We start from the raw sequence: 57671 nt of genomic DNA, 5'->3' as shown, positions 1-57671 counted from the left end.
TGCCGTTGCATTTGCCACCATCCTGGCGGTGGTATCGGGGCTGGTTCTTGCGTCATCGGCGGCCATCGCCCACGACCTCTATGTCAATGTCGTCAAGGGGGGCAAGGCAGATCAAGGCACGCAGATAAAGGTGGCGAGGGTTGCGTCCTTCTTTGTCGGCGCCGTTGCCATCGTGCTCGGCATTGCCTGCGAAAACCTGAACATCGCCCAGCTTGTGGGTCTGGCCCTTGCCGTTGTCGCCTCGGCCAATTTCCCGGTCCTCATCTTCGCGCTCTTCTGGAAGCGCTTCAATTCCGCGGGCATCATCGCCGGGTTGGTTGTCGGTACGGTGGTAACCATCGCCGTACTGATGGTTTCACCCAACATGACCTACCCGAAAAAAATCGCCGCCGACGCCCAGAAGGTCGTCCTGGCAATGGAGAAAAAGCAGGCTGCAGGGGCGGTGCTGGCCGAAAAGGAGCTGAAGGCCCTGGAAAAAGCGCGGCTTGACTATGCCCAGAACAAGAATGGCACCTCGCTGGTGGGGCTCGATGCCCCGCTTTTCCCACTCAAAAATCCGGGCATTGTCTCGGTGCCGATCGGCTTCCTCGTGACTATCGTTGCCACCCTTCTCTTCCGAAACCGGCGTGAGGAGGAGATGTTCGAAGAACTCTTTGTCCGGCAGACCACCGGCTACGGCGTGGCAAAAGCAGCTAAACACTAAAATATCAACAGGTTGACAGCAAGAAGGGCAGGAATTCATTTGAATTCCTGCCCTCTCTCCCAAAGCAAACTGCTAGAAGAAGTAGATCATCGAGAAACGGAACACGTTCGCCTTCCCGAAATCAGAAGTGCCTGCGGTAACGTTGCCGTACCGGGTGCTCACATATTGATACTCCGTTGCAACCCTGACGGCGGCGTTGAGGTCGTAGGCGATATTGGCAAAGGCCTGGGAATTTGATTTCTGGAAGTCCTTGATGCCGCTCCGGGTATAACTTGCGAAATTTTCCGCACCCCTCATGCCGTACCCGGCGGTGATGCCCAGATTCTGGGTCGGATAGAATATCATCTGCCCGAACAGGCCGTACCCCTTGGCGCCGGTCTTGTCCCCCTGCGGGCCGATTAACGGGCTGACGGTCGCATAGTTGAACGACATGTTGGCGGCCCGGTACGCCTGCCCTTCAAAGGAGGCGGTCATGGCCCTGCTTTTGCCATCCGCGGACCTCAGAACCGGCACGAACGCGTACAGGCCGTATCCCCACGAATCAACCGTTCCCCCGTTGCCCGCTATCTCCTGATTACCGTAAAGGCCGAACAATCCAACCGTCAACTGGTTCATGGGGAGCCCCCAGAATCCGGGAGCAACGCCGAGCGCCTTGCTGACAAGCATTGCCTGTCCGGCAATGTTGGGCTTGGCTCCCCAGGATTCCCCCGCAGTGCCGTTTGCGGTGTTGCTGTCCTGCACCGGATTCTGCAGCGCCGCGATGAGCTTGAGAGAGTTCTGTTCGCTCAGCTTCACTTTCTGCGTCACCCGTAACTGGGGAACGCGGGGGGTAGTGGGGTTGCCGGCGGTCTGCCCCTGGCCGAAGTCGACGGTGGATGCCGCCGCCGGCCCGAAGAGATCCCAGGACTGTCCGAAGAGGATTTGAGTGTTTGCCCAGTCGAGTGTGCCGTAAGCAAGCCTGATCCGCATGGTGGCGGTTTCATTGCTGCTGCCGCCGGAGCCGAAAAAATCGGTCTCGATCAGTGCGCCCGTCCTGGCGCCTAGAAATGTCGGTCCTTCGGCCTTGAACCAGATGCGGCTCTGTCGGGCGGAGAAGAGGGATTGATCCTGCTGCGCCGCAACCGAGCTGGTTTTGGGAATGCCGTTGGGTTGCAGCGTCGCCACAAGGCCGATACCGTTTGCGGACCCCAGATTGACGGAGTTGTACACATAATCGAGCTTTACAAAGCCGCCGATCGACAGTTTGAATTTGCTCGTGACAGGTGACGCCATATTCCCATAGATGCCGGGGCTCACCTCGCAGGCCGGCTCAAAATCACAGTTATACGCAGGCGGAGACTGCTGTGGAACTTCCTGGGCCGATACCGGCGCCGCAAGCATTACCGACGCCGTTGCACAGAACATCAATTTGCATCTCATTACCTACCCCCTCCCAACCGATTGCGGGAATGCAATGCTCATGCACCGCCAGACTCTAAATTCGGTTCATCCTTCTGGCCGCCTCGGTGAGTTCGCCCCGGAAATCGGGGTGTGCGATGCTGATCAGGTTAAGGGCCCGCTGCCGGGCCGTCTGCCCCCGGAGCTTGGCGACCCCGAACTCAGTGACCACATAATCCACATCGTTCTTCCCGGTGGTGACGGATGCTCCCGGCGCCAAGGTCGGGACGATGCGTGATATGGTTCCGTTTTTGGCGGTGGCCGCCGTAGTGATGAAGCCTTTGCCGCCGTTGGAGATATTCGATCCGCGGACGAAATCGGCCTGGCCGCCGGTTCCGCTGTACTGCAGATGCCCGAACGACTCGGAACAGCACTGGCCGAGGAGGTCCACCTCAAGCGTGGCGTTGATCGACACCACGTTGTCGTTTTTGCCGATGTTGTGGGGATAGTTGACGTAATCCACCGGGTGCATCTCTATCCGCGGGTTTTCGTTCATGAACTCATAGAGCCGGCTGGTGCCGAGGGCGAACGTGGCGACGGTCTTGCCGGTATGGGTCTGCTTGCGGGAGTTGTTGACCGCCCCGCTGAGCATCAGGTCCACCATGCCGTCGGAAAGGAGCTCGGTGTGTATCCCCAGATCCTTTTTGTGCAGCAGCGCCTTGCAGACCGAATTCGGTATGCCTCCCCAACCGAGCTGCAGGCATGAACCGTCCTCCACAAGTTCCGAGATATAGCCGCCGATAGACTCTTCAATCGGCGTGATGGGGGGGATGGTCAGGGATGCAAGGGGTTCGTCGCACTCGATGATGTGGTCCACCTCGGAGATGTGAATGTGGCAGTTGCCGTGGGTCCGGGGGGCCTGGGGGTTCACCTGCACCACCACTTTCTTTGCCTTCTTGACCGCCTCCATGGTGTAGGCGACGGAGAGGCTGCAGGTGAAGTAGCCGTGCTCGTCCATGGGAGAAACCACCGTCCCGGCCACGTCGACGGGCCAGTAATCACGCAACAGCCGGGGAACTTCATGGAAATAGTTGGGAACGAAATCCGCCCACCCCTTCTGGACCGCCTCGCGGGAGACGTGGCTCGTGAACCATGCGTTGACCTTTATGTGCGGAGCCGAATCCTCCGTGAAGTAATCGGGGCAGAGGTGATGCTGCTGGTTGATGACGACCCCTTCCAGCTCGTGCTTGCGGGCCGCCAACGCCCTCACGAAGAGCGTCGGCTCCCCGACGCTGATGGGGAAGCAGAGATAATCCCCCGACTTGACGACTGCCGCGGCTTCTTCCGGCGAACAGACTTTCTGCCGGTACTCCTTTTCATAGCTGCGCTTGGCATTTTTTACGCTTTCCATAACCGATACCCCCGTTTGTTTTATAGTTCGATCAACTCCTCGGTCCAGGGCGTGCCTTTGGCCAGCCCCTGGCGCAGCTTGACGAAGTCGATCTCGCGGCCGCCCTCCTTGCTCCCTTCATTGAAAGCCCGGAAGCCGATGCGGGCCTCGTTCATCATGTTGAGCGCCAGCCACGCGCGGGAGTTTTCCTTGTTCAGGTTCCACGCCTGGAGCTTTGGCTTGCGCAGTTCTTCCAGGCTCTTGGTCATGCACTCGGGGAAGGTCTCCAGGAGCTTGGCACACAGCTCTTCCACCTTCTGGTCCAGGAGGCTCAGATCAATCTCCCCTTCCTTGATCCGGACCTGTCCCGCCTTGAAGTCGGCGCCGGTCTTGAATTCGCCGTGGACGATACGGCCGTACTCGTCGAGCATCCGGTCGGTGACGACGGTGGGGTTGGCGACGAATTCCCCCCCCACCTTGAGGGCCGGCACCACGTCGGCGATGATGCCGAGCCGGGCCGCCTTGTGGGCCGAGAAGGGCTCGCAGAGGGTGCCGGAGACCATGGCCTGCTCGCAGCCGATCATGAGCGGCAGAAAGTCGGTTGCACCGCCGATGGCGGCCGAACCGTGCTTGGGGCCGGCCTGGCCGAACTTGGCCAGGTCCTGGGCGATGGAAAAGTCGCAGGCCATGCCGATTTCCTGCCCCCCGCCGATCCGCATGCCGTTGACGCGGCAGATGACCGGCCGGTCGCAGCCGAGGATGGCGGAGACCATGTCGTTGAACAGCCGCATGTACTGCCGGTACTCCTGGGGGTTGCCGGCGTAGTACTCCGCGTACTCCTTGGTGTTGCCGCCGGTGCAGAACGCCTTGTCCCCCACGCCGGTAAAGACCACGGCGTTCACCTCGCGGTCGACGGAGGCCCGCCGGAACGCAAGGATGGCGGCCTTGACCATGTCGGTCGTATAGGAGTTGTACTGCCTGGGATTGTTGAAGATGATCCAGGCGTTGTAGAGCCCCTCCGCCACCGACCCGTCACGGCGACGGGCCGGCCGTTTCTCGTACCGGACCATGCCGTTGCAGAGGCTCTCCACCTCACCGTCGATCAGGTTGTGGTCGACCAGATATTCCGGAAAGGTCTCGGCGATCATCACATTTGTCCTAGCCATTCTCTTTCTCCACTCTTAAGGCTATTCGCCTGATGTCACGATACATTCCTGTTGTTACCCTTTTACTGGAACAGCAGGGCCCTCCCCGTCACCATGCGGGTTATCTGATTGGTCCCGGTGTAGATCTGGGTCAGCTTGGCGTCCCGCATCATCCGCTCCACGCCGTTTTCCTTCATGTAGCCGGAGCCGCCGAGCACCTGCACGGCATCGGTGGTCACCCGCATGGCGGTGTCGCTCGCCATGGTCTTGGCCATGCTGCCGTAGAGCACCGCCTTCTTGTCTCCGTCATCGAGGAGTTCCGCCGCCTTCCGGGTCAGCAGCCGCGAGGCTTCCACCGCCGTTGCCATGTCGGCGATCATGAACTGAACCGGCGCAAGATGGGCGATGGGCTTGCCGAACTGCACCCGATCCTGGGTGTGCCTGATGGCGATATCCAAAGCCCCCTGGGCGATGCCGACGGCCTGGGCCGCGCAGAAGACGCGGTTGGTGGAGAGGGTCTGCATGAGGTTGGCAAAGCCGGTCCCTTCGGCGCCGATGATGTTTTCCGCCGGGACCTCCATGTTCTCAAAGAAGAGCTCGGAGTTGATGGAACCACGCATCCCCATCTTCGATTCGTTGCGGCCGTAGACGAGCCCCGGGGTCCCCTTCTCCACGACGAAGGCGCTGATCCCCTTGGACCCTTTCTCCGGGTCGGTATAGGCGTACACGACGATGACGTCGGCCACCGAGCCGTTGGTGATGAAACACTTCTGCCCGTTGATGACATACTTGTCGCCCTTGCGCTCGGCTCGGGTCTTCATGGCGAGGAGGTCTGAACCGGCGGCCGGCTCGGTGGCGGCCAGGGCGGTCAGCAGGGTGGATTCACCCGTGAACCGGCGCAGATAGCGCTCTTTCAGCTCCGGACTCCCCCCGTGGATGATCGGGAGCATGCCGTCGGTCTGGGCGATGAGGAGGAGGGCGGTGGAGGCGCAGACGCGGCTCAGTTCCTCGAGAATCAGGGCCAGTGTCAGGACACCCATCTCCGTGCCGCCGTATGCCGCGGGGAGGAGCGGGTTGAGGAGCCCCAACTTCGCAAAGAGGTCGCGGGCGTACTCCGGAAAGAGCGATTTCTCGTCGAGCTCCAGCGCCCGGGGCGCGATCTCGCGGGTCGCCACGTCGCGCACCATGTCCAGCGTCAGTTTCTGTTCTTCGGTAAGATGTTTCATGGGATCTCTCCTTTTATCAGTGCGAAAATTCACGCGTCCGGGGTCAGGCGGCCTCTTTCAGTATCTCCCGGGCGATGACCAGCCGCTGAATCTGGTTGGCCCCCTCAAATATCTGGGTCAGCTTGGCGTCCCGGAACATCCGTTCCACCGGGTAGTCCTGCATGTAGCCATAGCCGCCGAAGACCTGAATGGCGTCGGTGGTGATCTGCATGGCTGCGTCGGAGGCGAAGAGCTTTCCCATGGAGGCGAGCTTGGTATTGCGCCGCCCCTGGTCGTAGAGGGCCGCGGCCCGGTAGATAAGGCCGCGCGCCGCCTCTATCTTGGTGGCGCTGTCGGCGATGATCTGCTGGATCATCTGGTGCTCGCAGAGCGGCTGCCCGAAGGTCTTCCTCTCCCGGGAATGCTTCACCATCTGGTCGAAGGCCCCTTCGGCGATGCCCAGGGCCTGGGCGCCGATGGCGGGACGGGACATGTCGAAGTCCTTCATGGCGAGGAGGAACCCCTTGTTCTCTTCGCCGAGGAGGTTGCCGGCCGGAACCCGCACCTCGTCGAGATACATCTCAGAGGTCTTTGACCCGCGCTGGCCCAGCTTCTTTTCGATTTTTCCCACCTTGAGTCCGGGAGTACCGGCATCCACCAGGAAAAAGCTGAGGCCGTTGCGGCCGTTCTCGGAGGTACGCGCCAGGACGGTGTAGTAGGAGGCCACCGGCCCGTTGGTAGAGAAGCATTTGGTGCCGGAGATGACGTACTCGTTGCCGTCCCTGACCGCCGTGGTGCGGATGGAGCCGACATCGGACCCGGCCCCCGGCTCGGAGACCAGATAGGCGGCCAACTCCCGCCTCTCCACAATCCGGGGGAGCACCCGCTCCAGGAGTTCCCGGCTGCCGCCGTGAAGCAGCGGGAAACTGCCGACGGCCTGTATGATCAGCATTAAGGAGGATGAGGCGCAGTGGCGCGCGATCTCTTCCACTGCCGTGCAGAGCAGCGTCCCCTGGCTCTGTTCCGCGCCGCCATACTCCGGCGGAAACACCAGGGTCATGAGCCCCAGATCCCACAACAGCGACACCACCTCGCCGTTAACCTCACCGGTCGCGTCGATGGATGCGGCCACGGGGGCAATCTGCTCCCGTGCTGCCTGGCGTATGGTTTCCGTCACAATGCGTATTTCTTCGCTGGTATTAAACATTCGTCCCTCCTCATGCCGACGCAGGCATTTTGTTTTTTATAACGTCTTTATATCCAACACTTGTGCCAACAAAGCCAACAATCACAATAACATCGCAACATATTAATATTTAACCGTATTTTTGTTGTATACACATTGAAAACGATTTGTTATATTCCAACACGTGTAGACAGACGTATACACACTCGGCCCGCCGCCCCGGACAGACGGCTGATTTTGCCGCAATGAACCCAAAAGGAGACATGTCGACCAATGGATACAGCCACCCCCGCTTCACTGCTCCTCAAAGCAGACTACTGCAGATGCGGCATCGTCCTCCTCGACGCATCAGGCCGCATTGCCGCGCTGAACCGGGAGTTTTTCGACACGACGAACCTGGAGTTCAGAGAGGGTGATTTTCCTCCCGATAAGCTGCGGGAACTGAAAGAGGGGGAATGGACCTTCTGGGGGAGAAAGTGGTTCGTGCAGGCGGAGGGGCGGCAGCGGGTGGAACTGCTGGTAATCCGGCATGTCCGGGCTGCGGACCATATACTGGGGCCGTACGGAGAGTGCTGCCTGAATGAAGAGATGGTGAAAATGGTCCTCGACAACCCCTACGAGGGACTGACAGTCGTCAACAACACCGGGAAGGTCACCCTGCTCAGCCCTTCCAACGAGCAGTGGCTGGGGCTGGAAGTCGGGGGCGGGCGGGGGCTCGACCTGTCAGCCATTGCGCCGGCCAGCCATTTGTCGGAGGTGGCCCGCACCGGCGTGGCCGAACACGCCCAGGTCGTCGACCTGCACGGCAAGACCAAGGTTACGGTGAATCTTCCCATCCGGCGGGACAACAAGGTGATGGGCGCTTTCGGGAGAATTCTCTTCAAGAGCACGGAACAGGTGGAAAAGCTGGTGACCAAGGTGCGGACCATGGAGCTCCAGGTGGAGCGTTTCGAGACCCTGCTGGATGAAATGCGGGGGAAGCGCTGTTCGTTCCACAACATCCTCACCAAAAACAAGGAAATGCTGGCACTCATCGAACAGGCACGCCGCGTGGCCGACTCCGGCGCGACGGTGCTGATCCTGGGCGAGAGCGGGACCGGCAAGGAACTGTTCGCCCAGGCGCTCCACGAAGCTTCGAGAAGGAGCAAGGGGCCTTTCATCGCGGTAAACTGCGGCGCAATCCCCCGCGACCTGATCGAATCGGAACTGTTCGGCTACGAAGAAGGGGCCTTCAGCGGCGCCAGGAAAAAGGGGAAGCCCGGCAAGTTCGAGCTCGCGTGCGGCGGGACCCTTTTTCTCGATGAGATCGGTGAACTCCCCCTCGACAGTCAGGCCAAGCTGCTGCGGGTGCTTGAGGAGCGCAAGATAGACCGCCTGGGAGGCACGGCGCCGCTCCCCGTCGACTTTCGCCTGGTGGCCGCAACGAACCGCGATCTCATGACAAACGTCAACAAAGGCAGGTTCCGCGCCGATCTCTATTACCGCATCAACGAGTTCCCCCTCGAGATCCCCCCCCTCAGGTCCAGGCCGGAAGACATTCCGCTGCTGGCGAAGCATTTTCTGGCGGAAGTATCACGCCGCGAAGAGCTGCCGATGCTCAAGATTTCCGCCGGGGCCACCGAGGCGTTGATGTCCCACGACTGGCCCGGCAATGTGCGGGAACTGCGCGGGGTCATGCGCCAGATGGCCTGGAAATCCCAGGGATTGACCATAGAGCCCCACCACCTGCCGCCGGCGCTTAACAAGGGACAGACCGTCGCGGTCTCCGGCACCCTGGAAGAACAGACAGCCCGGGCGGAGCGGGCCGCCATAGAATCGGCCCTGCAGGCGGCGGGTGGGAACCGGGCGCTGACCGCACGCATGCTGGGGATCCATCGCACCGCTTTATACAAAAAGATGAACCGGCTAGGGATGGAATAGCTAGCGGCTATGGCTGCCCCAAACTTCCCAACAGCTTGTATGGATTGGTTGCGTACGAGAAACAGGCAACCGTTCCCGAATAGTCCAGAAGCGCCCTGAGCCGGTCCCGCGTCACGGGGTGAGCAATCAGCTCCACCCCTTCGCTCTCGCTAAACCATCCCAGTTCCGGCGTTTCATCGCTGGGAGCCAGTTCACCGTCCGCATAGTCTGCCAGAAACGTGAGGATTAGCGACGCAGGAGGTGAAACCTTGGACCAGACGGCTGCAAGGGGTCCCGGTTTAATCTCGACACCCGTCTCCTCTCTCACCTCCCGGCGAAGCGCATCGACAATCCCTTCCCCTGCCTCGACACGCCCCTGCGGGATTTCCCAGCCACGTTTATGGTGCCGGATCAACAGGATCTCTCCGAGCTCGTTTCGAATCAAACACCCTACGACAACGATGTGAACAGGGGAATCATGGGTACTCATGGCCACCTCACCGGCAACAGATAGATACGCCTGTCAACTTTAGCAAAGTCTCTACTCTTTTCACGCCGTCAGATCACAATTCTGCCCCCTTTGGCCTTCGCTGCGCCGCCAGCAATGACACAGTAGTGCTCCGTTACTTGCCCCACGTCAATGCAAGCTGATTGACATGCATACATGAAAAATGATAATAAGAATTTTTTTATTTTTGGCAAACTTAGGAATATCTCATTTCCTCCCCACCCGTCTGTCCTATCTCTTGCCGACGACACCATCCATAGGAGAAGCCCATGAAGCGTCGAGCCGCTTTGCTGCTCTATGTATCCGCCATAGCATCGCTTTGTTCCTGCACATCCACCCCGAAGGCAACGCCTCCGCTGGATTGGGGCTACGAGAAGGATGCCATCTCCGTCACCCTGAAGGGTGACCCGCAGCTGAATCTCTTCCAGAAGAGCCCCCACGCCCTCGTTGCCTGTCTTTACCAGCTCAGGGACCCCAACGCCTTCAACCAGTTCCGCTCCGAGCCCGACGGCATGTCGAAGCTCCTGGAGTGCGGCCGGTTCGATCCGGGAGTGGCGACCGCAAAGCGCCTCGTGATCCAGCCGGGGCAGGAGCTGAACGAGTCCCTGGACCGGGCCGAAGGGGCCCGCTACGTGGGGTTCGTTGCCGGCTACTACCGCCTTGACAAGGATCGGTCGGCACGGCTCTCCACCATCCCCTCCGTGGAGGAGACCACGGGGTTTTTCAGCCGGACGAAGATCGTGAAGCCGGGAAGGATTGACATGAAACTCCTCCTCGGACCCCAGGAGATCCAGGACGTGAAGGAGGAGACCGAAAAGCCATGACCGCCCATCCACCCCTTCACTGGCACCAGGGGCTCTTTCTCCAGCCCCAGCATTTCCAGCTTCTCGACCTCTCGATCCAGGGGCGCCTCTCGCCCCTCTTCCGCCATCTCCACCCCCATTTCTGGGGTGCCGGGAAACTTGAAATCGAGGAGAGCGCCCTCGGCACCGGAATCTTCAGCATCCTCTCGGGGGAATTCCTCTTCCCCGACGGCACCTGGGCGGTCATGGGCGAGAACGCCCTCTGCGAGCCCCGCTCCTTCAACGGTGCCTGGCTTGAGGGGGACAGACCCCTCATGGTCTCCGTGGGCATCCGCAAGTGGCAGGAAGCGGGGGAGAACGTGACGACGGTGGAGCGCCTGGAGGGGCTTGCATCGGTCTCCACCCGCTTCGCCGCTCCCATGGACCCGGAGGAGGCCCGGGACCTCCACACGGGCGGCCCTCCGGGGCAGGTGAAGCGGCTTCGCCACGTTTTGAAGATCTTCTGGGACAGCGAGCGGGAACAGCTAGGGGACTGGCACCTTATTCCCGTGGCCCGGCTGGAGCGCTTCGGTGCCGAGGTGCGCCTCTCCCGCCGCTTCATCCCCCCCTGCCTCGCCCTGGAAACGAGCGAGCCCCTCTTCCGCGTCGTGCGGGAGATCCGGGACCAGGTGGCGGCCCGGGGGCGGCAGCTGGAGGAGCACAAGAAGCAGCGGGGGGTCCAGAACGCCGAGTTCGGCTCCCGGGACCTGGTCTACCTCCTGGCGCTCCGCTCCCTGAACCGCCACGTGCCGCTCCTCTTCCACCTTACCGAGGCCCGGCGGGTCCACCCCTGGGACGCCTACGGGGCCCTGCGCCAGCTCATCGGCGAGCTGACCTCCTTCTCGGAGCGGGTTTCCGCCATGGGGGACCTGGACGACGGGGTCCGCCTCCTTCCCCCCTATGACCACCGCGCCCTGGGAGACTGTTTCACCGCGGCCCGGGACCTGATTGCCCAGCTCCTGGACGAGATCACCGCCGGCCCCGACTACGTGATCCGCCTTCTCCACGACGGCACCTTCTTCAGCGCCGAGCTGAAACCGGCGGTCTTCGACGGCGGGAACCGCTACTACCTGGCCCTGCGGACGAAGGAGGAGCCGACCGCGTTCCTCCCCTCCCTGGGGACCGCTGCCAAGCTCAGCGCCCGGGAGCACCTGCCGGTCCTGGCGGCCCGGGCACTTTCCGGCATCGAGCTGAGCCACCTGCCGATTCCCCCCCAGGAGCTGCCGCGCCGCTCCGACACCCACTACTTCGCCGTAGATGCCGCCAGCGACCAGTGGCCCCTGGTGGAGCGGGAGCACACCCTTGCCCTCTACTGGACCAGCGCCCCCGCCGACCTGGAGGCGGAGTTGATGGTGGTGGCCCGAGGGTAGTGTCCCATGCGTGAAGAACGTCTTCTGGAACGAATCCGCTCCTTCGAACGGGACCCGTCGAGACGCGGCCGCACCGACCACGGCCGCCTCGTGGACTCGATCCTGGCCCACCTGCGCCAGATCCTCAACACCCGCCAGGGGAGCACCCCCATCGCCCCCGACTACGGGGTACCCGACTTTCTCGACTTCCTCCAGACCTACCCCGACTCGGTGCGGGAGATCGAACAGAGCATCCGCGCGGCCATCCTTGCCTATGAGCCGCGGCTCCAGGGGGTGCGGGTCGCCTTCGTTCCCCAGGAGGACGACGTGCTGGCACTCCGCTTCCAGATCATCGCCCATGCCGCCGGCGACGGGGGGGGAACAGTCCGCTTCGAAACCGTGGTGGACACCGACGGCAAGATAGCCGTGAAACGATAGAGGATTGCGATGATTACCCGCCATTACCAGGAAGAGCTTGCCCGCCTCAAGGAACTGGGGTCTGAATTCGCCCGGATGCACCCGGCCCTGGCGCCGATGCTGGGGGGGACCTCGGCCGACCCGGACGTGGAGCGGCTCCTGGAAGGGGTCGCCTTCCAGACGGCGCTTCTGCGCCAGAAGCTGGACGACGATTTCCCCGAGCTGGTCCACGACCTGATGCGACTGGTGGCCCCCCACTACCTGCGGCCGGTGCCGGCCACCACCATCGTCGCCTTCGAGCCGAAGCCCTCCCTGGTCCAGACCCAGACCATCCCGGCCGGAATGAGGCTCGCCTCGGTGCCGGTGGAGGGGACCCGCTGCCTCTTCCGCACCACGAGCCCGGTGGAGGTGCATCCCCTGGCCCTTCGGGACGCCTCCTTCGACCAGCCGGCCGGCCGCCCACCGGCCGTGACCCTGCAACTGGCCCTGGCGGGGACCACCCTCGACCAGTGGAGCCCCCGGTCCCTGCGGCTCTTCTTGGCGGCCGAGGAGGCCGAGGCGGCGGAGCTCCACCTTCTCCTCTCCCGCTCCCTCTCCCGGATCATCATCACCCCCGCCGAGGGGGGGAAGAGCGCCGTCCTGCCGCCGTCCTGCCTCAAACCGGCGGGATTCGCCGGGGACGAACCCCTCATCCCCTACCCGTCCCACGCCTTCCCCGGCTACCGGCTGCTCCAGGAGTACCTGGCAGCCCCCCGCCGGTTCTTCTTCCTCGATCTGACCGGCTGGGAGCAGTGGACCGGGCGGGGCGCCGGCACCCGGTTCAGTGTCACCTTCGAGCTGCGGAGCGCCCCGGCCCAGGCCCCCCGGGTGAGCCGAGAGAGCGTTGCCCTCTTCGCGGCCCCGGCCGTCAATCTCTTTCCCCACGATGCGAACCCGATCCTCCTGGACCACCGGAAAGAGCACCACCTTCTGCGGCCGGCGACGATACCGCCCGAACACGCGGAGGTTTTCTCCGTGGACCAGGTCGTCGCCTTCGACCGCGGCACCTCCCGGGAGTACCCCCTCTTTCCCTTCGAGCAGTTCCGGACGCCGGCTCCCGACCGCCCCATCTACCATACCGCCATCGCAGCATCCCCCTTCAGGGACGGCTGCGATGTCCGGCTCTCCCTCGCCTACCCGCCGGGGAGCGTCCCGTCCCTGGGGACGACCCTGTCGGTCTCCCTCACCTGCACCAACGGCAGGCTCCCGGAAAGCCTCCGGGTCGGCGATGTCAGCGAGCCCACCAGGGATGTGCCGGCCTTCGCCTCGTTCCGCAACATCACCCCCATCACTCCCTCGGTTCCCCCGCCCCTGGGGCCGAACCTCCTCTGGAGGCTCCTCTCGGCAATCCCCCTGAGCCGCCTCTCTCTGGCCCACGCCGACAACCTGCGGGAGTGCCTCGCCCTCTACCTCTTCCCCGGCGGCGACCGGACCCGGCTTGCGGCCAACCGGCGCCGGATCGAGGGGATTGAGCGGGTAACAGCCCGGCCCACGGACCGCATCGTGCGGGGCGCCCCCATGCGGGGGCTTGAAATCCGGATCGACGCCCGGGGCGACCACTTCGCCGGGCCGGGAGACCTCTTCCTCTTCGGTTCGGTCCTGGACGAGTTCCTGGCGGGAAGCGCCACCCTCAACACCTTCACGCGCCTTACGATCCGCGAAACCGTGCGGGGAGAGGAGTACCAGTGGCCACCGAGAGCCGGCTACCAGCCGCTCCTCTAGAACGGGAGATCCTCGCCCGGGGGCACGAGTTCTCCTTCCTCCAGGTGCTGCGGATCCTGGAGCTCCTCGCCGAGAGGGACGGGACCAGGCGGCCGGTCGAGGTGGTCCCCAAGCTATCCTTCGGCTTTCCGGCCTCGGACGTGGCCGGAGTCGAGCGGCGCGGCGACGGCTACCGGATCACCGCCACGTTTCTGGGACTCTACGGCCAGGCGACCCCCCTCCCCTCCTTCTACACCGAAGAGCTCATCGACGAGGAGGCCACGGACAGTACCGCCAGCCGGGATTTCCTCGACATCGTGAACCGGCACCTCTACGGTCTCTTCGCGGATGTCGCCCGAAAATACCGCCTCTTTCTGCAAATGGACGAGCACCGGAACGGCGCGATCGAGGAACGGCTCCACTCCCTGGGGGGCCACGGCGACGGGACGCTCCGGGCAGGGCTTCCCGAACCCCGGTCGCTCCTGCGCCACCTGGGGCTCTTCGCCCGGCACCCCCGGTCGGCCCTGGGGCTGCGGACCCTCCTGGCCGACGCCCTCGACGCCCCGGTGGAGGTGATCTCCGCTGTCCCCCGCACCGTGACAGTGCCGCCGGAGGAGCGCTCCCGCCTCGGCACGGTGGGCACCCTCGGCGAGGACGCCTTTGTGGGATCCGAGATCCCGGACCGCTCCGGCATGTTCCGCATCGAGGTGGGCCCCCTGGGCCGCGACCGCTTTGCCGCGCTCCTCCCCAGCACCCCGGAGCGGAAGCGCCTCGACCTCCTCGTTTCTCTCTACGTCACCGATCCCCTCGCCTACGAGATCGAGCTGGTCCTCGCCCCCGGCGAAACCCCGCCGGCAATGCTCGGCAGCGGCATCCGGCTCGGGTGGGACGTGTGGGTGACGTCGGGGGAGGATGTCGGGAGGATGTCGGTGAGCTTTTCCGGCGGAGAGTGACCGGAAGGAGCCACCTCGGCAACCGCCAGCTTTTCATCCAACCAATTCCAAGGAGAATATGACATACCATGCTTACCGTTGACCTCAAATCCCTCATCTCCCGCCTCAATCCCCACTGCTCCGGCGCCCTGGAGGGGGCGGCGGGGCTCTGCGTGGCCAGGGGCCACTACGAGGTGACCGTGGAGCACCTCCTGGCCCGGCTTTTGGACGAGCCCGGGGGGGATCTTCCCCTGATCCTCCGGGCTTTCGAGGTGGACGCTGCGGCCGTGAAGGGCGGGATCATCCGGGTTCTCGACGAGCTTCCCGCCGGCAACTCGGGGAAGCCGGTCTTCTCGCCACCCCTCCTGGAGTGGCTCCAGGAGGGGTGGCTCATCGCCTCCCTCGATCTGGGCCAGGAGCAGGTCCGCTCCGGCGCCCTGCTCCTGGCGCTTCTCGCTCGTCCCCTTCAGCTCACGGCGGGGCGTTACATGGACCTCCTCATGCCTGTGGGGCGGGAGACGCTTCTTGCCCGCTTCGGCACGGCCACGCAAGGCTCGGCGGAGCAAGCGGCCGACATCCGCCCCACAGCCGGCGACGAGGCTCCCCGGGGAACCACCTCCCTTGACCGCTTCTGCACCGACTTCACCCGCCAGGCCACGGATGGAAAGATCGACCCGGTCTTCGGGCGGGACCGGGAGATCGGCCAGATGATCGACATCCTGGCCCGGCGGCGAAAGAATAACCCCATCATCGTGGGGGAGGCGGGGGTCGGGAAGACCGCCGTGGCCGAGGGACTGGCGCTTCGCATCGTGGAGGGGGACGTGCCCGAGGCCCTGCGTGAGGTGCGCCTTCTGGGACTCGACCTGGGGCTTCTCCAGGCGGGGGCCGGGGTGAAGGGGGAGTTCGAGAACCGCCTGAAGGGAGTTATCGAGGAGGTGAAGGGGTCGCCGCGCCCCATCATCCTCTTCATCGACGAGGCCCACACCATAATCGGCGCCGGGGGGCAGGCAGGCGGGGGGGACGCGGCCAACCTCCTGAAGCCGGCCCTGGCCCGGGGAGAGCTGCGGACCATCGCCGCCACCACCTGGAGCGAGTACAAGAAGTATTTCGAGAAGGACGCGGCCCTGGCCCGGCGGTTTCAGCCGGTGAAGCTGGACGAGCCGGACGTGGAGACCGCTGTCCTCATCCTGCGGGGGCTGAAGGAGAAATACGAGGCGGCCCACGGGGTCACCGTCCGGGACGACGGGATCCGGGCGGCGGCTGAACTGTCATCCCGCTATCTGTCGGGGCGCCAGCTCCCGGACAAGGCAGTGGACCTCCTGGACACGGCTGCGGCCCGGGTGAAGCTCCTCCTCACCGGCAAGCCGGGGAGCGTTGAGGAGAAAGAGCGGCGCATTCAGGCCCTGGAGCGTGAAAAGGCAGCCATCGCCCGGGACCGGCTCCACGGCCGGGCCGTGGACGAGGAGCGTCTGGCAATCCTGACCGATGAACTGGCGGTGCTGCGGGAGGAGTTGGCGGCTGTCACGGAGCGGTGGCACCGGGAACAGGAACTGGCCGCGGAGGTGGTGACCCTGCGAAAGGAGCTGGCAGCGGATAACAGCGAAGAATTGCAACAGCAGGTAGCCGAGGCATCGGCCCGCCTGGCGGTGTTCCAGGGGGACGCACCACTGGTGCGGATTGAGGTGGACCCGGAGGTGGTGGCCCGGGTGGTGGCCGACTGGACCGGCATCCCCCTGGGGAGCCTCCAGAAGGATCGGGCCACCGGGGTCCTCTCCCTGGAGGAGGATCTCCGCCGCCGCATCAAGGGGCAGGAGCCGGCCCTCTCCGCCGTGGCCGAAGTGCTTCGCTCGTCGGCGGCGGGGCTCAAGGACCCGCGCCAGCCTCTGGGGGTATTCCTCCTGGTCGGCCCCTCGGGGGTCGGCAAGACCGAGACGGCCCTGGCCGTGGCCGATCTTCTCTTCGGCGGCGAGCGGTTCCTCACCGTCATCAACATGAGCGAGTTCCAGGAGCGCCACACCACGAGCCGCCTCATCGGCTCGCCGCCCGGCTACGTGGGGTACGGCGAGGGGGGAGTCCTCACGGAGGCGGTTCGCCGCCAGCCCTACTCGGTGGTCCTCCTGGACGAGGTGGAGAAGGCCCACCCCGACGTCATGAACCTCTTCTACCAAGTCTTTGACAAGGGGATGTTGGCGGACGGCGAGGGGCGGGTCATCGACTTCGCCAACACGGTCATATTCCTCACGAGCAACCTGGCCTCGGAGGTCATCACCTCCCTCTGCAGCGAGGATCAAGCGCCCACGGCGGAGGAGCTGACCGCGGCCATCCGCCCCCACCTCTCCCGGCACTTCAAGCCGGCACTCCTGGCGCGGATGTCGGTGGTCCCCTACCTGACCCTGGCTCCCGAGTACCTGGAGGAGATCGTCACCCTCAAACTGGGACGGGTGGCGGATCGGCTCCGGGAGAACAGCCGGAGGTCGCTCACGTGGACCCCGGCGGTCACGGCCCGCATCGCGGCCCGCTGCACCGAGGTGGAGAGCGGTGCCCGGACCATTGACCACATTCTGAGGAGCAGTCTCCTGCCGCTTCTCTCCCGGGAAATTCTCACCCGGCTCGGCAGCGGGGATACGGCGGAGGCAATCAGACTCGACGCACCAGACGGCGGCGCCTTTGCCGTTTCTATTGAACCGACGGAGGCATGAAGCAGTGATCAGGGGGCCCACCGTGGGCCCCCTTTTTCCAGCCATCACGCTCCCGGCTCATGTCCCCCCTCTGAAAAACCGAACCCTGGAATCCCCTTTCAAATGCAGTTTCCCTTCCTTCGTTTCCTATACTCTCGTTTATTTATTATTTCTCAAAAAAACACCTAAAGATCCCATACCCTCTGCCGATAAATAACAATACAAGTGAGAGTGCTTCTATCCTGACGCACGAAGTAGCACAATATCGCAGCATGCGATGGGTACGCAATCGCAACCTTGACTGCAAAAAGATGTTTTACAGACCGAAGCGCCGAAGCCAGAGGAGCAAAGGTTCCCCATGACATCATTGCCAGCCCTTTCCAAGGGAAAATCAGCCGCGGGAAAGCCTCTTCACCTGGTCGGCTTCCGGGTAGGGAATGAGGAGTACTGCTTCGAGATCCTCAAGGTGCAGGAAATCATCAGAATGGCCCCCATCACGGCCGTCCCCAACGCCCCCGGCCATGTGGAAGGGATCATCAACCTGCGGGGGAGGATCGTCCCCGTCATCGACTTCCGCAGGCGGTTTCACATAACCGCCGAATGCACGGTCGACGAGGCAGATAAGGTTATCGTCATAACCGCAACGAGAAATGCAACCGTCGGTTTTATTGTCGATGCCCTGAGCCAGGTCATGAAGCTGCCCGCCGAGGATCTGTCGCCGGCGCCAGCGGGAGCCGCGGGATACGATGGCGAGGCCATCCGGGGGGTCGGCAACATGGGGGACCGGCTCGTTATCGTCCTTGATCTGGACAGAATGTTTTCCGACGACGAACTAAGCGGCCTGGCCGGGACGACAGCCTCCAGGCCCTGAGGATGTTTCTGAATCAAATTCAGGCAATCGCCTTGAGTGACAACGGAGTCACCACGCCCGCGACGATATTCCGGCCGTCAGGTGACCCTATCCCAGGAGAAGGGACCTGACTATGTCCGACCTCATGACCACCCGCGCCGCCCTCCAGGAGACCATGACCTTCCTCGGCGCCATCGCCAGCGGCATCGAAGAGGCCATCGGCGAATCCGCCAACAGCATCACCTACCTGGCCGGCAAGCGGCTCGGCATGCAGCTTTCCGCCAATATCCGGAAGACCGATGACGTGGAAGAGGCCCTGGAGGCCGTTCACCAGGTGCTCCTCGACAACAACTGCCTCTGGCACTTCGAGCCGTTCAAGACCCATGACCGGCCGGCCCTGGTCCAGACCACCGACAGCGGCGACGAGGACCTCCATCTCGTTTTCCGGGACTGCATGATCCGCCAGTCCCTCTTCCGCTTCGGCCACCACCAGAAGGGCTCCCTCTGCACCATGATGTTCGGCTTTTTCTCCGGGGCGCTCCTGAACGTCATGGGGGTCGATTCCACCCTGGAGATCCTCCACGCGGGGGAGAACGCCTGCTACAAGCGGTTGGTGATCCACAGGAAAAAGGGGGAAGATCAGTGAGCACGATACCCATAAACCTGGAATGGCTGAGCGACTGCTCGGGCTGCCATGTGGCCATCGTCGACCTGCACGAGAAGATCCTCGCGGTTCTGGAATCGGTCACCATCCAGCGCTGCCCGGTGCTGACCGACGTGAAGGACTACCCGAAGGCGAAGCTGGGGCTCGTCTCCGGCGCCATCCGGACCGAGCACGACCGCCACGCGGCCATCGAGATGCGCAAGAGTTGCGACCTGATCATCGCCTGGGGCTCCTGCGCGGTGTACGGGGGGATCGCCGGTGCCGGCAACGTCCACTCCCGCCAGGAGATCATCGACGCGGTCTACACCGGCAACAAGACCACGGGGACCCATACGCCGCCAACGAGGGAGGTATCGGCCCTGGAGCCGTCCGTTTCCCCCCTGGACAGCGTCATCGACGTGGACCTCTACCTCCCGGGCTGCGCTCCCCATCCGGCCTTTGTCTTCGATGCCCTCCTGGCCCTCCTGGAAGGGCGCTCCCCCCGCACCGCCACCGGGGAATCGGTCTGCGCCCGGTGCCGGAGGAAGATGGAGAAGAGCGACGTGGACCGGATCCGGAAGAATTCGGAAGGGGTGCCCGACCCGGACCGCTGCTTCCTGAGCCAGGGATACCTCTGCATGGGATCGGTGACCCTCGACCGCTGCATGTCCCCCTGCCCCCTGAACGGAATCCCGTGCAGCGGCTGCGCCGGGGCCACCATGCAGGTGCTGACCGAGCCCAACCGGGACATCCGGACCGAGATCGCCGAGCGGATGTCGCGCCTGACAGAGATCCCCCGGGAGGCCATCGTCCGGGAGATCGAGCGGACGGCCAAGACCCACTACTCCTACACCATGGCGACCCCCATGATCGGCGAGAAGCCCACCTTCCTGATCCAGAAATGGACCGACGAGGAACGAGACGACTATGAACAAGACCATAACCATTGATCCCGTCACCCGCATCGAAGGGCATGCGCGGGTCTTCATCGACCTGGACGATGCAGGGGCGCTCAAAGCGGCGGGGCTTGTGGTGAACGAGCTGCGGGGGTTCGAGAAGATTCTGACCGGCATGGATGCGGACCGGATGCCCCTGGTAACGGCCCGCATCTGCGGCGTCTGCCCCACGGCCCACCACCTGGCCGCCACCAACGCCCTGGACAACGCCGCGGGCGTTGAGCCCCCGCCGGCGGCAAAACTCCTGCGGGAGCTCATGTACATGGGGCACCTGGTCCACTCCCACTGCCTCTCCCTCTTCGTGCTCCAGGGGCCGGACCTGGTCCTTGGGCTCGATGCCGACCCCGCCATCCGCAACGTGGTGGGGGTGGTGCAGGCGGTCCCCGACATCGCCAAAAAGGCCCTCCGATGCCGCTCCATCGGCCAGAAGATCAACGAGCTGGTCGGTGGGCGGGGAACCCACCCCGTCACTTCGGTGGCAGGGGGAATCGCCTTTGTGCTCGACGCCGACCGGGAGCGCCAGCTGAACGCCTGGATCCAGGAGGCCCACGGGCTGGTGCTGGAGCTGGCGCCGGTGGTGAAGCAGCTTCTGATGAAGATGCTCGACGCCAACCCGGCGATGCTGGAGCAGTGGGTCATCCCGGCCTGGAGCGTCGGCACCGTGAAGGGCGACGGCACCATCGCCCTGGTGAACGGAGAGATACGCGCCATTGACGAGAGCGGAGCCCGGAAGGCCCAGTTCCCCACCGCCGACTACGACACCCACCTCTCCGAATCGGCGGTGGAGTTCTCCTACATGAAGCAGGTCTCCTTCGTGGAGGGGGAAACCCGCCATGACTACCGGGTCGGCCCCCTGGCCCGCCTCAACGTCTCCGACCGGTACGGCACCCCCCTGGCGGACCAAGAGCGGGAGGAGTTCGTCCGGACCATGGGCCGTCCCTGCCACGCCAATGCCCTCCAGCCCTACGCCCGCCTGATCGAGCTTCTCTACTGCACCGAGCGGGCACAGGAGATCATGGCATCGCCGGAGATCCACGGCGAGACCCGCGTGCCGGTGAAATTCTCCGGCGGACGGGGGGTGGGGCACGTGGAGGCCCCCCGGGGAACCCTGATCCACGACTACGAAATCGACGAGAACGGCATCGTCCGGGCGGCGAACCTCATCGTGGCGACCCAGCAGAACTACGCCCTGATCAACACCATGATCGCCCAGGCCGCCACCTCCCACGTCATCAACCGCCCCGACGACCAGGCCCTGCTCAACGCGGTGGAGTTCGGCATCCGCTGCTACGATCCCTGCCTCTCCTGCGCCACCCACGCCCTGGGGGCCATGCCCCTGGAGATCGTCGTGAACCGTGCCGAAAGGCCCCATGTCATCAGGAGGAACTGCTGATGGTCGAGATAAATGTTCATGAAGAGGCGTGCCGCGGCTGCAAGATGTGCGTGGACATCTGCCCCACAAAGGTCTTCGCCTTCGACGAGGAGAAGCGGCTTTGCGTGGTGGAGCACCGGGACGATTGCATCGCCTGCCTGAGCTGCGCCTACCTCTGCCCCTCCGGGGCGCTGCGCCACGAGGATTATCACATTGTGAAAAACTTTTACCGGGATCTGGCCTTCTGCGCCAAGATGGAGAAATTCATATGAGCACCGCGACCACGGAGCAGGTCACCCTTGAGGACCATGTAAACGCCGCGACCGAGGTTGCCTTTCTGCTGGACATCTTCGCCGCCACCGTCGACAACATCATGGGGGGGGCGACGGCGTCGGTGGGGAGGATCGCCGGGCGGGAGATGGCGCGGAAGCTCCCGATCCACCTTACAAACCCGACCCTGGACGAGATCGTCGCGCTCCTCAATTCCCGCATGAAGGCGGGGTACCAGTTCCGGTTGGAGGGGGAAGGGACGGAGCGCGCCCTCCTGTTCGACCACTGCGTTCTGCGGGAGGTCTGCGCCAAGCGGGGGCTCACCCTGGGGACGGCCCTCTGCCGCCTCTTCCACGCCTACCTGGACGGGATTTTGAACGAGCTCATCTGCCGCCCGGTGAAATCGGAGGTTGTCTCATGCGGGGACCAGTGCCGCCTGAGTCTCAGGACCCAGTAGCTTTCGGCAGAATCGTTGTGGTCTGTGTGGGCAACGACCTGGTGGCCGACGACGCCGCAGGGTTCGAGGTCTACCGGAAGCTGGCCGGCTCGCCCCTGCCGCCGAGGGTCACGCTCCACTACGCGGCCGTGGGGGGGATCGACCTCCTGGACTACCTGACCGGCGATGAGTCGGCCATGATCGTCGTGGACGCGGTCCAGTTCGGCGCGCCGACGGGAACCATCCACAACCTCGGGTGGAATGAGCTCCCCGATTTCGGCGCCGGCGCCATATCGGCCCATTTCATTGGCCTGAAGGAAACCATGGATATCGGGAGGCTCCTCTACCCGGAGCTGATCCCGTCAACGGTGTTGCTAGTGGGGATTGAAGGACGCCGCTTCGACCAGACCCGCGACGCCATGTCGCCGGAGGTGACGGCCGCCATCGAGCCGGCTGCCGCCTGCATCCGGGAGCATCTTCACACTCTCCGACAAGGAATCTGACATGAAGACATCCACCGTCAAAGAGGCAAAGCCGACGCTGCACAACGAGATCCAGAGGCTCGCCGAAGCCATGATGAACGGCAGGCTCGACGAGCGGGGTAACCCCGCGCAGTTCACCGGTGACGACGCCGCCCTGGTCCTCACTGTCAACCGGATGCTGGACACCCTCGTGACCCCGCTCCGCCTGGCCGCCGGCGCCATCGACGAGATCGCCCACGGCAGGATCCCCCCCTTCGTCATTGACGACTACGCGGGGGAATACAACACCCTGAAGCGCAACCTCAACACCCTCCTGGCAACCCTCTACGGCCTCGACAGCGAGACCCGGCACCTCATCGGCAACATCGGCGAGGGAAGGCTCCAAACCCGGGGGAACGACTGGGATTTCGAGGGAATCTGGCGGGACCTCATCCGGGGGGTGAACGGGACCCTCGATGCGGTTATCGACCCGGTGAACGAAGCGGGGACCGTCCTGCAGCGCCTGGCCCAATACGACCTGAGCGCCCGGATGCGAGGGAAGTACCACGGCGAGCATGCCGCCATCAAGAAGGCCATGAACGCCACGGCGGAATCGCTCCACTCCGCCGTGACCCAGATGGCTGAAACCGTGGACCTGGTCTCCGCCGTCGGCGAGCAGATCGCCGCCAGCAGCCAGACCGTGACCGACGGGACCCGGGAACAGGAAACCCAGCTCACCGAGGCGGCTGGGGTCCTCAATCACATCGCCGACACATCCCAGAAGAGTGCCCGGAACACCGCCGACGCCCGGCAGGTGGCCCAGGAGGCCGCCGAGTCCATCGGCACCGCCAAGACTGTCATGGATCAGATGCTCCACGCCATGGGGGAGATCCGCGGCTCCGCCGACAACACCGTCGGAATCGTCCAGCAGATCGACGCCATCGCCAAGGAGACCGACAAGCTCTCCTCCAACGCCACCAGCAAGGCTGCCCTGATCCGCTCGTCGGCCAACGGCTTCAGCGTGGTTGCCTCCGAGGTGCGGAACCTGTCGAAAAAATGCGAAGAGGCGGTCTCGCGCCTCCACGACTTCCGGCGCCGGGTCACCTTCACCCCGAACGCAGGCACCGACGGGACCACCGACGCCCTGGTAAGCGAGTATCTCGACCTCATCCACGACCTGAAGAGCGTCGCCTCCAACTCGGGACTCCTGGGGGTGAACGCGGCCATCTCGGCGGCCCATGTGGAGGGGGCCGGCAACGACTTCCAGGTCCTGACCGAAGAGATCCGCGAACTGGCCAGGCGCTCCACCGACGCCGCCAAGCAGACCGACACCCTCATCAGGACCTCGGTGGACCAGGCCCGCAAGGGGGAGGACCTCTCCCGGAAGATCGACGACTATCTCACCACCGCGGTCACCGGGGCATCCACCATCAGCTCCCTCACCGACGAGATCTCCCAAAGCAGCCAGGAACAGGCCAGCGCCATCGAAGAGATCAGCTGTTCCGTCACCCACATCAACGAGGTCACCAGACAGAACGCCGCCTGCGCCCTCTCGTCCTCCGAGGTGGCCCAGGGGCTGGGGCAGCAGGTGACAAAGCTGTCGAAGATGGTGAGCAAGTTCCGGCTGGAGAGGGCGGCGGGGTGACGTCCGTTGGCTAACGTATGGTGAATGATAACGGCTACGGCGTGACAGGAGCGGCGGGGTTTGCCACGTCCGAGTCTACGCCGTTGTTGTGTGAATTTTGAGGTCGATAGATCAAAAACTGATCATCGGCAAAAACGACAGATTCAGGTTCACCATGAAATACTGCTATAGCATTCCAAGACCAAGTGCCCTCAATACCCGCAACTTTTCTCTTTCCCTTCATTCGGGCAGCATAGACAGACCAACCACTTGAGGCCAGATCCCTTAGCATTTCATCCACATGAAACACCGCACGCATTTGCCCTGGCACCTCGATGTCATCCCAAATGTCATTCCAATCTCGAAGATTTTGGATAAACCCGCCTACGGTATCGATATCACTTTCATCCTTTATGTCATCGTTATAAGAGAAAGAGAAGTGACAGCCCGTCATAATATCGAGCATTTTCTTGCCACTATTAATTTTGGCAAGAGCAACGATTTCCTTTTTCTTAATTTCAGCAATGGCTTCTGGCTTTATGACGTCGATTATATTCATTACAACACTTACAACACCATCGTCCCAGCGCGCTGCGACTCTGTCAGCAAGTGGCGGAGAAAACTTCCGTACTGCCTGTTCGTCAACACCGACCCAAACAGGCAAGATCACTTTCGCGCCATCTACCTCTCTTTGGGCAAGGCCATCAAGCTCTCGGTTGGTGTAGTGCTTTCCAAAAAAAGAAGGCGACAACAAAATAATTCCAAATCTGCATGATGCTAATCCTTCGTCAATTTTTTTGCGGAGACTATCCCACATTTTGAGATCGAACTTGTCAAACCACACCGATACCCCTAGTGCCGTCAGCAACTCTGCTAGTGGCCTTGCTACCAACTCTCTTTCTTCCGACGCATAAGAAATAAATACGTCCCGTTCTATAGGGTTAGCCATAATGTGCTCACTTCCAATTCGTTATTGGTCAGACCCGGTCGACATCCCACCAAGCCTCTAAGCCTCTTCATGGTATGCATTTGTGTGTGCCCCCATTTGGCTCCCTCAGTCCGTTAAGACATCAAGCGGAACATTGAGTGAACGGGATATCGCGGAAAGCGTCTCAACCGTACCCTGGCGCTTGCCGGTTTCGATCTGTGACAAATAGGGTTTGCTGATTCCCGCCCGGTTCGCAAGCTCCTGCTGCGTCAAGCCACGATGTTCACGCCATAGCTTCACAGGCGATTCTCCCGCAAGCTCACGGCGGACAATATCGTCAGGAACCAGAAACTCACGGCCCGCCGCGTAGGATTCATGGAATTCGGCGACAGCACGGGCATCAGCTTCGTCTTCGAGCAATTCAAGGAAATGCTGGTAATCCGCGTAGGGAATCACTGCGAATTCCGGCCGTCCATCCTTTTCGATAATCTGTGCCTTCATTGGTACACATCTCCCCGTGGCGCGATTCTGACCACTGCTATCAAGAAAGCATTTTCGTGAACAAGGTACACGACCCGCCAGTCCCCCACCCGCAGCCGATATCCCGGGTGATTGGTGAGCTTTTTCACATTGTTGTTAGGGGCCATCGGATCGGTTGCCAGTGCCTCGACCTTTTCCATGATGAGCCGTGCCGTATTGCGCGGCATGGCTTTCAACGCCTTTCGGGCTTCCTTGGAATATTCAATCGAGAACATGCCCCATGTTAACATAGTGCTAACACAGCTGCAAACCCTATTATCGGTCAATGTCATGTCGCAGTGCGGGTCGCACTGACAAAAGAAAATGGGGGTGGCTGTCTGGCAGCCACCCCCATTTTCTTTTTCCATCTATTGCAGAGCCCCCGTCAGGACTTCAGATACTCTGCAATCTTCCCGGCCAGGGTCCGGTAGATCCGGAGGCACTCGGCCTCGTCCTTCTCCAGAAGCGTCACCCGGAACCCTTGCAGCGGGGTGTTGAAGGAAGAGAGGGGGACGATGCAGATGCCGGTGCTGGCCAGGATGTAGTAGACGAACCGCTTGTCTGGGGAGACGCCGGGGGCGTTCACGAGATTCTCCACCAGCTCCCGCACCTCGACGTTCTCGATGGGGAGGGACTGACGGTTGGTGAGGAGTCCGTCCCGGAAGGCCACGGACATGTAGAAGGCGCCGTTGGTCCGGTTCACCATGAGCCCCGGCACTTCCTTGAGGCAGTCGAAGGTAATGTTACTCATCCGCTCGTAGCGCCTGATTCGCTCCTGAAGGTAGGTCTGGTACTCCGGGTGCTTCATGATGGCCGGGATGCACTTCTGCGGCAGGGTGGTGGAGCAGACCTCGTTCATCTTGGCGGAGAGGATGGAGTTGATGTACTTGCGGAACTGGTCGTCTTTGCCGCCGTTGTAGACCTCGATCCAGCCGCAGCGGGAGCCGGGCCAGGGGATTTCCTTGGAGATCCCCTTCATGGCGATGGCCGGCACGTCGCCGATGACGTCGGAGATGGGAACGGTGGTCTGGCCGTTGTAGGTAATGTTGTTGTAGACCTCGTCGGCGATGATGAAGAGCTCGTATTTCCGGGCGATGGCGACGATCTTCTCCAGGGTCTCCCTGGAGAAGACCATGCCGGTGGGGTTATCGGGGTTGATGAGGAGGATGCCGGAAATCTGGGGGTTGTACCTGACGTGGTTTTCCATGTCCTCCAGGTCGGGGAACCAGTTGTTTGCCGGATCGAGCCGGTAGCAGACCGGCGAGGCCTGGGCGTGGGCCGCCTCGCCGATGGAGTGGGTGGTGTAGGTGGGGGACGGCATGAGGATGCGGCTTTCGTGGCGGAGGTTGCCGTAGACCGTGGAGATGGCGTCGCCCAGGCCGTTGAAGAAGATGATGTCGTCGGGGGTGATCCGGGCGCCGCCACGGCTGTTGGTGAGGCCGCAGATGAACTCCCGGGTCTCCAGGACCCCCCGGGTGTGACAGTATCCCCAGGTGTCGTTCTCCATCACCTCATTGGCCACGATCTCCTTCATCCAGCGGGGAATCTCCTCCCCCTTCACGATCGGGTCGCCGATGTTCTCCCAGTTGATCTTCACTCCGTGCTTCTGGAGCTTCTCCGCCACGTTGACGATGTTGCGGATCTCGTAGGTCAGTTCGCCCGCGCCGGGCGTCACCAGTTCGTTTCTCACGCGCTTTCCCTCATTTCTCTCTTGTTGGTGTCGGTCCTGAAAATGGTAAAGGCCGTGGGGATTCCCACGGCCTTAGGATGATACACGTAACGGATACGCCTCCTCACACGGCAGCGGGGCCCCCTGCGGCGACGTACGCCGCGGCGATGATAGCTCGTGCTGCGATGGCGATGGAAACGGTGTTTTTCTTCATAGAGGACTCGAATAACACAGGAAGTTACCGAACGTCAACGATTTTTTGCCCGCCCCCTTCACTCCAGGGCGATGAGGAGCCGGCCGTCCTCGTCCCGCCACCGCAACCATCCCACGACAGCCAGATCCAGGAGCACCTGGATCCGGTCCCCGTCCACGGAGACGATCCTGAAGCTCCGCTCGGGGGTGAGGGGTTCCAGATCCGGCACCATATCCCCCCCGCTTCCCCAGAGAAGGTAAAAGGGTTTCTTGAGTCCCCGTAAGAGCCGCGCCTCCCTCCCCTTGAGCAGCTCATCCCACGAAACGAAGGGCCACGCTCGCCGCGGCTTCAGCCATGCCGCGCGCCCGGCGTCGTCATGGATAACCTTCAGCCACCCGCCCTTGCGGGCGGTGACCACAAGGGGAAACTCACCGGACGGAATCTTGAAGGAAAGTGGCAGATGGGGCAACGTCGCAGCGCTCTTTTCGGCGATCCGGCCGATCCCCGGCTCCCCGTAGAGGATGAGCTGAGGGGGAGTCGGCTCGCCGGGGACGGCACAAACCAGAAGAACGCCTATCCCCGTGTCGGGGCGGGGAGGAGACGCCGCACCGGATACCGCTACGAAGAGAGCAACGCAGATAACCGGCAAAATCGTACGGATGAGGGCCATGGTCAGTGAAAGAGTGCCACAAGTGACGCGTGGTAGGTACCGGCTCCCCCGTCCCCCTCGGCAGGAGCCCAGGGGGCCTTTTCCTCCTCGGCAAGGGGGAGGTACGGTCCGGCCTTGGCCTCGAAAAAGACCGTGCCGGACTCAAGGCTCACGACGGTGTGAAACTCCCCGTGGGAGATGTCGACAGCCACCGCATCGCCGGCTTGGAGGAGACGAGTATCGGTCACCGCCCCTGCTCCGTCGAAGGAAACGACGCCGAGCCGCCCCCGCAGGATCACCATCGACTCGTCCTTGTTCGGGTCCAGATGCCGGTGGGGCTGGATGTAGGAGCCGGGCTCCATGGCGTTCAGGAGCCGGTGGCAGCAGAAGGCGTCGGAGGGGTGAAGGTTGTGGTTCTTCCGCAGGCGAGCGTTGTCACGGGCCTCGCCGGTGACCTGGTCGAGAAGTTCCGGGGTGATGATCTTCACGGGAGGCCTACCGGTCCGCGAGGGCAAAGAGGTTCCCGTCGGGATCGGCAACCACCGCCATCTTCCCCCAGGGGCTCTGCTCCAGGGGCTGCTCGAACCGGACGCCCGCATCGGTCAGCTCACGGCAGAAGTCGTCGATATCCTTCACCCGCAGGGTGATGCCAGTGTGGCGCCCTGCCAGGGCCGCGGCCTCGTCGGTGAGGGCCATGGCCACCCCCAGGGTCGTGCCGCCGGAGAAAAACTCCATCATCGTCACCCCCTCCTGGGCCAGGGGGAGCTTCAGCTGCTCCTTGTAGAACCGTTTCGCAGCCTCGAAATCGCGGACAAAAACCACCATGTTCTTCATCGCTTCAACCATGGGAGACCTCTCTGAATGATGTTTCGCGTACCGTCCGAACATAGCAGAGAGGGCCGTTCGCGGCAAGGGGGAACCGCCGGGGCCCCAACGGCAAAGGGCGCCCGCACCTGCAACGGTCCGGACGCCCCCTGTTTCCGCAAGGACGGGCTTCACATCCTCCCCCTGTCATCCCGCCGGCTCGGGCGTCACCCCCCAGGCGGCAAGCTCCGCGAGGACCTTCTCCACAAGATGGTCCGTCTGGGCCGCCACCGCCGGCGTGAGTTCCATCCCCAGTTCCACCGACTCCGGCTGCACCCCCCACAGGACCATCTCGGCGGGACGGCTCCCCTGGAACTCGGCCACGGCCAAAAGATCCTGGAGCCCCATCTGGTGGGGCGAAAGCTTGGTCCGGAAGGCCACGGGAATCTCCTCCCCCGCCAGCCGCACCACCGTCCCCGGCGGCCCGCCGGTCTCCACGGCATCCACCAGAAGGAGCCGCTCCACGCCGTCCAGGTAAGGGAGAAGGTCGAGGCCGAGGGTGCCGCCGTCCATGACCGTCACCCCTCCGGGGAAGCGGTACCCGTCCATGAGCCGCTGCACCACCCGCACACCAACGCCGTCGTCGGTCATGATCAGGTTCCCGATGCCGAGCACGAGAATCGACACCCTACTCTCCCCGCTTCACCGGCTTATAGCCGCCGAAGATGCTCGACATGACCCCGCCCCGTTCCTTCACGTCCATGAGCCAGGCGCTGTAGATGTGATGGATGGCAAAGGCGATGAGAAGCCACATGCCCATGTGGTGGGTAAGCCGCATCCCCTGGTTGCTGAAAAGGGCGTAGAGCGGCGCAAGGAGGACTCTCATCATCCCGCCAGGCGCGTGCTCGGCATCGAGGGCGAATCCGGTGCCGGCCATCACCAGGTAGAGGACAAAGACGAGGAGGTACGTGGCTCCGGCCAGGGCGTTGTGGCCGGTGGGATGGGGAACCTTCCGGGAAAGGAAGAGGTAGTAGAGGAACATCCGCCCCATGTCGCGCCGCCCTTCGGGATAGACGAACGGGACAAACTCCCGCCACCCTGCGTAACGGTTCCCCGCGAAGGCCCACCAGATGCGGCTCGCGATACTCACGGCAAAGGCATACCCTGCCGTAAGATGTACCACCCGCACCCATCCCATGACAAAGTCGGCGGGAACGAGCCCCAGGGTCTTAGGGGAGCCGATGTAGAAGCCGGTGACCGAGAGGACGATGATGGCGGTCACGTTGACCCAGTGGGTCAGCCGCACCGGGACCTCCCAGACGTACTTTTCGTAAAGACAGCTCCGGTTCCGTGCCATGGCGACCTCCTACAGGACCTTGACGCTCACCAGCTCGCCGCCGCAGGGATCGACCACGTGGACGGCGCAGGCGAGGCACGGATCAAAGGAGTGGATGGTGCGGAGGATCTCCAGGGGCTTGTCGGGGTCGGCCATGGGGGTGCCGACCAGGGCCGCCTCGTAGGGGCCCCGCTGCCCCTTCCCGTCCCGGGGCGACGCGTTCCAGGTGGAGGGGACAACCGCCTGGTAGTTCTCGATTTTCTGGTCCCGGATCCTGATCCAGTGGCCGAGGGCCCCCCGGGGGGCGTTGTGCCAGCCGTAGCCCGCCGTCTCCCGGGGCCAGGTGGCGGGGTCCCACTTCTCGCCGTTATGGATCGCCAGATCGCCGCCGACCACGTTGGCCACGAGCATGTCGAGCCACTTGGGAAGTTCCTGCGCCACCAGCAGCGTCTCGATCCCCCGGGCCGCGGTCCGGCCCAGCGTCGAGAAGAGCGCCTCCGGGCCGACCCCCAGCTTGCCGAGTACCAGCTCCACCGCCCCTTTCGCCCCCTGGTGCCCCGCGGCGTAGGCCACGAGGATGGTGGCCAGGGGGCCGGTCTCCATCGGCTTGCCGTCGTAGCGGGGAGATTTCACCCAGGAGTACTTCTTGTCCGTGTCGATCATGTCGTAGGGGGGCGTGGGGCCGGTGTACCGCGCCTCGGTCTGCTCTTCCCACGGATGGACCCCGGCGTCCCCCCCCTCGTACCAGGAGTGGGCCACGCTTTCGGTGATCTTTTGGTGGTCGATGGGATAGACCCGGGAGAGGTCTTTGCCCAGGATGATCCCCTGGGGGAACCAGAGCTTTTCCGGCTTGCCGCTGGTGTCCAGCGGGTATTCGCCGTAGGAGAGATAGTTCCCCACCCCGCCCCCGATGCCGGCCCACTCCTTGTAGAAGGAGGCCACCGCCAGGAGATCGGGGATGTAGACCTTCTCCACGAACGCCTTTGCCTTCTTGAGGAGCTGGGCAATCTCGGCGATCTTGTCGGCGTTGAGGGCGTTCTGGGAGTTGGGGTCCACGGGAATCGCCATGCCACCGACGAGGAAGGTCTGGGGGTGGGGGTTTTTGGAGCCGAGGATGGCGTGGATCTTGATGACCTCCCGCTGCCAGTCCAGGGCCTCCAGGTAGTGGGCCGTGGCCATGAGGTTAGCCTCCGGCGGCAGCTTGTAGGCCGGGTGCCCCCAGTAGGCGTTGCCGAAGGGGCCGAGGCGCCCCTTTTTCACGAAGGCCGCCACCTTGTCCTGCACCGACTTGAAGTAGGTGGAGGAGTTGAGGGGCCAGTCGGAAAGGGAGGCGGCCAGGGCGGCGGTCTTTGTGGGGTCGGCCTTGAGGGCCGAAACCACGTCCACCCAGTCGAGGGCGTGGAGGTGGTAGAAGTGGATCACGTGGTCCTGCACCACCTGGATGCCGATGATGAGGTTTCTGATCAGCTCCGCATTCAGGGGGACGCGGATGTTCAGGGCGTTCTCCACGGCCCGGATAGAGGCGATGGAGTGGACCGTGGTGCAGACGCCGCAGAAGCGCTGGGTGAAGTACCAGGCATCCCGGGGATCGCGCCCTTTGAGGATCTTCTCGATCCCCCGGAACATGGTGCTGGAGCTCCAGGCGTCGGTTATCCGTCCCCCGTTCACCTCGGCCTGGATGCGGAGGTGCCCCTCTATTCTCGTAATCGGGTCAACGACGATCCTGGCCATGGCCTACCCCTCCTTCCCCGCGTCGGATTCATCTCCCTTGCGCAGCGCGCTCACCACCCCGTGGATGCCGAAGGCCGCCGCCGTGGCGGCAGCGACGCCGAGGCCGATCTTGTCGGCCGTGGCCTCGACGCCGAAGCCGGGAACGTTGGGAAGCCGCCGGTAGAAGGGGGTCATGGTGTCCCAGAAATGGGGCTCGGAGCAACCGGCACAGCCGTGGCCGGATCCCACCGGCCAGTTCGTCTTTTCGTTGTAACGCTGGGTCGGGCAGTTGTGGAAGGTTTCGGGCCCCTTGCACCCCATCTTGTAGAGGCAGTGGCCGGCACGGTGGGCCTGGTCGCCCCACTGCTCCACGTACTGGCCGGCGTCGAAGTGGGGGCGGCGTTCGCAGTTGTCGTGGATCCGCTTGCCGTAGGCGAAAAGGGGGCGTCCCTTGCTGTCGGTGGCCGGAAGCTTGCCGAAGGTGAGGATATGGACCACGGTGGCCACCAGGTTGTCGGTGTTGACGGGGCAGCCGGGAAGGTTGATGACCGTGGCGCCGGGGACCGCGTCCTTCACCCCAACGGCGCCGGTGGGGTTGGGGGATGCGGCCGGGATGCCGCCGTAGGAGGCGCAGGTGCCGACGGTGATGGTGGCCATGGCGCCGCCGCAGACCTCTCGGGCGATGTCCACGGCCGATCTCCCGCCGACGCAGCAGTAGACGCCGTTGTCCTTCATGGGGATCGCCCCCTCGACGACGGCGATGTACTTGCCGCTCCGCTCCTTGAGGGTCTTGAGCCGCGCCTCCTCGGCCTGGTGGCCGGCGGCGGCCATGATGGTCTCGGCGTAGTCCACGGAGAGGACGTCGAGAACGATCTCACCCACCGTGGGGTTGGCGGCCCGCAGGAGCGCCTCGGTGTCGCCGGTGCAGCTCTGGAATTCGAGCCAGATCACCGACGGACGGCTGTCGCTCTCCAGCGCTTCGGCGATCCGTGGCGCCAGGGAGACCGGCAGGGCCAGAGCCGCCGACATGGCGGTGCAGAACTTCAGGAAGTCGCGCCGGGATACCCCCCGCTCCTCCCAGAGTCCCGGCGTGCCGAAACAATGCTGCTTCATCTCGTCATGCTCATCACCATTCTTCGCCATGGACATTCCTCCCCGGACAGAATACAGCGTGACATCACCACAACGAACGGCAGACCGTACACATCGACTTTATAACGATATTTTCTTATGTCAAATCAGTCCAACCACTATATTTGTAAAGTTAATTTTATATAATACTCCGCAATCAAACTAGGCTTATGAGAAGATTATTCACGATACATATAACGATATTTTTCTCAAACAGCGAACAGGCCTCTTCTTGAGGCCGTCGATCTAGCGCCCCGGAGGAGCCAGTGCAACGGCGATGACGAATACAGCCGAGGCGCCGGCTTCCTTGAGCACCCGGGCGCACTCCGCCACCGTGCTGCCGGTGGTGACAACGTCATCCATGAGGAGGACACGCCTTCCCGCGATACCGGCGGAACCGGAAACGGCGAAGGCCCCCCGGACGTTGGCCCGGCGCTCCCGGGCGGAAAGGGTCACCTGGGCAACGGTGGGACGGACACGACGGAGGGTGTGCCGCAGGAGCGGCAGGCGCCACTCACGGGACAGGACGGCGCCCATGAGAATTGCCTGGTTGAACCCCCGCTCCCGCAGACGCGTGCGGTGGAGGGGGACGGGAATGATTACATCGGGGGCGACGGATTGGACAAAAGGAGTGAGATGCCGAATGGCGAGGAGGGCCAGGGGCCGGCGCAGGTGAGCCTTGTGGCCGTACTTGTGGCGGTGGATCAACTCCTGGAGAGGACCGTCAAAGAGGAGCGCCCCCCGGACCTCGTCGAACGGAGGCGGGGTGAGCATGCAGGAGCCGCAGAGATGGTCGATCCCCCCCTCGGTCCGGTGAGGCACGCCGCAGACCGGGCAGAGGGGGGAGGTGATGGGGGTCATGGCCCCGAGGCAGGCGTCGCAGAGATGGAGCGGGCCTGCCCCAGGCACCGGTGCCTTGCACATGTGACAGAGCGGCGGGAACAGGACGTCGAGAAACGCCCGGAGGAGCTCCACTAGAACCCCATCTCCTCGTTCACCACCAGCACCCGCAGGTCGGTGAGGCGGGGCTTGCGGTCGATGACCGTGGTGATGCGGCAGATCCGGTCGGGGGAGTTGCAGTCGGAGCAGAAGCCGGTGGTGCCGCAGGGGGTCTTGTAGTTGAGGCGCCGGGCATTGGGGGGGGATGCCCACTCCTTGATCCGGTCGATGGCCTCCTGGACGCCGCCGTCCACGATCTTGTTCCGCCCCGCTACCACGATCACCTTCCTGGGCCCGAAGAACATGGAGCCGACCCGGTTGCCGGTGGCATCGATGTTCACGAGCCACCCGGAGAGGGTGAGGGCGTTGGTGCCGGTAAGAAAGAGATCGCAGGTGAGCTGGCGCCGCATGATGGCCACCCGCTCCTCCAGGGAGAGCCCCGGCGCACCGTGGATGAGGAGTTCCTTTCCCATCTCCCGGATTCGTTCGATCACCTTCAGGTCGGCAACCGACATGGAGCCGCCGAAGCCGACGCTCTCCGCATCGGCCGCCTCGGCCACGATGTAGTCGAGGGCCTCCTGACCGGTGCCGCAGTAGACGGCGGTGAAGCCGTTCTTCTCCAGGGATGCCACCGCCTTGCGGCATTTTTGCTCATGGGTCCAGTCAACGAGTTCGGTCGTGAGTGACATGGTGAAACTCCTTTCTTGTCTCTATTTCAGATTCACGGCCCCAGAAGCCGCATGTACTCGGCATAGGGCATCTGCGACGTCCAGTTCCCCGTGGCACGACCCACTACCGATCCAACCGCAACAATGAGCACCACCAGCACCGCGAAAAGGATGGCGTTCACCGCCACCTTGCGGCCGGTCAGCTTCATCTCCAGGGCCCCCATGGCCCGGCAGTGGCTCACGCAGCGCCAGCAGCCGATACACTCCTCGGACATGACCCGCTCCTTGCTCATCACCGGGATGTAGGAGGGGCAGACCTGGGTGCAGACCCCGCAGGAGACGCAGGTCTTTTTCTCCCGGGTCACCTTCACCGGCGAGAGGATCGCAACGAGCCCCAGAAGCGCCCCGTAGGGGCAGAGGTAGCGGCAAAAGGGATTCCGCACCGGCAGCGACAGGACGAGGAGCACCACGATCACCGCGAGGGGAATCCCCGACAGGTGCAGAAAGAAATCCAGGAGCCGCACGTCGGCCACCTTGTTGTAGTCGGAATAAATGAACCCCGTGACCGCCTCCGGCGCCATGGACCAGAGGATGGAGTAGAGAAAGAAAAGGAGGAGCAGGTACTTGATCCCCCGCAGCGCCACATCCAGCCATCGGGGGGGACGGACGTTTCGCCGGAACAGCACGAACCCCCGCTTCCAGAGGAGCTCCGACAGGGTCCCCACCGGGCAGATCCAGGAGCAGAAGGAGCGCTTGAGCAGCAGCGACACCGCCACCACCGTGACAAAGATCACCACCGACGCCGGGTGGATCGGGTTGATGGAGCCGCTGGCGAACCAGTCCTTCACCCCCAGGAGTCCGGCGATGGGTAGGAACCCCTCTACCCCGTCGGCCCGGGAGACGAAGGGGGCGGCTCCGCCAGTGCGGAAGTGGCGCACGAAGAGGAAGAGGCGCACGCCCAGATAGACCATGAAGAGGAGAAATCCCCACTGGATGGCGATCCTGAGGGGTTGCACGTAACGCTTGCTCACGCCGTCGCTCCTTGAGACATATTATGTCATACGCCTGAAGTATCCTGTCATCATCGAACCAGAGGAGGATACCATGGAACCAATCGTTGTCTTCGGCGTCGGCCTCGTGGCCTGGGGCACCTACATCTGCGTGGTGGACATGATCAGGGACCGGGCACCGACCCGGATCGTCAAAAGGGAGAAATCCCCGGCAAAGGCCGTGGTCAGGGGACGTCGCAGATCCGCTGCAGCTCCCGGTCGAGGAGGTGCCGCGGCTGCACGTTGGCCAGTGCCCGCAGAAGGCTCCGCTTGACGGCGGGATTCTCCCGCTCCAGCTCCTTCAGAAGCTCCTTCATCCGCTTGCGCTGGATGTCGGCCTTGCCGCAGACCGGGCAGCAGCAGCAGACCACGGGAAAGCGGTTCTCCCGGGCAAAGGGGATGATCTCCCGTTCCTCCACGTAGACCAGGGGGCGGATCACCGTCGTCTCGCCGTTGTCGGCCAGCATCCGCGGCGCCATGGCCTTGAGGGTCCCCACGAAGAACTGGTTGAGCAGCAGCGTCTCCACGAAGTCGTCCAGGTGGTGCCCCAGGGCCAGCTTGTTGCAGCCGTGCTGCTGGGCCAGGGTGTAGAGGACCCCCCGCTTGAGCCGGGCGCAGATGGAGCAGTAGGAGGAGCCGGGGCGCCGCTTCTCCTTGATGATGTCGTAGTGGGTGGTGGCCTCCACGTGGTGGGTGAAGCCATGCTCCTTCAGATGGGCCGCGATGACGTCGCTGCGGAAGCCGGGGTACCCCGAGTCGATGGTGAGTGCCACCAGTTCGTACTTCACCGGCGCCCGGCGCCGGAGTGATTCCAGGATATGGAGGAGCGTGTAGGAATCCTTCCCCCCCGAGACCGCCACCGCGATCCGGTCCCCTTCCTCGATGAGGCTGAAGTCGGCGATGGCGCGGCCGACACCGTTCTTTATTTTCCGATACCGCTTTTCGTCCACAAACTCCACGGGTTCCTCTCTTTCCACAATTCCACTACGGTACCCCACCGGCCTTCCCCAAGTCAAGCCGGTGCGCCCCTCCCCTTTCCCTTGTTCCCCCGGGACCGTCCTGCTATTATTCCCGTAATGCCACCAGTATCGGATTCCATGAACCATTCACCGTCGGACATCATTGAGGTTGCCATCCCGCTTCCCCTTGACACCACCTTCCACTACCGGGTGCCGGAAGGGCTTATGTCGCGTATCGCCCCGGGAAAGCGGGTTCTCGTCCCCTTCGGCCGGCGGAAGGTGACCGGCTATGTCCTCGGCTTCGCGACCGGCGAGGAACGGGAACTGCGGGAGGTGGCAGACGTCCTGGACGACGCTCCCCTCTTCACGCCTCGGGAACTGGAGCTCTACCGCTGGGCCGCGGCTTACTATCTCCATCCTCTTGGTGAAGTGATCAAGGCGGCTCTCCCTGCCGGAATCAATGTCCAGAGCCGGCGGGGCACCTCCACCGACGGCGACGCCATGACCGGGGGAAGGAGAGTGCTGACGGAAACCGTCTACCGCCCCGCAACGCCCCCTCCGGCTGTGGACGTGCCGCGGGGAAAGGCATCCTCCATCCTCTCCCATATCCAGCAGGAAGGAAAGGCCGCGGCGGCTGAACTGCGCGGTATCTTTGCCGACTGCTCTCCCCAGCTACGCCGGCTCCGGGAGCTTGGCTTCGTGGAGACGGAGGAGCGGGAGGTCTACCGGGACCCGTTCCGGGAGGAGTCAGTCGCCCCCGACGCCCCCCTCCCCATGAACTCTGGTCAAACCGAGGCCCGACACCGCATCGTCGCGGCCATCGATACGGGGCGCTTTGCCCCCTTCCTCCTCCACGGCGTCACCGGCAGCGGCAAGACCGAGGTCTATCTCCAGACCATCGCCCACCTCCTGGATACCGGACGGACTGCCCTGGTCCTCGTCCCAGAGATCGCCCTCACCCCCCAACTCGTGAACCGCTTCCGGCGCCGGTTCCAATGCGGCATCGCGGTGCTCCACAGCGGCCTCTCCGACGGGGAGCGCTACGACGAGTGGCGGCGGATCAGGCGAGGGGAGATTGCCATCGTCATCGGTGCCCGTTCGGCCATCTTCGCCCCCCTGGAGCGGATCGGCATGATCGTGGTGGACGAGGAGCACGAGTCCTCATACAAGCAGTCGGAGGGGTTCCGCTACAACGCCCGGGACCTGGCCCTTGTACGGGGAAAGATGGAGAAAGCCTGCGTGGTCCTTGGGTCCGCCACCCCCCAGGTTACCACGTGGCATGCCGCCGTGACCGGGAAACTCACCCTCCTCTCCCTTCCTGAACGGGTGAACGGTCTTCCGGTCCCCCATGCCGAGATTATCGATGCCCGGGGAAACAAAGCCGATGCCATCCTCCCGCAGCTGGCCGACGCCACGGCCGCCAACCTGGAGAGCGGCGGGCAGACTTTGGTCTTTCTGAACCGCCGCGGCTTCGCCACCTGGCTCACCTGCGAGGAGTGCGGCCACGTGCTCCGCTGCCCCAACTGCGCCGTCACCCTCACCTATCACCAGCGCAAGAACCGCCACGTCTGCCACTACTGCGACTACGCCATCCCGGCCCCTTCGGTCTGCCCCGACTGCGGAAGCACGCGGGTCACGCACCTCGGCCTTGGGACCGAACAGGTGGAAGAGCTGGTGCGGGAACGCTTTCCCGAAGCCCGGGTCGACCGGATGGACCGGGACACCACGCGGGGGAAAGGGGGTCATGCGCGGATTTTGCGCAAGGTGGCCGAGCGAAAGACCGACATCCTCATCGGCACCCAGATGGTCGCCAAGGGGCACGACTTCCCCGGCATCACCCTCGTGGGGATCGTGTCGGTGGAGTCAACCCTCAACATCCCCGACTACCGGAGCGCCGAGCGGACCTATCAACTGGTGACACAGCTCATGGGGCGAGCCGGACGGGGTGAGGATGCGGGGAGGGTCATCATCCAGACACTCAATCCCGACCACTACGCTCTCACCCACGCCGGGACCGCATCCATGGAGGAGTTTTACACGACGGAGCTTGCCTTTCGTCAGGAAACCGGCTATCCACCCTTCGTTCACCTGGGGGCCATCTACCTGACCGGCACTGCGCCATCGGCCGTGGAGCAGGAGAGCAGGCGCCTTGCCGGACAGATCCGCGCCCTGCGCCGTGACGTGGGAGGACATGTCGAAATACTCGGCCCCTCCCCTGCCCCCCTCCTGAAGCTGCGGGGGAGGTACCGGTGGCAGTTCCTCCTCAAGGCACCGGTACGTTCGGCGCTCCACCGCCTCCTGGCCCGCCTGCGGAGAACCTATACTCCTCCTTCCGGCATACGGATCCTGATCGATGTTGACCCGGTGGATCTCATGTGACTTCCCGTCCCGTCAGGAAGGGTTTGATTTTTTCGCCCTATCTCTCTATATTCGTACGAATAACTATCGTTGAAGGTGCATGAACCATGGTACGGACAATTCTTACTTACCCCAACCCGATCCTCAAAAAGAAGGCGGTACCGGTTGCGGTCATCAACGACGCGACCCGTGAACTGGTCCGCGACATGGCTGAAACCATGTATGACGCCCAGGGGGTCGGCCTGGCCGCCCCGCAGATAGGCGTAAGCCAGCGGATCATTGTTATTGATGTCTCTCAGCGCGAAGAAAGGCCGGAGCTGATTGTCTGCATCAACCCGGTGTTCGTCCATACCGAAGGGGAATCATACGAGGAAGAGGGTTGCCTCTCTGTCCCCAAGTACTCCGCCAATGTGCACCGGCACGCCAAGGTTGTCGTTAGGGCCCTCAATCTCGATGGGGAGGAAGTGACCTATAAGGCCGAAGGGCTTCTGGCCATCGCTTTCCAGCACGAGATAGACCACCTGGAAGGGATCCTCTTCGTGGACCACCTTTCTCCCCTGAAGCGGGAGATGTTCAAGAAAAAATACCGCCGCATGGTTGAGGAAGGGTAGGAATACCGCATGGCCGGATTGCGTATTATTTTTATGGGAACCCCCGATTTCGCCTGCCCCACGCTCACCAGACTCATTGAACGGGGCGAGGATGTGATAGCCGTTGTGACCCAGCCTGACCGCCCCAAGGGACGTGGCCAGAAGTTGGTGCCGCCTCCGGTAAAGGTCATTGCCGAGGAGCACGGCATACCGGTCCTGCAGCCCCAGAAAGTCCGTGCACCCGAGGTTATCACCCGAATAAGGGAACTGAACCCCGACCTGATTGTGGTGGTCGCCTTCGGCCAGATCCTCCCCCAGAGCCTCCTCGACATCCCGCGGCATGGCTGCATCAACATTCACGCCTCGCTCCTTCCGCGCTATCGGGGGGCCGCTCCCATTAACTGGTGCCTCATCAACGGCGAGACCGAGACCGGCATAACCACCATGCAGATGGACGCGGGTCTCGACACGGGGGATATGCTTGTCAAGCGGGCCATTCCCATCGGCCCGGACGAGGATGCCCAGTCGCTCCATGACCGCCTCTCCCTGCTTGGTGCTGAAACCATCGACGAGACCCTGGACAGACTCCAGGCAGGCACCCTTACCCGCGAAAAGCAGGATGACACTCTTACCTGCTACGCTCCGATGCTGAAGAAGGAAGACGGCCTCGTCGACTGGAAACAGGAGCCGCAGCAAATCAAGAACCTCGTTCGCGGCTTCACACCGTGGCCCGGAGCGTATACTACGCTGGACGACAAGACACTGAAGCTGTACAAGGTGTCGGTGGCCAATGGATGCGGCAGGCCGGGGGATATCATGGCTGTCGGGAAAGACGGGATCATCGTCGGCTGCGGGTCAGGTAGCCTCTGCATCGAGGAACTGCAACTTGAAGGGAGGAAACGGCTATCGGCTTCGGATTTCCTAGCAGGTTGCCGTCTGGAGCCAGGGAATCGGCTCGGTCATTAAAATGCCTGACAATACTCCTCAAAAACGTCTTTTCATTGTGCTCATGGGGGTCACTTGCCTCCTGATCGTCGGCGCAATCTACCTTCTCTGGTGGATTCCCACTACCGGCTTGGCGAACATCCACCCAAGCCTCCCTCGCATCGCCGGCATCGTTTTCGGCAGCCTGTCCCTACTCGCCCTCCTTGGCACCCTTGTGCTCGTGCTGACCTCGGCGCTCGGCAAGGATATCCTTTTCACCCGTTTTCTGCGCGGTGTTGTCATCAAGTTCCTCCTCCCGGCCATTGAACTGATCGGTCGCACTTTCGGAATCTCCATTGACACTATCCGCCAGTCGTTCATTGCGATGAATAACAGTCTGGTTCTCTCCCAGCGCCGCCGGGTAAAGCCCGACAGGGTCTTGATCCTCCTGCCCCACTGTCTCCAGCTTTTCGAGTGCGAGATCAAAGTCACCGGCAACATCAACAAATGCGTCCGGTGCGGCCGCTGCGATATCATGGGCCTGGCAGAACTGGCCGAAAAGTACTCGATAGATATCTCCGTGGCCACAGGGGGAACTCTGGCACGGAAGGTGATCATCGAGAAACGTCCCAAACTCGTTCTGGCAGTTGCCTGTGAGCGTGACCTAACTTCCGGTATTAAAGACTGCTATCCTCTTCCGGTCATCGGAGTTCTGAACGACCGACCCTTCGGACCTTGCTTTAACACCAAGGTCGACATAGAGAAAATCGACGAAGCCCTACAGGCAGTAATTGGCTAAAAACCCTCGCACGACGCCCTTGCCCGAGTTCTCCCTTGCCATTTCTTTCCGCGAGAGACTGATTTACTACCCTCCGATGAGATGTTTCCCACCCGAAATCTCCATAACAGTAAGCGGGCAAATCCATTCACAACTGATGACCATAAAACACCAACCGTCTGGAGGCTGCAGGGTGGCGGGAACCAAACTCAACCAGTGGTTGGTGCTCCTCTGCAAAGAGCTCGATTTCGCGTCTCAATAGTACCGTCAAGGTTTGCTCTGTCGGTATTTCGTGAGCAAGCTGGCTAGCGTTGTCTGGAGGGGTTCAAAAGACTCATTCCGGCGCCTGAGGTCAAGACTTGCGGCTGTCGCCCCCCCCCCGGACCCTGATCGCAAGGCCTGTAGCATCGCCAGCAAGCGTAACTTCCAGTCGCGACATCGTCACGTCGAAAAGCCCAGTTATTCCGCACCATGCTGATTCCTCATACAAAAAACAACAGGGCCCCTTCAAATAAAGGAGCCCTGAGGAAAAAGCCTATTACTTACTTGAGCTAAAGGAGGACAGCCTGCTGTGCGAGGTTGAGGAGAAACGCGGGAACAACTCCTGGCAACAGGACACCAACCACAGCAATAATGATGCAGATGGCAACTGCCGGAGTAAGCTTCATCCAGTCAAACTCTTCAACCGGGTCCTTCATATACATGTAAACCATCACGCGGAGATAGTAGTATACCGACGCGGCACTATTCAGAACCCCAATGATGGCAAGCCATACGTACCCAGCCTTAATGGCGCCTGAGAAGAGGTAGAACTTACCGATGAAACCAGCAGTCGGCGGCATGCCAGCCAGCGAGAAGAGGAAGACTGCCATTGCCAGGGCCAGCACCGGATGCTTAGTACCGAACCCTGCGTAATCCATAACATTATTGTTTGCTTCGCCCTTCTTGCCAACAAGAACGATGATGGCAAAGGCCCCTATGTTCATAAAAGCATAGGAAAGCATGTAGAAGAGAATACCTGCCGTCCCCTCTGCATTTCCGGCGGTAAAACCGACCAGGGCATATCCAGCGTGCGCAATTGATGAGTATGCAAGCATCCTCTTGATATTGTCCTGATTGAGAGCAATCAGGTTACCAATTGTCATGGTAAGGACGGCAAGAATCCAGAGGAGATCGGACCAGTCGGCCTTAAGGGAAGGGAAAGCTATAATAGCAACTCGCATAAATGCTGCGAAACCGGCTGCCTTTGGCCCCGCTGACATGAAAGCAGTCATTGGCGTCGGAGCGCCCTCATAGACATCCGGAGTCCACATATGGAACGGTGCAGCGGCAATCTTGAAGGAAAAACCTACAGCCATCAGCAGCATGCCGATCACAAACATAGGATTCTGCGCCACGACTCCGTTTTGCGACACATATTCAGCAATTTTCACTACGCGCGTAGTGCCGGTGGCACCGTAGGTTAGAGCCATTCCGTACAGGAGGAATCCAGTTGAAAACGCTCCAAGTAAAAAGTACTTGAGGCCAGCTTCATTCGACTTAACATTGGCCCTGTTAAAGCCTGCCAAAATATACAGGGATACGGAAAGCACTTCGAGACCAAGGAAAATAGTCATCAAATCCGTGCCGGACGCCATAAGCATCATACCAACTGTGGCAAAGAGAAGCAGTGGGTAAAGCTCACCGAGATTGCACTCTTCACGCTTGAAATATTGATCCGAGATAAGAATGCTCATCCCCACGGTAAGGAGGAAAATGCCTTTGAAAAAAATAGAGAAGTTATCCCGAACAACAGAATCATTGAACGCCGAGAGAGGTACTCCCCATCCACCAATGAGCGTGAATCCGGCGACAATTAAGCCTACGAGACTCAAATATCCCAGATAGGCCTTGTGCTCGCTTGGAACGAATACATTTACAAGGAGCAGCACCATCGCAAAGATCGAAAGTATGACCTCTGGCATTATTGGTGCAAAGTTAATGGCTGGAATTGCAATTGTTTCCATCTAGGTTCCCTCCGGTGGCTTTTCTGAAACCGATTACTTGTGCTCAACAGGCAGCACGGCGGCAGGAAGAGCCTGCGGTGCCGGGATCTGAGGAATCTGTGCCTTGGCGGTCTGCTTCGACTTTACGTGAACGATAAGCTTCTCAAGCGACGGGCTCATTTTGTCAATGAAAGGGGTAGGATACACGCCCATAACGAAGATCAACACGAGCAACGGCAGCATAATGACTATTTCGCGTGCATTCAAATCAGTGAGTGTCTGGTTCTTGGGGTTATTCAACTCGCCGAACATGACCCGTTGGAACATCCAGAGCATATATACTGCGGCAAGAATCACTCCGCTCGTCCCGATTACTGCATACCAACGCAGTTCACTTTCATACGAACCGATGAGAATGAGGAATTCTCCGACAAAGCCGTTGGTTCCCGGAAGTCCGATGGAAGAAAGGGTGACGATCATGAAAATTGTAGCAAAAATCGGCATCTGCTTAGCCAATCCGCCGAAATCAGTTATGAGACGAGTGTGACGACGCTCATAGATGAAGCCAACTATAAGGAACAGTGCGCCAGTGGAAACACCGTGATTGAGCATCTGAAGCATTCCGCCCGAGAGGCCTTGCTGGTTGAGTGCAAACACGCCGAGCATAACATAGCCTAGGTGTGCAACTGAGGAGTAGGCAACCAGTTTTTTTACGTCCTCCTGAACCATAGCCACAAGGGCAGCATACACAATGCCTATCACTGAAAGTACTGCAATGAGAGGAGTAAACTGGGCTGTAGCGTCCGGGAAAAGAGGCATGGCGAAGCGTACAAAACCATAGGTTCCCATCTTAAGGAGAACGGCAGCCAGAATTACAGAACCAGCGGTCGGAGCTTCGGTATGTGCATCCGGCAACCACGTATGCAGCGGGAACATCGGTACTTTAATGGCAAAGGCCAAAGCAAATGCAAGGAACAGCCAGGTCTGCGTCGCAGGATCGAGAGCGAGATCATAGAAACGAAGCACACTGAAGTCTCCGGCTCCGCCCTTGAAGTAAAGGACGACCAGAGCGATCAGCATCAGGAGCGAACCGACCATTGTATAGATAAAGAACTTTACCGCAGCGTATATCTTGTTTTTCCCACCCCATATACCGATGATGAAGTACATCGGAATGAGCATGACCTCCCAGAATATGTAGAAGAGGAAAAGGTCAAGTGAAACAAAAGCACCGAGCATCCCGACCTCAAGGAGGAGGAGACAGATCATGTACTCTTTCACCTTGTTCTCAACGGCTGTCCAGGTTGAAAGAATGGCGATCGGCATGATGAAGGTTGTCAGAATCACGAGCCAGATACTGATTCCATCAATGGCAACGTGATAGTTCATCTGGAACGGGCCTGCAGCGATCCAGGGTACCTTCTCCACAAACTGGAACTCAGCGTTGCTCTGGAAGCCGGTAACAATCGGAAGAGATACGACAAACGTCGCAAGAGCCACCAGAAGTGCAAGCCCCCGCTGTGCAGAATGGCTCTGCTTGGGAACGAAGAAGAGCAGTACGACCCCTAGAAGTGGTAGAAAGGTCATCACGCTGATTAAGGGAAACTGACTCATGAATCTGCTCCTTTAGTCCTATTGGTAATTCAGAGTTAGCGGAAGAGATAGAAGGCTACGATAACTACAACACCCAGTGTCATAGTAAGGGCATAGTTGTGCACATACCCTGTCTGAATGTTTCTGAGCGCACCACCGAAACCCTTGACGATTGCTGCAACACCGTTGACAACACCATCTACCACCACGACGTCAAAACCTTTCCAGAGGCCATTCCCGAGCGCCTTGCAGGGGTTGACGAAGAGGAAATCGTAGAGCTCGTCAACATACCATTTGTTATAAACTGCCCGGTGGAGCGCCGGGAAGGCAGCTGTGAATTTTGCAGGAATGGACGGTGAAACTACATAGAGGAAGAAGGCAATGGAGATACCGATCAGCGCGATCACAACAGACGTGCCCATGAGTCCCCACTCAAGTGCAGGGCTATGGTGAGCCACACCATGAGCAAGTTGCTGAGCCATGAACTCTTCGGACCCCTTGAATACGGGCTCAAGATAGTGCTCAAGATAATTCGGAATCCCGCCAAAAAGCTCACCAATCAGCTTCGGTATGCCAACATAGCCGCCCACGATAGCCAGCAAGCCAAGCACCATCAGCGGGAAAGTAATGACAAGGGGAGACTCATGGAGGTGGCTCTTTGCCTTTTCCATGATGCGGCACTCACCGAAGAAAGTCATAAAGACAAGTCTGAACATATAGAACGCCGTGAAACCTGCGGCTATAGCGCCAGTTGCCCAGAGGATAATATTCAGGTCTCCATGGAGTGGATTGGCAAAGGCCTGCCAGAGAATCTCGTCCTTGGAGAAGAAGCCGGAGAAACCTGGAATACCGGCAATAGCAATAGTTGACACAAGGAAAGTTAGGAAGGTTATCGGCATCTGCTTCTTCAGACCACCCATGTTACGCATGTCCTGCGGGTCATCATGGGAATGGGCATGATGCAGGGCATGGTGCATTGAATGAATGACTGAACCAGAGCCAAGGAACAGGCAGGCCTTGAAGAAAGCGTGGGTCATCAGGTGAAAAATACCCGCAGTAAAGGCGCCAACACCCATGGCAAGGAACATGAAACCAAGCTGCGATACGGTTGAATAGGCAAGGACGCGTTTGATATCGTTTTGAGCAGTACCAATACTCGCTGCAAAAATGGCTGTAGCCGCGCCGACTATGGCAACAACCATCATTGTCTCGTGCGAACGAATGTACACGAAATTCAAACGACCGATCATATATACGCCAGCTGTGACCATTGTTGCCGCATGGATGAGTGCGGATACTGGCGTCGGGCCTTCCATGGCATCAGGAAGCCATGTATAGAGTGGAAGCTGTGCTGACTTGCCGGTAGCACCCAGGAAGAAGCAGAGGGTAATCACCGTTACTACGCCACCAACCGGAAGAAGATGGGCATTTGCTGCCAATTGACGGAAATTGATGGTCCAGACGTTATGGTTTTGTCCGAGATACCAGTAGAGCGTGAAGAGGCCAAGCAGAAAACCGAAGTCACCCACCCGGTTCATTACGAAAGCCTTCTTGCCGGCGTCTCCCGCTGACTTCTTGTGGAAGTAGTAACCAATAAGGAGATAAGAGCAGAGGCCGACACCTTCCCAACCGACAAACATAAGCAGGAGGTTATTCCCGAGCACCAGAAGGAGCATCGAGAACGTGAAAAGGTTCAAGTAGGTAAAATACCGATAGAAGCCCTCTTCTCCGTGCATGTATCCGATGGAGTAAACATGAATCAGGAAACCAACCCCCGTCACGACCATGATCATAAGCGCGGAAAGCGGATCGATCAGAAAACCGATTTCGGCATTGAAGTTACCGGATTTAATCCACGTAAAGAGCACCTTCTCAAAGACGCGCTCTTCCGCAGATCTCGAGAGGAGCTCGATCAGGATGCCGCATGACACAAGAAACGAGCCGAACACCATGAGTGATCCTATCCCACCGATCACGGTCTCGTTCTTGATCTTCTTCCCAAGAAGGCCGTTTATGACGACGCCGATCAGAGGGAACAGTGGTATCAGCCATACGTACTCGAACATTCCTGACTCCTTTATTATTGCGAGTAATTCAGAATTTCGTAAGTTCTGTCGGAACTGTTACAGTTTCATGAGCTTGACATCTTCAACGTCAATGGACTCGCGATTCTTATAGAATGCAATCATAAGCGCAAGACCCACGGCGGCTTCTGCTGCGGCAACCGTCATAACAAAGAAAACAAATATCTGTCCGTCAACATTTCCAAGATGCTTCGACAACGCGATGAAGGTAAGATTGACCGAATTAAGCATCATTTCGACGCACATAAAGATGACGATGGCGTTCCTTCTGATGAGGACACCAATGGTCCCGATGGAAAATAGTATTGCGCTGAGTATCAAGTAACTGTGCAAAGATACCATGAGCTTAACCCCTGTCAGTTAGATTTTCTTCTTCGTGAGAACGACCGCGCCGATGATGGCCACCAGGAGAAGAATGGAGGTCACCTCGAAGGGGAGAAGGAAGTCAGTGTACAACGCTTTGCCGATCAACTCGGTATGGCCAACCTTGTTTATGAGAGCTGAATCAATTGTTCCCTTCTGCCCTGTGAGCGAACTTCTATTAAACAGGTAGAACAGCTGGAACAAGGTAAATAGTCCGATCAGGCTGCCAAACAGTACACTGTGCGAGCTTCTCCGACCCGACTCTGTCCGTACATTGAGAAGCATGATTACGAACACAATCAAGACCATGATTGCGCCTGCATAGACCAACACCTGTATGGCTGCCATGAACGGAGCATCAAGCGTCACGTACAGCGTTGCCAAGCAGAAGAAAGTCAGAATGAGAGAGAGCGCACTGTTGATCGGGTTCTTGCAGGTAATGACCAGAATACTGGCCAGGACAGCTACTGCTGCCACGATCATGAAGAAGAACGTTTCCATTGCTGCTCCTTTATTACTTTTCTAAGAGTCGCTCTTTGACGAATACAAAATCTTCGCGCTTGTAATTTGCCAATTCAAATTCACCCGTCATCTTAAGTGCATCGACAGGGCAAGCCTCAACACAATAGCCGCAGAAAATGCACCGAAGCATATCAATCTCATACCGCTCAGCATATTTATTGTGATCCTGATCCTCACCAGCCTCAACTGTAATGCATTTTGCTGGACACACTGTAGGACAGAGATAACAGCAAACACACTTGGCTTTACTGTGAGAAACCTTCAGCGCATGCAAGCCACGGAAATTGGGTGAAGGTGTCGGCCGCTCATCCGGGTACTGTAACGTAACCGGCTTCATGAACATATGCTTCAGGGTGATCTTGAGACCATTAATCAATGGCATTATCATGGCGTGTAACCTCGTAATAGGTTGTGACTAGAGTGAGACAATAATTCCAGTTACTACGATATTGATCAGAGTCAAAGGCAGGAACACCTTCCAACCGAGACGCATCAGTTGGTCATACCGGTAGCGGGGATAGGTAGCACGAATCCACATGCACGTGAAGATCAGGAAATAGACCTTTGCAACGAACCAGAACCAACCGGGTAGGAAGCCGGGTCCATGCCATCCCCCAAGGAACAAGGTGGTTGTTACAGCGCAGACTGTTACCATGTTTGCATACTCTGCCATGAAGAACATGGCGTACTTCATACTCGAATACTCGGTGCAGAAGCCGGAAACCAGTTCTGTTTCAGCTTCAGGAAGGTCAAAGGGGGTCCGGTTGATTTCTGCAATGGAGCAGATAAAGAACAGTATGAACGCCAAGGGTTGCTTAAAGGCGTACCAAGCACCATTCGCTTGATCAGCCACTATCTTCTGGAGCGAAAGTGACTCAGAGAGCATGAAGACCGAAATGATCGCCAGACCAGCGGCCAACTCGTAGGAAATCATCTGGGCGGAGGAGCGCAGACCCCCCAGTAGTGAATATTTGCTGTTAGAAGACCACCCCGCCAAGACAATGCCATATACACCTATTGATGCCAGCGCGAGGATATAAAGGACGCCAACATTGAGGTCTACAACTTGTCCCGAGGCGGTGTCGTAGTATGCAGCAATTTGGAGGGGTATTTTGTAGCCGCCCACTTCAATCGTTTCACCAAAAGGAATGACTGCAAAGCCAATGAACGCTGGGACGAGCGCTATCAGAGGAGCTATCAGGAAGGCGAATTTGTCCGCTTTTGAAGGGATAATCTCTTCCTTAAAGAATAGCTTAACGCCGTCTGCAATCGGCTGCAGCAAACCATGCCAGCCAGTACGCATCGGACCAAGCCGCACCTGCATGTGACCAATGATCTTACGTTCAGCATAGGTGGAGTACGCTACGGTAAGCAGTACGAAGACGAACACCACGAGAACCTTGAGCACCATGGCGATGTAGTATGCCATCGGCAATCCCAATATTTCGTATCCCATTTGCACTCTTCCCCTCTTGATGTGATGGTGTTGTGAGTGAACTTTACATCCAAGTATTAGCTACTTGCTTATTGTAACCCACGTAACAGGAGCACCGTTGGTGATACCGTTAATGGACATGTCGGAAAAATGATACGGCGCGAACACAACACCTTCAGGCATGCGCATACTTACTTTGGCCTTCAGCTTAACTTCTCCAACAGACGATTTAACCGTCAACGGCTGATCATCTTCAACGCCAAGTTTTTTAGCATCGCCACTATTCAACTCTACATATCCTTCTGGACATACATACATGGGGCCTTCCCCATACAGCGACAAGGTTCCGCAATGATTAAGAGCACTGCCCGTAACGAGAGCCATCACTCCAGTTGTCGACTCCTGTCCGTCCACAACCGATGGAATGAACCGCGGCTTGTTAGCAACTGAATAGACTGAACCATTCTCGTCCAAGCCATCAAAAGAAAACCCGCTGTACGAAGGAACCACAGACGCAATCTCAGCAAAAACCTCTGACAACCCTTTAAAAGAGTCTCCCCCAAGGGTTGAATACAGAGAGTTAAAGATTTCAAAGTCGCTGCGGGCCATGCCGATAGGATCTATTGCTTTGCGAACCCTTTGAACAGCCTTACCAGCGCTGGTAAAGGTACCATTCTTTTCAGCAAAGGAACATGCCGGAAGAACAACATCTGCTTTACTGGCCGTCTCGGTCATGAACAGATCCTGAACCACAAGGAACTCGACAGCATCGAGGGCAGCTTCGACCTTTTTACGGTTCGGGTAGGAGATAACGGGATTCTCACCAACTACGTACAGTGTCTTGATGGTGCCTGAAGCACAGCCGCCTAAGATTCCCATTGCATCAAGGCCACCAGCAACCGGATGAACCTTAAGATCAGCAGCCCCCTGACTATTATTCTTTTCACCCATTATGAGAACGCCACACCCTTCTTTGCCAATCTTGCCTGTCAGCAATGCAAGGTTGATGGTGGCTTGGGCAAGCGCCTTCCCATGACCCGGATAGGCAAGACCAATGGGCAGCATGATGAGTGCCTTCTCGGCATTTGCATAGTCGCGTGCAAGGGCTGTAATATCATCAGCTGACATGCCACACTGGGCAGCGACAGCAGTCGGAGCACAGGCCCCGAGATTCTTAACAAAATCGTCATAACCAGGAAGTGAAGAGGCTGAGCTGTCAGCAAGTCCCTCATCAACGATGACCTTTGCAAGGGCATTAAACAGGAGGACTTCACTTGCGGGTTTATGAACATATGTAACAGCGTTCGGAAGTTTGGAAAGTTTGCCCTTCTTGTCCGACACAATTCGGAGATTGACCCCTTTGCGCTTAACTCCAAGATTAATCTCAAAACCAAGGACAGGATGTGTTTCGTAAGCATCCGTCTTCACAACCAGCAACAGATTCGTTGTCTGAATATCCGAAATGGACGCTGGAGAGGCGGGGTATCCAAGACTCTCATCCGCACCTGCTGTCAACGCGTCGTGGGCATAGCCTGCCGAGTGATCAATGTTGTCGGACCCAATGCCTTTATTGAAAAGCTGCTTAAAGAGATAGAGCTCTTCGTTTGTAAGACGTGGCGTTACCAGTCCGGCAACAGATGATGCACCAACATTCTTTGCGTCAGCAAGTCTCTGGCGAACCAGTCCGAGAGCTTCGTCCCAACTGGCCTCCTCAAGCTTACCGTTCTTCTTGACCAGTGGTGTCTTGAGCCGCTTATCACTGTTTACGAATTGATATCCAAATCTACCACGAGTACAAAGCTGACCATTATGGAAACCCTGATTCTCGTCATAGACCGTAGTAAGTACTTTGTTATCCTTTACCCCGAGAGTTAGCTGGCACCCCGTTCCGCAGTAAGAACAAACCGTCTTCACTTTATTCAACGACCACCAGCGTGCCTTGAATTTGAACGGTCTGCTCACGAGAGCGCCAACAGGGCAAACTGATACGCATGATCCGCAAAACTCGCAATTAAGCGGTCCATCGAACTCTGTACCAATTTTTGCTTCAAGACCTCGATTGATGAAGGAATAGGCGCCGAAAGAAACAATTTCATCACAGATTCGAGCACACTTGCCGCAGTGAACGCAACGATTCATGTCCCGTTCAATCAGCGGGTTTTGGTAGTCGATCTGATGCTGAAATTTTTCGTCTTGGAACCGATTTGAATTCACCTGATATTCGTAGGTGAGATTCTGGAGGTCGCAATCGCCAGCGGCGTCGCAAACAGGACAGTCGATGGGGTGCTTCAGCAACAGTAGTTCAAGAACGAGCTTACGGGCCTGAATAATCTCAGGGGTCATGGTGCTGACTATCATACCCTCAGTTACAGGGGTCGTACACGCCGGGATCTGGCGCCCTTTCATCTGTTCGACCTCGACGAGACACATACGGCAACCGCCGAAGGGATGGAGCTTCTTGTCGTGACAGAGAATGGGTATCTTGATGCCGGCTGATTTTGCAGCATCGTAAATGGTAGCGTCCTTGGGTACCGTTACCTGTTTTCCGTCAATCGTGAGATTTACCATCTTGACCTCTGTATAACCTCGGATAGTTAGCTCGTCGAGCTGTTACTCAATCGCCATGAACCGACAGGCGTCATAACACGACTTACACTTTGTGCACTTTTCTTTGTCCAAATAGGCAATCTGTCCCTTTTCCCAGACAATTGCGTCAACCGGACACGCTTTGAAACATGCACCGCACTTAACGCACTTTTCCTCTATCACCTGCCACAGGAGTAATTCCTTGCAGCAGTTTGACGGGCAGCGTTTATCGGTGATGTGGGCTTCGTACTCTTCCCGGAAATAGCGAATGGTGGAGAGAATTGGGTTCGGCGCTGTTTGGCCGAGGCCACACAAGGAAGCCTTCTTGATGGTGCTGCCCATCTCCAGAAGAGTCTCGATATCGCCAGCCTGACCGCGGCCTTCGGTGATTCTCTCCAGGATGTCGAGCATAACCTTGAGGCCAATCCGGCAGGGGACACATTTACCGCAAGACTCCATTCTGGTGAACGAAAGGAAGAAGCGCGCAACGTCGACCATGCAGGTAGTCTCGTCCATGACAACCAGACCACCCGAACCCATCATGGCACCGGCCTTTATCAGGGAGTCGTAATCGACCGGCGTATCAAGAACCTCGGGGGGGATACAACCGCCTGACGGACCACCAGCCTGTACCGCCTTAAACTTACGGTTGTTCGCAATGCCACCACAAACATTGTAGATAACTTCGCGAACCGTCATACCTGCAGGAACTTCTACCAGACCTGTGTGTTTTACCTTGCCCGTGACGGCAAAAATCTTGGTACCCTTGGTCGTGTCAGTTCCGAGGGACGCATACCACTCAGCACCCTTATTGATTATGTGACGAACGTTGGCAAACGTCTCAACGTTATTGATGTTGGTCGGCTTAGCCCACAAGCCCTTGACCGCAGGGAACGGTGGCCGGGGGCGCGGCATGCCTCGTTCACCTTCTATGGAAGCCATGAGCGCAGTCTCTTCGCCGCAAACAAAAGCGCCGGCACCCTTCTTGATGATCAGGTCAAAGTCAAAGCCCCAACCTTGTATGTTGTGCCCGAGGTAGCCTTTCTCACGGCAGACATCAAGGGCCTTCTGGAGGCGCTCGATCGCCAGCGGGTACTCTGCACGGACATAAACGTACCCCTTAGAGCAACCGATCGCATACGCCGCGATCATCATCCCCTCGATGATGCAGTAGGGGTCACCCTCAAGAATCGAACGGTCCATGAAGGCCCCGGGATCCCCTTCGTCAGCGTTACAGATCAGATACTTGAGCTTCCCGGGTGTAGCAGCACAAAAGGACCACTTCATGCCTGTGGGAAAGCCCCCCCCCCCACGTCCGCGCAGACCCGACTTCTTGACCTCTTCGATAACTGCGGCCGGAGTCATCTCTTTCACACATTTTTCAATGGCCTTGAATCCTTCTTCTTCCAGATAGGCGTCAAGACTCTCAGGATCAATCTGACCGCAACCGGTCATAACAATCCGCATTTGTTGATCGACGAATGTGTTGTAATATGGTTTTGCCTTTCGCTTTTCCAAAGGCGTACGCTTGATGATGTGCTCATCAACGAGTTGCGCTACTTCTTCTGGTTGCACAAAATCATAGGTGACCCGTCCAAGTTCCGGATCCACGATATCGACGAGAACATCGTTTGCACAGAGCCCGCGGCAGCCAGTCTTGATAACATCGCAACGCTTGCCAACAACGGCGTTGACGCCTTTTTCGGAGATTACCCGGTTGAATTCGGCCTCAACCTTTTTTGCACCGGCCGATACACCGCCTGTCCCCTGACAAATCAGAATCTTTATAGCTTCGCCCATAACGCTCTATCCTCTGATGTGAATGGTTGGATCGATCCTACTTCATCGGCCGCTGATTATACTCAGCGATAATCTCTGCAACCTTTTGCACTGTCATTTTTCCAAAGGTGTCGTCGTTGACCATCGCCAAAGGAGCCATCCCGCAGGCACCGAGGCAAGCAACCTTCTCAAAGGTGTACCGAAGGTCTGATGTGGTTTCGGCATGACCTATCCCAAGTTTGTCGAAAAAGGTTTCAACAATTCGGGGAGCCCCCTGAACGTGACACGCGGTCCCCACACAAACCCGTATAATGTAGCGTCCACGAGGTTTGAGATGGAACTGGGCATAAAATGTCAGCACTCCGAATATCTGGCTGGGATAGACATTAAGACGCTCTGCCACAAGATCGATGGTCGGCTTTGGCACATAGCCATACTCATCCTGAATACCCTGTAGCACCGGCATAAGATTGCCCGGGAGGGTCAAGTATTTGTCAATGACATGATTCGCCGGTCCGAGATCTATTTCCTCTACTGGCGTTTCTTCAACATGTGTCGCTTCGGCCGGAGCGTTGCTCATTACTCCCTCTCCTTTATCGCAGTGGCATTACCGGTCGATTTCACCAAGCACGATATCCAACGTACCGATAACGGCAACAAGGTCTGCAATCATGGAACCCTTTGCCATCTTTTCTATGGCCCCAAGGTTGACGAATGAGGGGGGGCGTATGCGCATGCGGTACGGCTTGTTGCCACCGTCGCTGACGATATAGTAGCCCAGCTCTCCCTTGGGGTTCTCCACTCCCTGGTATACTTCACCTTCCGGGGCAGGGAATCCCTCGCTGGCTATCTTGAAATGATGGATAAGTCCCTCAATCGTATTGTAGACATCTTCCTTGGGCGGATAAGTCACTTGAGGCGCATCAGCCAAGACGGGACCAGGCTTAAGGGAGTCGAGGGCCTGACGGATGATATTGACCGCTTCGCGCATTTCGACGAGCCTGACTTTATACCGATCGAAGGTGTCACACTTCTCCCCCACCGGAACCTTGAACTGGTACTTCTCGTACCCGCTGTAGGGGTTGTCGCGGCGAAGATCCCAATCAACACCCGAACCACGCAGAGCAGGTCCGGTAATGCCGTAATCAATTGCATCTTCAGCAGATATCACGCCGTTACCGACCGTACGATTAAGCCAAATGGTATTCTTGGTAAGAAGCCCTTCATACGTATCAAAATGACCGGGGAACGTGTCGATAATTTCCCTCACGTCTTTTTCAAATCCATCATAGACGTCCGTTGAGAGGCCTCCTACTCGGAAATAACTGCTCGTCATCCGGGCACCGGAAATCTTCTCATACAGACTCATCACCATCTCACGCTCACGGAAAGCATAGATGAACACGGTCATGGCACCGATATCAAGTGCATGGCACGCAACCCAGACGAGGTGAGACTTAAGCCTGGTCAGCTCAGCCAAGATCACACGTATAGCCTGAGCACGTTCAGGCACCTCAATTCCCAAGAGCTTCTCAACTGCCAACACATAGCCGAGGTTATTGTGCATCGGTGCAAGGTAATCGAGACGGTCGGTTAGAGGGATCGTCTGGTGGTACGTGCGGTGCTCCGAGAGTTTTTCAACGCCACGGTGCAGATACCCGATATGCGGCGTAATCTTTTGAATGATTTCGCCGTCCAACTCGACGACCAACCGCAAAACGCCGTGGGTACTTGGATGCTGCGGCCCCATGTTGACTGTCATGATCTCAGTACTAGCCATTGCGCGCCTCTGTATCCTTCTCTCTAAAGTAGGTTAATTTCGCTCAAATAATCCGTATTGCTACGACAACCGCCCTTTATAAAGCTCACGATCAGGCCCCTGCAGCGGATAATCCTTCCGGAGCGGATGGCCAACCCAGTCATCAGTCATCAGTATCCGACGAAGATCGGGGTGATTATTGAAGATCACGCCCATCAAATCGTAAACTTCACGCTCCAACCAATTAGCCGTGCTCCAGACGCAGGAAACCGTATCAATGGAGCAGTCAGCCTCCGGAACCCCCGCCTTAACCCTGAGCCGGTCTTTATTCGGAATCGAATAAAGGTTGTAAACTACCATAAAGCGCGGTTCTTGCTTCCCCAAATAGTCCACCGCGGTTACATCAGTACAGAGATTATAGGCAAGCGACGACTTGAGGAAATTACAAATTTCAACTATGTCCTCACGCTTCACCGTAACCGTCACCTCTCCGCGGAACTCTTTCACATCCAGCACGGAAGCGGAAAATTTTTCCCTGAGCTTTATTACTGCGCGATTAGTTTCAGCCATAACCGTTGGCTCCCTTACCTAGTTGATATTGGTCACGCTGCCGACTCGAGTCGTTGGCCAAGGCCGATAGTTGAACCAAAGGAGTTCTTGTCCTTCATGATTTTATCCTGAAGCTTGATAAGACCATAAAGCAGTGCCTCCGGCCGGGGAGGGCAACCAGGGATATACACATCTACCGGAAGCGCCTCATCAATCCCCTGCACGACACTATACGTATCAAAGACCCCACCCGAACAGGCACAGGCCCCCATAGCGACCACCCACTTCGGCTCAGGCATTTGCTCGTAAACGGTCTTAATTATGGGCAGCATCTTTTTGGTGACCGTTCCAGCAATAATGATGCAGTCGGCCTGCCTTGGCGAAGCACGGAAAATAATACCAAAACGGTCCAGGTCATTATGGGATGCCCCGGTTGCCATCATCTCAATGGCACAGCAGGCAAGACCGAAGGTCATCGGCCAAATGGAGGACTTCCTCGCCCAGTTGACGAGACCGTCCAAGGACGCTGTAATGAAGCTATCTCCCAACGGCTGATCTACTCCCATTCCAAGGCTCCTTTTTTCCATACATAGATGTAACCAACAAAGAGTATAACGATAAAGACCCCCATCTCCATCACGCCGAACATCCCCAACCTCTTAAAGAGAACCGACCACGGATAGAGAAAGACTGCTTCAATATCGAACAAGATAAAGAGCATGGCGATAATATAAAACTTTACCGAAAACCTCTCACGAGCAGACCCGACCGGCTCACAGCCACATTCGTAAGGAGCAAGCTTGACGACACTTGGCTTCTTCTGCCCAATCAGCGACGAAAACACCAGTGAGCAGAGACCAAAGATGACGGCAATTGCCACCAAGACAAGTATCGGAAGATAGGCGCCAAGCATATGTCTTACCTCCAGACTGAGTTATTGCTTCGATTTAATTTATTGCCGCATCAACTGGCGACTCAGATTGCATCTAAAACCGCGTTTGTCGCATGCGTATACTGTATACAATTTGATGGGAACTTATGTCATTTAAAAAACTTTGTCAAGAAAAAAAAGCTTTAATCTTGCCCGCTTAATTTGCTGAATTCCTGCCAATTTTTAGCTCCTCCAACCCACCCTGGCCGCAACCTTTTGTCCCTTGACACCCGACTTGTCACATGCTAATAACATATTAATTTTCCAGCTAAATTAGACACAATAAGGGGCCACACGACAATGAACACATCCCATTCCAAAGAACTTTTTGCCAAGGCGCAGGAAATTATCCCCGGTGGCGTTAACAGCCCAGTACGGGCCTTCAAATCAGTAGGAGCAGAACCGATTTTCATTAAAAAAGCATCAGGTTCTACCATAGTTGATGCTGATGATAATGCTTATATAGATTACGTTGGTTCCTGGGGGCCGATGATTCTCGGTCATTGCCACCCCCGGATCGTTGCTTCCCTCCAGCGCGCCACAGAGAACGGCAGCAGCTTCGGCGCGCCGACCGAACTCGAAATCACTTTGGCGGAGATGGTGGTTGCAGCAGTCCCATCTATCGAAATGGTCCGCATGGTGAGCTCTGGCACAGAAGCGACCATGAGCGCCATCCGTCTGGCACGCGGCTATACAGGACGCGACAAGATCATCAAATTTTCAGGATGCTACCATGGCCACGCCGACTCCCTCCTCGTCAAGGCAGGTTCCGGCGCGGCGACTTTTGGCGTTCCCGACTCCCCTGGCGTTCCAAAGGACTTTGCTCAACATACTCTCACTGCAACCTTCAACGACCTTGAATCGGTCAAAGAACTCATTACCGACCATTCCGGAGACG

General features: G+C 59.4%; 56 protein-coding genes (2 of these 56 cut by a window edge). 21 read left to right on the top strand and 35 right to left on the bottom strand.

Translation table 11 applies throughout. The annotated features are described in order from the left end of the window. Window positions 1-703: the end of a solute symporter family protein gene (locus KI811_RS06750; RefSeq protein ID WP_214185709.1), read on the top strand. 1271 nt of this gene lie to the left of the window's left edge; only the last 703 of its 1974 coding nucleotides appear in the window; its start codon lies off the left edge, out of view; its stop codon occupies window positions 701-703. A 72-nt stretch (window positions 704-775) separates the two neighbouring features. Here KI811_RS06750 and KI811_RS06745 read toward each other — a convergent pair whose 3' ends face one another. From KI811_RS06745 to KI811_RS06725, 5 genes are all read right to left on the bottom strand, one after another. Beyond that, a complete protein-coding gene (locus tag KI811_RS06745) occupies window positions 776-2122 on the bottom strand; it encodes a hypothetical protein (protein WP_214185708.1) in 1347 nt (448 codons plus the stop codon). A gap of 55 nt (window positions 2123-2177) precedes the next feature. Further along, the gene (locus KI811_RS06740) at window positions 2178-3491 is read right to left on the bottom strand and encodes a succinyl-CoA:cyclohexane-1-carboxylate CoA transferase (RefSeq protein ID WP_214185707.1); all 1314 of its coding nucleotides are present in this window, start codon (window positions 3489-3491) and stop codon (window positions 2178-2180) included. A 20-nt stretch (window positions 3492-3511) separates the two neighbouring features. After that, window positions 3512-4636, bottom strand: a complete 1125-nt coding sequence (gene oah / locus KI811_RS06735) for a 6-oxocyclohex-1-ene-1-carbonyl-CoA hydratase (protein WP_214185706.1) — start codon at window positions 4634-4636, stop codon at window positions 3512-3514. Between the two features lie 62 nt (window positions 4637-4698). After that, window positions 4699-5841 (bottom strand): cyclohex-1-ene-1-carbonyl-CoA dehydrogenase, encoded by a 1143-nt coding sequence (locus KI811_RS06730; RefSeq protein ID WP_214185705.1) that lies wholly within the window; start codon window positions 5839-5841, stop codon window positions 4699-4701. A gap of 43 nt (window positions 5842-5884) precedes the next feature. Further along, on the bottom strand, window positions 5885-7027 hold the full coding sequence (locus KI811_RS06725) for a cyclohexane-1-carbonyl-CoA dehydrogenase (protein WP_214185704.1): 1143 nt from the start codon (window positions 7025-7027) through the stop codon (window positions 5885-5887). A 252-nt stretch (window positions 7028-7279) separates the two neighbouring features. Between KI811_RS06725 and KI811_RS06720 the strand changes: the two genes are divergently transcribed. Further along, window positions 7280-8926 carry a sigma-54 interaction domain-containing protein gene (locus tag KI811_RS06720; RefSeq protein WP_214185703.1) on the top strand — a complete coding sequence of 549 codons (1647 nt, stop codon included), beginning with the start codon at window positions 7280-7282 and terminating at the stop codon, window positions 8924-8926. Between the two features lie 7 nt (window positions 8927-8933). Here KI811_RS06720 and KI811_RS06715 read toward each other — a convergent pair whose 3' ends face one another. After that, window positions 8934-9395, bottom strand: coding sequence for an NUDIX hydrolase (locus KI811_RS06715; protein ID WP_214185702.1), 462 nt, complete (start codon window positions 9393-9395; stop codon window positions 8934-8936). Between the two features lie 287 nt (window positions 9396-9682). On the opposite strand from KI811_RS06715, the gene tssJ reads away from it, so the two are divergent. The 14 genes from tssJ (at window position 9683) to KI811_RS06645 (ending at window position 24004) form a co-directional block, all read left to right on the top strand. Continuing rightward, the gene (gene tssJ / locus KI811_RS06710; protein ID WP_214185701.1) at window positions 9683-10237 is read left to right on the top strand and encodes a type VI secretion system lipoprotein TssJ; all 555 of its coding nucleotides are present in this window, start codon (window positions 9683-9685) and stop codon (window positions 10235-10237) included. Beyond that, a complete protein-coding gene (gene tssK, locus KI811_RS06705; RefSeq protein ID WP_214185700.1) occupies window positions 10234-11625 on the top strand; it encodes a type VI secretion system baseplate subunit TssK in 1392 nt (463 codons plus the stop codon). Before tssJ ends, tssK begins: the two co-directional genes overlap by 4 nt. Window positions 11626-11631: 6 nt before the next feature. Next, window positions 11632-12042 carry a type VI secretion system baseplate subunit TssE gene (gene tssE / locus KI811_RS06700; protein WP_214185699.1) on the top strand — a complete coding sequence of 137 codons (411 nt, stop codon included), beginning with the start codon at window positions 11632-11634 and terminating at the stop codon, window positions 12040-12042. Between the two features lie 9 nt (window positions 12043-12051). Further along, a complete protein-coding gene (tssF, locus tag KI811_RS06695; RefSeq protein ID WP_214185698.1) occupies window positions 12052-13782 on the top strand; it encodes a type VI secretion system baseplate subunit TssF in 1731 nt (576 codons plus the stop codon). Beyond that, window positions 13746-14714 (top strand): type VI secretion system baseplate subunit TssG, encoded by a 969-nt coding sequence (gene tssG / locus KI811_RS06690; RefSeq protein WP_214185697.1) that lies wholly within the window; start codon window positions 13746-13748, stop codon window positions 14712-14714. Before tssF ends, tssG begins: the two co-directional genes overlap by 37 nt. A 68-nt stretch (window positions 14715-14782) precedes the next feature. Continuing rightward, on the top strand, window positions 14783-17392 hold the full coding sequence (gene tssH / locus KI811_RS06685) for a type VI secretion system ATPase TssH (protein ID WP_214185696.1): 2610 nt from the start codon (window positions 14783-14785) through the stop codon (window positions 17390-17392). Between the two features lie 337 nt (window positions 17393-17729). Beyond that, window positions 17730-18242, top strand: a complete 513-nt coding sequence (locus KI811_RS06680) for a chemotaxis protein CheW (protein WP_214185695.1) — start codon at window positions 17730-17732, stop codon at window positions 18240-18242. Window positions 18243-18354: 112 nt separating this feature from the next. Then, on the top strand, window positions 18355-18867 hold the full coding sequence (locus tag KI811_RS06675) for a hypothetical protein (protein ID WP_214185694.1): 513 nt from the start codon (window positions 18355-18357) through the stop codon (window positions 18865-18867). Then, window positions 18864-19814 carry an NADH-quinone oxidoreductase subunit B family protein gene (locus tag KI811_RS06670; RefSeq protein WP_214185693.1) on the top strand — a complete coding sequence of 317 codons (951 nt, stop codon included), beginning with the start codon at window positions 18864-18866 and terminating at the stop codon, window positions 19812-19814. The genes KI811_RS06675 and KI811_RS06670 overlap by 4 nt, the downstream gene beginning before the upstream one ends. Then, window positions 19792-21213, top strand: a complete 1422-nt coding sequence (locus tag KI811_RS06665) for a Ni/Fe hydrogenase subunit alpha (protein WP_214185692.1) — start codon at window positions 19792-19794, stop codon at window positions 21211-21213. Before KI811_RS06670 ends, KI811_RS06665 begins: the two co-directional genes overlap by 23 nt. Then, the gene (locus tag KI811_RS06660; RefSeq protein ID WP_214185691.1) at window positions 21213-21464 is read left to right on the top strand and encodes a 4Fe-4S dicluster domain-containing protein; all 252 of its coding nucleotides are present in this window, start codon (window positions 21213-21215) and stop codon (window positions 21462-21464) included. Before KI811_RS06665 ends, KI811_RS06660 begins: the two co-directional genes overlap by 1 nt. Next, window positions 21461-21919, top strand: coding sequence for a hypothetical protein (locus KI811_RS06655; protein ID WP_214185690.1), 459 nt, complete (start codon window positions 21461-21463; stop codon window positions 21917-21919). Before KI811_RS06660 ends, KI811_RS06655 begins: the two co-directional genes overlap by 4 nt. Continuing rightward, window positions 21880-22401, top strand: coding sequence for a hydrogenase maturation protease (locus KI811_RS06650; RefSeq protein WP_214185689.1), 522 nt, complete (start codon window positions 21880-21882; stop codon window positions 22399-22401). The genes KI811_RS06655 and KI811_RS06650 overlap by 40 nt, the downstream gene beginning before the upstream one ends. A gap of 1 nt (window position 22402) precedes the next feature. Then, window positions 22403-24004, top strand: a complete 1602-nt coding sequence (locus tag KI811_RS06645; RefSeq protein WP_214185688.1) for a methyl-accepting chemotaxis protein — start codon at window positions 22403-22405, stop codon at window positions 24002-24004. 34 nt (window positions 24005-24038) lie between these two features. Here the strand turns inward: KI811_RS06645 and KI811_RS06640 are convergent, their stop codons facing one another. The 15 genes from KI811_RS06640 to ttcA all read right to left on the bottom strand — a co-directional run bounded on the left by KI811_RS06640 (window position 24039) and on the right by ttcA (window position 36537). Next, on the bottom strand, window positions 24039-24932 hold the full coding sequence (locus tag KI811_RS06640; RefSeq protein ID WP_214185687.1) for a toll/interleukin-1 receptor domain-containing protein: 894 nt from the start codon (window positions 24930-24932) through the stop codon (window positions 24039-24041). Between the two features lie 105 nt (window positions 24933-25037). Continuing rightward, window positions 25038-25412 carry a helix-turn-helix domain-containing protein gene (locus tag KI811_RS06635; RefSeq protein ID WP_214185686.1) on the bottom strand — a complete coding sequence of 125 codons (375 nt, stop codon included), beginning with the start codon at window positions 25410-25412 and terminating at the stop codon, window positions 25038-25040. Continuing rightward, window positions 25409-25798, bottom strand: a complete 390-nt coding sequence (locus tag KI811_RS06630; RefSeq protein WP_246551485.1) for a type II toxin-antitoxin system RelE family toxin — start codon at window positions 25796-25798, stop codon at window positions 25409-25411. The genes KI811_RS06635 and KI811_RS06630 overlap by 4 nt, the downstream gene beginning before the upstream one ends. 17 nt (window positions 25799-25815) lie before the next feature. Next, the gene (locus KI811_RS06625) at window positions 25816-27120 is read right to left on the bottom strand and encodes a pyridoxal phosphate-dependent aminotransferase (RefSeq protein ID WP_214185685.1); all 1305 of its coding nucleotides are present in this window, start codon (window positions 27118-27120) and stop codon (window positions 25816-25818) included. A gap of 251 nt (window positions 27121-27371) precedes the next feature. Continuing rightward, on the bottom strand, window positions 27372-27962 hold the full coding sequence (locus tag KI811_RS06620; RefSeq protein WP_214185684.1) for a hypothetical protein: 591 nt from the start codon (window positions 27960-27962) through the stop codon (window positions 27372-27374). Between the two features lie 2 nt (window positions 27963-27964). Continuing rightward, the gene (locus KI811_RS06615; RefSeq protein ID WP_214185683.1) at window positions 27965-28429 is read right to left on the bottom strand and encodes a WbuC family cupin fold metalloprotein; all 465 of its coding nucleotides are present in this window, start codon (window positions 28427-28429) and stop codon (window positions 27965-27967) included. A 7-nt stretch (window positions 28430-28436) separates the two neighbouring features. Beyond that, the gene (locus KI811_RS06610; RefSeq protein WP_214185682.1) at window positions 28437-28787 is read right to left on the bottom strand and encodes a VOC family protein; all 351 of its coding nucleotides are present in this window, start codon (window positions 28785-28787) and stop codon (window positions 28437-28439) included. Between the two features lie 165 nt (window positions 28788-28952). Further along, the gene (locus tag KI811_RS06605; RefSeq protein WP_214185681.1) at window positions 28953-29432 is read right to left on the bottom strand and encodes a HyaD/HybD family hydrogenase maturation endopeptidase; all 480 of its coding nucleotides are present in this window, start codon (window positions 29430-29432) and stop codon (window positions 28953-28955) included. A 1-nt stretch (window position 29433) separates the two neighbouring features. Continuing rightward, on the bottom strand, window positions 29434-30102 hold the full coding sequence (cybH, locus tag KI811_RS06600) for a Ni/Fe-hydrogenase, b-type cytochrome subunit (RefSeq protein ID WP_214185680.1): 669 nt from the start codon (window positions 30100-30102) through the stop codon (window positions 29434-29436). Window positions 30103-30111: 9 nt separating this feature from the next. After that, window positions 30112-31812: a nickel-dependent hydrogenase large subunit gene (locus KI811_RS06595; protein ID WP_214185679.1), complete on the bottom strand. Its 1701-nt coding sequence runs from the start codon at window positions 31810-31812 to the stop codon at window positions 30112-30114. Between the two features lie 3 nt (window positions 31813-31815). Then, window positions 31816-32934: a hydrogenase small subunit gene (locus tag KI811_RS06590; RefSeq protein ID WP_214185678.1), complete on the bottom strand. Its 1119-nt coding sequence runs from the start codon at window positions 32932-32934 to the stop codon at window positions 31816-31818. Between the two features lie 234 nt (window positions 32935-33168). After that, entirely contained in the window at window positions 33169-33897 is a 729-nt protein-coding gene (locus KI811_RS06585) for a ComF family protein (RefSeq protein ID WP_214185677.1), read from the bottom strand. Then, window positions 33897-34550, bottom strand: coding sequence for a lactate utilization protein (locus KI811_RS06580; RefSeq protein ID WP_214185676.1), 654 nt, complete (start codon window positions 34548-34550; stop codon window positions 33897-33899). Before KI811_RS06580 ends, KI811_RS06585 begins: the two co-directional genes overlap by 1 nt. A gap of 32 nt (window positions 34551-34582) precedes the next feature. Further along, a complete protein-coding gene (locus tag KI811_RS06575; RefSeq protein WP_214185675.1) occupies window positions 34583-35560 on the bottom strand; it encodes a 4Fe-4S binding protein in 978 nt (325 codons plus the stop codon). 203 nt (window positions 35561-35763) lie between these two features. Continuing rightward, on the bottom strand, window positions 35764-36537 hold the full coding sequence (gene ttcA, locus KI811_RS06570) for a tRNA 2-thiocytidine(32) synthetase TtcA (RefSeq protein ID WP_214185674.1): 774 nt from the start codon (window positions 36535-36537) through the stop codon (window positions 35764-35766). 138 nt (window positions 36538-36675) lie between these two features. Between ttcA and priA the strand changes: the two genes are divergently transcribed. From priA to KI811_RS06550, 4 genes are all read left to right on the top strand, one after another. After that, window positions 36676-38916 (top strand): replication restart helicase PriA, encoded by a 2241-nt coding sequence (gene priA / locus KI811_RS06565; protein ID WP_214185673.1) that lies wholly within the window; start codon window positions 36676-36678, stop codon window positions 38914-38916. Between the two features lie 86 nt (window positions 38917-39002). Then, window positions 39003-39506: a peptide deformylase gene (def, locus tag KI811_RS06560; protein ID WP_214185672.1), complete on the top strand. Its 504-nt coding sequence runs from the start codon at window positions 39003-39005 to the stop codon at window positions 39504-39506. A 9-nt stretch (window positions 39507-39515) separates the two neighbouring features. Then, entirely contained in the window at window positions 39516-40451 is a 936-nt protein-coding gene (gene fmt / locus KI811_RS06555; RefSeq protein WP_214185671.1) for a methionyl-tRNA formyltransferase, read from the top strand. A 1-nt stretch (window position 40452) separates the two neighbouring features. Then, window positions 40453-41208 (top strand): DUF116 domain-containing protein, encoded by a 756-nt coding sequence (locus tag KI811_RS06550; RefSeq protein WP_214185670.1) that lies wholly within the window; start codon window positions 40453-40455, stop codon window positions 41206-41208. A 530-nt stretch (window positions 41209-41738) separates the two neighbouring features. Here KI811_RS06550 and KI811_RS06545 read toward each other — a convergent pair. From KI811_RS06545 to KI811_RS06480, 14 genes are read right to left on the bottom strand one after another with little or no spacing between them, the layout of a single operon-like run. Beyond that, window positions 41739-43193, bottom strand: a complete 1455-nt coding sequence (locus KI811_RS06545; protein WP_214185669.1) for an NADH-quinone oxidoreductase subunit N — start codon at window positions 43191-43193, stop codon at window positions 41739-41741. A gap of 33 nt (window positions 43194-43226) precedes the next feature. Next, the gene (locus KI811_RS06540; RefSeq protein WP_214185668.1) at window positions 43227-44786 is read right to left on the bottom strand and encodes an NADH-quinone oxidoreductase subunit M; all 1560 of its coding nucleotides are present in this window, start codon (window positions 44784-44786) and stop codon (window positions 43227-43229) included. A gap of 35 nt (window positions 44787-44821) precedes the next feature. Further along, window positions 44822-46831 carry an NADH-quinone oxidoreductase subunit L gene (gene nuoL / locus KI811_RS06535; protein ID WP_214185667.1) on the bottom strand — a complete coding sequence of 670 codons (2010 nt, stop codon included), beginning with the start codon at window positions 46829-46831 and terminating at the stop codon, window positions 44822-44824. Window positions 46832-46888: 57 nt separating this feature from the next. Further along, window positions 46889-47191, bottom strand: a complete 303-nt coding sequence (gene nuoK, locus KI811_RS06530; RefSeq protein WP_214185666.1) for an NADH-quinone oxidoreductase subunit NuoK — start codon at window positions 47189-47191, stop codon at window positions 46889-46891. Between the two features lie 18 nt (window positions 47192-47209). Then, window positions 47210-47713 carry an NADH-quinone oxidoreductase subunit J gene (locus KI811_RS06525; RefSeq protein ID WP_214185665.1) on the bottom strand — a complete coding sequence of 168 codons (504 nt, stop codon included), beginning with the start codon at window positions 47711-47713 and terminating at the stop codon, window positions 47210-47212. A gap of 13 nt (window positions 47714-47726) precedes the next feature. Continuing rightward, window positions 47727-48122, bottom strand: a complete 396-nt coding sequence (nuoI, locus tag KI811_RS06520; protein WP_214185664.1) for an NADH-quinone oxidoreductase subunit NuoI — start codon at window positions 48120-48122, stop codon at window positions 47727-47729. A 27-nt stretch (window positions 48123-48149) separates the two neighbouring features. Further along, window positions 48150-49190 (bottom strand): NADH-quinone oxidoreductase subunit NuoH, encoded by a 1041-nt coding sequence (nuoH, locus tag KI811_RS06515; protein ID WP_214185663.1) that lies wholly within the window; start codon window positions 49188-49190, stop codon window positions 48150-48152. A 60-nt stretch (window positions 49191-49250) separates the two neighbouring features. Continuing rightward, window positions 49251-51737 carry a molybdopterin-dependent oxidoreductase gene (locus tag KI811_RS06510; protein ID WP_214185662.1) on the bottom strand — a complete coding sequence of 829 codons (2487 nt, stop codon included), beginning with the start codon at window positions 51735-51737 and terminating at the stop codon, window positions 49251-49253. 42 nt (window positions 51738-51779) lie between these two features. Then, a complete protein-coding gene (nuoF, locus tag KI811_RS06505; RefSeq protein ID WP_214185661.1) occupies window positions 51780-53555 on the bottom strand; it encodes an NADH-quinone oxidoreductase subunit NuoF in 1776 nt (591 codons plus the stop codon). 37 nt (window positions 53556-53592) lie between these two features. Next, the gene (locus KI811_RS06500) at window positions 53593-54114 is read right to left on the bottom strand and encodes an NADH-quinone oxidoreductase subunit NuoE family protein (RefSeq protein WP_214185660.1); all 522 of its coding nucleotides are present in this window, start codon (window positions 54112-54114) and stop codon (window positions 53593-53595) included. Between the two features lie 27 nt (window positions 54115-54141). After that, window positions 54142-55314 (bottom strand): NADH dehydrogenase (quinone) subunit D, encoded by a 1173-nt coding sequence (gene nuoD, locus KI811_RS06495; RefSeq protein ID WP_214185659.1) that lies wholly within the window; start codon window positions 55312-55314, stop codon window positions 54142-54144. Window positions 55315-55374: 60 nt separating this feature from the next. Continuing rightward, window positions 55375-55863 (bottom strand): NADH-quinone oxidoreductase subunit C, encoded by a 489-nt coding sequence (locus KI811_RS06490; protein WP_214185658.1) that lies wholly within the window; start codon window positions 55861-55863, stop codon window positions 55375-55377. A 32-nt stretch (window positions 55864-55895) separates the two neighbouring features. Beyond that, complete coding sequence (locus tag KI811_RS06485; RefSeq protein WP_214185657.1) at window positions 55896-56408, bottom strand: NADH-quinone oxidoreductase subunit B; 513 nt, start codon at window positions 56406-56408, stop codon at window positions 55896-55898. Further along, window positions 56399-56755, bottom strand: coding sequence for an NADH-quinone oxidoreductase subunit A (locus KI811_RS06480; protein ID WP_004512581.1), 357 nt, complete (start codon window positions 56753-56755; stop codon window positions 56399-56401). The genes KI811_RS06485 and KI811_RS06480 overlap by 10 nt, the downstream gene beginning before the upstream one ends. Before the next feature lie 318 nt (window positions 56756-57073). Here KI811_RS06480 and hemL point away from each other — a divergent pair, with 318 nt between their 5' ends. Next, window positions 57074-57671, top strand: the 5' end (the start) of a protein-coding gene (hemL, locus tag KI811_RS06475) for a glutamate-1-semialdehyde 2,1-aminomutase (protein ID WP_214185656.1). 686 nt of this gene lie beyond the right edge of the window; the window shows 598 of its 1284 coding nt (coding positions 1-598); the start codon lies at window positions 57074-57076; its stop codon lies beyond the right edge, outside the window.

The organism is Geobacter hydrogenophilus (assembly GCF_018501225.1).
Lineage (GTDB): Bacteria > Desulfobacterota > Desulfuromonadia > Geobacterales > Geobacteraceae > Geobacter > Geobacter hydrogenophilus.
This window is presented reverse-complemented; position numbering and strand designations above follow the sequence as displayed.

Bases quoted from the DNA above. Each gene is read 5' to 3' on its own strand.
- KI811_RS06745 (WP_214185708.1), bottom strand. From the start codon at position 2,122: ATGAGATGCAAATTGATGTTCTGTGCAACGGCGTCGGTAATGCTTGCG.
- KI811_RS06740 (WP_214185707.1), bottom strand. From the start codon at position 3,491: ATGGAAAGCGTAAAAAATGCCAAGCGCAGCTATGAAAAGGAGTACCGG.
- oah (WP_214185706.1), bottom strand. From the start codon at position 4,636: ATGGCTAGGACAAATGTGATGATCGCCGAGACCTTTCCGGAATATCTG.
- KI811_RS06730 (WP_214185705.1), bottom strand. From the start codon at position 5,841: ATGAAACATCTTACCGAAGAACAGAAACTGACGCTGGACATGGTGCGC.
- KI811_RS06725 (WP_214185704.1), bottom strand. From the start codon at position 7,027: ATGTTTAATACCAGCGAAGAAATACGCATTGTGACGGAAACCATACGC.
- KI811_RS06720 (WP_214185703.1), top strand. From the start codon at position 7,280: ATGGATACAGCCACCCCCGCTTCACTGCTCCTCAAAGCAGACTACTGC.
- KI811_RS06715 (WP_214185702.1), bottom strand. From the start codon at position 9,395: ATGAGTACCCATGATTCCCCTGTTCACATCGTTGTCGTAGGGTGTTTG.
- tssJ (WP_214185701.1), top strand. From the start codon at position 9,683: ATGAAGCGTCGAGCCGCTTTGCTGCTCTATGTATCCGCCATAGCATCG.
- tssK (WP_214185700.1), top strand. From the start codon at position 10,234: ATGACCGCCCATCCACCCCTTCACTGGCACCAGGGGCTCTTTCTCCAG.
- tssE (WP_214185699.1), top strand. From the start codon at position 11,632: ATGCGTGAAGAACGTCTTCTGGAACGAATCCGCTCCTTCGAACGGGAC.
- tssF (WP_214185698.1), top strand. From the start codon at position 12,052: ATGATTACCCGCCATTACCAGGAAGAGCTTGCCCGCCTCAAGGAACTG.
- tssH (WP_214185696.1), top strand. From the start codon at position 14,783: ATGCTTACCGTTGACCTCAAATCCCTCATCTCCCGCCTCAATCCCCAC.
- KI811_RS06680 (WP_214185695.1), top strand. From the start codon at position 17,730: ATGACATCATTGCCAGCCCTTTCCAAGGGAAAATCAGCCGCGGGAAAG.
- KI811_RS06675 (WP_214185694.1), top strand. From the start codon at position 18,355: ATGTCCGACCTCATGACCACCCGCGCCGCCCTCCAGGAGACCATGACC.
- KI811_RS06665 (WP_214185692.1), top strand. From the start codon at position 19,792: ATGAACAAGACCATAACCATTGATCCCGTCACCCGCATCGAAGGGCAT.
- KI811_RS06660 (WP_214185691.1), top strand. From the start codon at position 21,213: ATGGTCGAGATAAATGTTCATGAAGAGGCGTGCCGCGGCTGCAAGATG.
- KI811_RS06655 (WP_214185690.1), top strand. From the start codon at position 21,461: ATGAGCACCGCGACCACGGAGCAGGTCACCCTTGAGGACCATGTAAAC.
- KI811_RS06650 (WP_214185689.1), top strand. From the start codon at position 21,880: ATGCGGGGACCAGTGCCGCCTGAGTCTCAGGACCCAGTAGCTTTCGGC.
- KI811_RS06645 (WP_214185688.1), top strand. From the start codon at position 22,403: ATGAAGACATCCACCGTCAAAGAGGCAAAGCCGACGCTGCACAACGAG.
- KI811_RS06640 (WP_214185687.1), bottom strand. From the start codon at position 24,932: ATGGCTAACCCTATAGAACGGGACGTATTTATTTCTTATGCGTCGGAA.
- KI811_RS06635 (WP_214185686.1), bottom strand. From the start codon at position 25,412: ATGAAGGCACAGATTATCGAAAAGGATGGACGGCCGGAATTCGCAGTG.
- KI811_RS06630 (WP_246551485.1), bottom strand. From the start codon at position 25,798: ATGGAAAAAGAAAATGGGGGTGGCTGCCAGACAGCCACCCCCATTTTC.
- KI811_RS06620 (WP_214185684.1), bottom strand. From the start codon at position 27,962: ATGGCCCTCATCCGTACGATTTTGCCGGTTATCTGCGTTGCTCTCTTC.
- KI811_RS06610 (WP_214185682.1), bottom strand. From the start codon at position 28,787: ATGGTTGAAGCGATGAAGAACATGGTGGTTTTTGTCCGCGATTTCGAG.
- cybH (WP_214185680.1), bottom strand. From the start codon at position 30,102: ATGGCACGGAACCGGAGCTGTCTTTACGAAAAGTACGTCTGGGAGGTC.
- KI811_RS06595 (WP_214185679.1), bottom strand. From the start codon at position 31,812: ATGGCCAGGATCGTCGTTGACCCGATTACGAGAATAGAGGGGCACCTC.
- KI811_RS06590 (WP_214185678.1), bottom strand. From the start codon at position 32,934: ATGGCGAAGAATGGTGATGAGCATGACGAGATGAAGCAGCATTGTTTC.
- KI811_RS06580 (WP_214185676.1), bottom strand. From the start codon at position 34,550: ATGTCACTCACGACCGAACTCGTTGACTGGACCCATGAGCAAAAATGC.
- priA (WP_214185673.1), top strand. From the start codon at position 36,676: ATGAACCATTCACCGTCGGACATCATTGAGGTTGCCATCCCGCTTCCC.
- def (WP_214185672.1), top strand. From the start codon at position 39,003: ATGGTACGGACAATTCTTACTTACCCCAACCCGATCCTCAAAAAGAAG.
- fmt (WP_214185671.1), top strand. From the start codon at position 39,516: ATGGCCGGATTGCGTATTATTTTTATGGGAACCCCCGATTTCGCCTGC.
- KI811_RS06550 (WP_214185670.1), top strand. From the start codon at position 40,453: ATGCCTGACAATACTCCTCAAAAACGTCTTTTCATTGTGCTCATGGGG.
- KI811_RS06545 (WP_214185669.1), bottom strand. From the start codon at position 43,193: ATGGAAACAATTGCAATTCCAGCCATTAACTTTGCACCAATAATGCCA.
- KI811_RS06540 (WP_214185668.1), bottom strand. From the start codon at position 44,786: ATGAGTCAGTTTCCCTTAATCAGCGTGATGACCTTTCTACCACTTCTA.
- nuoL (WP_214185667.1), bottom strand. From the start codon at position 46,831: ATGTTCGAGTACGTATGGCTGATACCACTGTTCCCTCTGATCGGCGTC.
- nuoK (WP_214185666.1), bottom strand. From the start codon at position 47,191: ATGGTATCTTTGCACAGTTACTTGATACTCAGCGCAATACTATTTTCC.
- KI811_RS06525 (WP_214185665.1), bottom strand. From the start codon at position 47,713: ATGGAAACGTTCTTCTTCATGATCGTGGCAGCAGTAGCTGTCCTGGCC.
- nuoI (WP_214185664.1), bottom strand. From the start codon at position 48,122: ATGATAATGCCATTGATTAATGGTCTCAAGATCACCCTGAAGCATATG.
- nuoH (WP_214185663.1), bottom strand. From the start codon at position 49,190: ATGGGATACGAAATATTGGGATTGCCGATGGCATACTACATCGCCATG.
- KI811_RS06510 (WP_214185662.1), bottom strand. From the start codon at position 51,737: ATGGTAAATCTCACGATTGACGGAAAACAGGTAACGGTACCCAAGGAC.
- nuoF (WP_214185661.1), bottom strand. From the start codon at position 53,555: ATGGGCGAAGCTATAAAGATTCTGATTTGTCAGGGGACAGGCGGTGTA.
- KI811_RS06500 (WP_214185660.1), bottom strand. From the start codon at position 54,114: ATGAGCAACGCTCCGGCCGAAGCGACACATGTTGAAGAAACGCCAGTA.
- nuoD (WP_214185659.1), bottom strand. From the start codon at position 55,314: ATGGCTAGTACTGAGATCATGACAGTCAACATGGGGCCGCAGCATCCA.
- KI811_RS06490 (WP_214185658.1), bottom strand. From the start codon at position 55,863: ATGGCTGAAACTAATCGCGCAGTAATAAAGCTCAGGGAAAAATTTTCC.
- KI811_RS06485 (WP_214185657.1), bottom strand. From the start codon at position 56,408: ATGGGAGTAGATCAGCCGTTGGGAGATAGCTTCATTACAGCGTCCTTG.
- KI811_RS06480 (WP_004512581.1), bottom strand. From the start codon at position 56,755: ATGCTTGGCGCCTATCTTCCGATACTTGTCTTGGTGGCAATTGCCGTC.